The organism is Streptomyces bugieae (genome assembly GCF_036352915.1).
Taxonomy (GTDB): Bacteria; Actinomycetota; Actinomycetes; order Streptomycetales; family Streptomycetaceae; genus Streptomyces; species Streptomyces endophytica.
Genome location: NZ_JAZBJP010000011.1, coordinates 55,778 through 111,903, shown reverse-complemented (window position 1 = coordinate 111,903; position 56,126 = coordinate 55,778). Strand labels below are relative to the sequence as shown.

Genomic DNA, 56,126 nt, shown 5'->3' with positions numbered 1-56,126 from the left:
CAAGGGAAGCGGCAGCGGGAGCGGCACGGGAAGCGGCAGCGGCAGCAGTGGCAAGGGCGACGGCAACGCCGCGTACGGCAGCAAGCCCTTCAAGCGCTCGAAGAGCCACTTCGCCGACCGCATCACGGTGGACGGCCGCGACGGGTGGCCGGTCGAGGCCGGCCGCTACCGTCTGGTGGCCAGCCGTGCCTGCCCGTGGGCGAGCCGCGCCGTGATCTCCCGGCGGCTGCTCGGGCTGGAGGACGCGCTCTCGCTCGCCATCGCCGACCCCATCCAGGACGACCGCAGCTGGCGCTTCACCCTGGATCCGGACGGCCGCGACCCCGTGTTGGGCATCGGCTACCTCAGGGAGGCGTACGACGCCCGGGAGAAGGACTACCCCGGTGGGGTCAGCGTGCCCGCCATCGTGGACATCCCCAGCGGCCAACTGGTCACCAACGACTTCCAGCAGATCACGCTGGACCTCGCGACAGAGTGGACGGCACTGCACCGGCCCGGCGCGCCGGACCTGTATCCGGAGCCGTTGCGCGAGGAGATCGACGTTGTCATGGCGGGCGTCTACCGCGACGTCAACAACGGGGTCTACCGGGCCGGATTCGCCACCGGGCAGAGCGAGTACGAGTCCGCCTTCCACGATCTCTTCCGGCGCCTGGACCTGCTGTCCGAGCGGCTCGCGGACCGCCGCTACCTCGTGGGCGACACGATCACCGAGGCCGACATCCGGCTGTTCACCACGCTGGTCCGCTTCGACGCCGTCTACCACGGTCACTTCAAGTGCAACGGGTTCAAGCTGGCCGAGGACCCGGTGCTGTGGGCGTACGCCAAGGACCTCTTCCAGACCCCGGGCTTCGGCGACACCGTCGACTTCCACCACATCAAGCAGCACTACTACCGGGTGCACACGGGCATCAATCCGACCGGCCTGGTCCCGGTCGGGCCGGACCTGTCCGGCTGGCTGACCCCGCACCACCGCGCGGAGTTGGGCGGCCGGCCGTTCGGCGACGGCACGCCGCCGGGCCCGGTGCCACCGGCCGAGGAAGTACCGCCCACCGGCCGCCCCGAGCCGCTGCACTGACCGCGGGGCGGCCACAGCCCCGGCCGTCGGCCCGGCTTCCTGGTTGCCGGGCTGCCGGGCTGCCTGATCGCCGGGCCGTCCTGATCGCCGGGCTGCCCTGATCGCCGGACTGCCTGGCCTGACCGTCGCGCCGTGCCGTGAGACGCTGAAACAAACAGGACGCTGGCGCAGATACGGGGACAGACAGACGGGCCCCAGAGTCAGACACAGGTACACGCACAGGCACGTACACAGGCATACGCACACGAACACGCACAGACACAGACACAGGGACAGACGGGGACGGGGACTCCACAGTCAGTCGAGGAGTGAGTCCGATGAGGATGGTCCTGAAGGCCCGGATACCGACCGAGGCGGGCAACGCGGTACTCAGGAACGGCACCCTGTTGAAGATCATGGAGGCGGCGTACGCCGCCCTGCAGCCCGAGGCGTCGTACTTCACCCTCGAAGACGGCGAGCGCACCTGCTTCTTCTATTTCGACATGCAGCAGTCCTCCCAGATGCCGCCGGTCCTCGAATCGTTCTTCATGGACCTGAACGCGAAGGTCGCGCTCCAGCCGGTGATGAACGCCGACGACCTCCGCACCGGCCTCGGGGACATGATGAGCGGCACCTAAGCAGGGTCGATGAGCTGAACCTGAACCGAGGGGCGATGAACTGCACCTGAGCGCCACCAGAGCGGAGGGGCGATGAGCTGAACCTGAGCGCCACCGGAGCGGAGGGACCGGAGCAGAGGGACCGGAGCGGCTCCCGACGACCGTTCCGACTGCCCCAGGTGCCCTGACCCGTCTTGGCCGTGCCCATCCGTCTGGGCCACCCCGTCTCGGCCGTCCCGGCCGTCCCGGCCGTCCTCACCCGCTGCGGCCTTCCCGACCGTCCCCACCCGTCTCGGCTGCCCCTGCCGCCCTCACACGTCCCGGCCATCCCGACCGTCCGCACACTTCCTGGCCGTCCCGACCGTTCGCACACTTCCTGGCCGTCCCAGCCGGTTCCACGCGTCTCGGCTGTCCCGACCGGCCCCACGCGTCCTGGCCATCCCAATCCGGCCCCGCGCCTCATGGCCGTCCGAGCCACCGTCCCGACCGCCCGCTCACTCCCCCGGACCGCTGTCCTCCGGTACGCCCCGGGCCAGCCCGGCCAGGACGTCGAGCGCTTCGGCCAGGGCGTCGAGCGGCGGGGAGGCGAGCGCCAGGCGTACGGCGTTGGGGGCGTGCCCCGTGCCGACGGCGAACGCTCCGGCCGGGGTGACCGCGATCCCCCGCCGCGCGGCAGCCGCGACGAACGTGTCGGCCCGCCACGGCTCCGGCAGGTCCCACCAGCAGTGGTACGCCTGCGGATCCGCCCGGATACGGAAGCCGCCCAGCCGGTCGGCGACGATCCGCTGGCGCTCGGCCGCATCGGTGCGCTTGGCCTCCTCAAGGGCCGCCGCGGTCCCGTCGGCCATCCAGCCGGTGGCCGCCTCCAGCGCGAAGCGGGACGCGGTCCAGGTCCCCGACCGGAGGGCGGCCGCCAGTTCGCGGGTGAGGCCGTCGGGCACCGTGAGGAACCCGAGGGACAGGCCGGGCGCCAGCCGCTTGGACAGGCTGTCGATCACCACGGTACGTTCCGGCGCCAGAGCCGCCAGCGGCGGGAGGTCGGGGCGCAGAAAACCGTAGATCGCGTCCTCGACGATCCGCAGGTCCAACTCCCGTGCGGTGAGGACCAGTTCATCTCGTCGTCGATCGGGCATCGTGATGCCGAGGGGGTTGTGCAGCGCCGGTTGGAGGTAGACGGCGCGCAGCGGGGCGGCGGCCCGGACCGCGGCGGGCGTCAGACCGTACTCGTCCATGGCGAGCGGAACGAGGGTGACGCCCAGCCGGGCCGCGATGCCCTTGACCACCGGGTACGTCAGCGCTTCGACGCCCAGCCGTTCGCCGGCCGGCACCAGCGCGGCGATCGCGGCGGCCACCGCCTGCCGCCCGTTGCCCGCGAAGAGCAACTGGCCGGGATCCGGGGCCCAGTCGGCCCGAACGAGATGGGCCGCCGCGACCTGCCGCGCCGCGGCCGTACCGGCCGGACCCATCGAACGGAGCGCGGCGCCCAAGGCGTCGGGACGCACCAGGCGTTCGAGGCTCTTGGCGAGCAGCGCGGGATGCTCGGGCAGGACCGGGAAGTTGAGCTCCAGGTCGATCCGGGCCTCCGCCGGTTCGGCCAGGGCGGCTTCGGCGCGCGGTGCGGCGGTACGGACGTAGGTGCCGCGGCCGACCTCGCCGACGGTCAGGCCGCGACGGCCCAGTTCGCGGTACACCCGGGCCGCGGTGGAACTGGCGATCCGCCGGTCCCGGGCGAACCGCCGCAACGGCGGCAACCGGTCCCCGGGCCGCAACCGCCCCGCCGCGATATCCGCCGCCAACCCATCGGCCAGCACTCGATAGTCGTCCATCGTCACCTTTTCCCCGCTCCCCGTCTTCCCATCTTCCCGTCCCCCCGTTTTCCGTCTCTCGTCTTCCGCCTCTCGTCTTCCGTCTCTCGTCATCCGCCTTCCAGGTCCCCGGGTTCGGGCCTGGCCCCGGCCTCAGGCCCGGCGCACCCGCCCACCCTCGCCCTCACCCTCGCCCTCACCTTCGCCCTCGGCGTCACCTGCCGCGACGGCATTCAACATTCGACATTCGACATTGGGCATTGGGCATTGGGCATTGGGCATTGGGCATTGGCAGCATCACGCATGCCGCCACATTGCACCGAGCACATTATCCCTATTGTGCCGAGTAATTGCACCCCATAGCATCGAGGGCGTCACATTGCCGTAGAGGGGATTTCCAGCATGGGATCGGTCGTCATAGGTGAAATCACCGTCGGCTACGAGGATGCGGGCGAACAGCAGGAGGGCCGCCAAAACGGGGACGGCGGCGAGCCGCTGGTACTCATCCACGGGCACCCCTTCGACCGCTCCATGTGGCGCCCGCAAATCGACCACCTCAGCCGGGCCGGCCGACGGGTGATCGCTCCTGACCTGCGGGGTTACGGTGAGAGTTCGGTCGTCCCGGGCATCACTCCGCTGGAGACCTTCGCCCGCGACATCGCCGGACTGCTGGACCACCTGGGCATCGAGCGCTGCGTACTGGGCGGGCTCTCCATGGGCGGCCAGATCGTCATGGAGTGCTACCGCCTCTTCCCCGAGCGGATCCGCGGCGTGGTACTCGCCGACACCTTCGCGGCGCCCGAAACCGACGAGGGCAAAGCAGGTCGCCGGGCGATGGCCGAGCGCCTGCTGCGCGAGGGGATGGCTGGCTACGCGCAGGAGGTGCTCGACAAGATGATTGCACCGAGCACGATCGAAGCCCGGCCGGAGGTCGCCGCACACGTCCTGGGCATGATGACCGGCACCCCGCCCGAGGGCGCGGCGGCCGCCCTGCGCGGCCGCGCCGAACGCCCCGACTACCGGGAGCTGCTCACGCGGATGTCCGTACCAGCACTGGTGGTCGTCGGCACGGAAGACGCGTACACCCCCGTGAGCGACGCCCGCGACCTGCACCGTCGCATCCCGGACAGCACCCTGGCGATCATCCCCGAGGCAGCCCACATGCCCAATCTGGAGCGGGAGGACGACTTCAACGCCGCCCTGTCCGCCTTCCTGACCACCCTCTCCACCGCCACCGCAAGGTAGGACGCCGCCACGCCTCCCGCTCTTCCCGCTCAGTGTGCGTCGTAGAGGCCGCGGTAGTGGCCGAGTGCGGTCTCACTCACCTCGTGGTCGGCTCAGTCGTCGAATCGCCCCGGCGCCAGCCGATCCGGGGCCACGACCGGAGACACGTCGCTGCCCAGCAACTGCTGCGCCGGCTGCCGGCCGACGCCGCCGGCGTACGTGACCCAGCTGGCCTCGGTGACCACAAACCGACCACCACCCGGACCGGGCCGACCCTCGCCATCTCGTCGAGGGCGACGGCGAACACTCCGTAGAGCCGCTGTCTCGTCCGGGCCTTCGAAGGTCGGGACGAGACAGCAGGCCTTGTCGATGGCCATCCGAAGTCTCTTGCCCGGCAGGACAGTTCAGCACTGTACGACGACAGATCGGTACTGGGCGGCGGTTCGCCGCCCGCGCCACTCGGAAGGGGACCCTCGTTCGCCGCCCACGCGACGCGGAAGGGTCCTCTCACGCTGCCGGGCGGCGCACTCGCCCATACGCCAGCAACGCCCGGTGCGGCAGCACCAGATCACCGCCCCCGTCCATGAACTCCTCGGCCAGCAGGGCAAAGTGCCGCCGAACCCGCTCGACTCCCTCCATCCCCTGACTGGTAACCACCCGTCCAATCGTGGCCACCCCCGCCGCGGGCCCCTGCCACCATTCCTCCGCCGTCGTGTGATGGTCCCAGGCCAGCGAACGACACCCCGTCTCCGTCAGCCCGGCCTCATCCAGCAGCGCCGTGAGCCCCTCCTCCGTACGCGGGAAGTCGTCCTCCGGAGCGAGCGCGGGCACATCGGCCGGCCGGGGCACCCCGGCTGCCGCTGCGGCCCGCCCGAGCAGCGCCTGCCCGGACGCCGCCGGCACCGCCCAGATGGTGAGCGCGATCCAGCCGCCCGGCCGGGTCACCCGACGCAACTCCGCGAGCGCCACCCGCGGCCGCCCCACATGATTGAGCACGAAGTTGCCCACGGTCGCATCGAACTGGTCGGAGCGAAAAGGGAGTTGAGGCAGCGCGGCTACGTATACCGAAGCATCCGGAACCGCCTGAGCCGCACGCCGAGCCATCCCGGCTTCGGCATCCACCGCCACCACCTGCGCACCACACACACCCGCCGCCGCGGCGACCGACCCCGGGCCCGTCCCCACGTCGAGCACCCGCATGCCAGGCCCCACTCCAGCAGCGTCGAGCAGCGCGGGCACCGGATACGCACACAGCCTGCCGAACCCAGCCTCGTAGACGGCCGCACTCCCCGCCCAGGCACGCCGCTCACTCACATCAAACGGCGTCCGCACCTCCGCCGCCCCAACCTTCCCAGCCGCCTCCATGAACTGCCCCTCCCCAACGCATCGCCTTCCAACTACCGTCCCATCCTTGACTCCCCCCGTCCCCGCCCCTCCCCACCCCGCCACTCCTCCCCCGACCCCAACTCGCCCCGGCTCACCCCCGACTCACCCCAACCGGACCCGCCGCAACCAGAGGCAGCCAGACCTGCCCCGGTCCCGCCCAACCCACGCAACTTCCCCCGCCGCACCCACTCAGCCCACGCCCCAACCTGCACCAACTCATCGCGGTGCAGCGCAACCCGCTGCGCCGCAGCCACACGCAGCCAGACGCGGCCACACGCGACCCAACGCCACCCGCTTCACCCAACTCAGCCCGTCACCCCCGCCCCTCCTACTCGCGCCAACTCGTCTAGGCGCAGCCCAACTTGACCCACGCGGCCAGACGAGGCCAGCCCGCACAAACTCACCCCGCCACGACTGAACTCATCCCGACACGACCCCGACGCGACCGGAAACAACCCGACGCGACCCCGACGCGACCGGAAACGACCCGATGCGGCCTGACGCAGCCGGACACGGCCCGACGTCGCCCACACTCGACCGCCCCGCCCGGCCCGCCCGCCCCACAGCGGCCGCGATCCCCCCTCGACGCAGCCCGACATGACCGAACACGGCCCGGACGCGGCTGGCGCCGCCCGGCTCCGCCGCGGTCACCCCCCCCCCCCCCGGAGCTGGCGTCGCCCGGCTCCGTCGGGGGAGCGCAACCCGCCCCCGAGCCGAACAGTCTCACCCCAACTCGCCCACCCTCGCCCGGAGTCAGCCGTACCTCTCCCGGACTCACTCCAACTCACCCTGACTCACCCCCGACCCAAGGCTGTTACCCACCCGTAACCTACCGATGGGTTACCTTCGGTAAGGGTCGGACTTTACTCTCCAGTCACCTCGGGCCGGGCGTATGCCCCCTCCTGTCCCAGACAGCGTGCGGCCGGCTCGCATCGAGATCTGGAGCAGATGATGACCCCCTCCCGTACGACCCTGCGCGCCGCGATCGGCACCGTTTCGGCGGCGGTGCTGGCCACGACCGTGCTCACCGGCGCACCGGCCACCGCCCAGGCGGCGACCCCGGAAGCCGCCCCCGCGGCCACGGCATCCGCCGGCTCTGCCTCCGTGCGGTTCGTCGACATCAAGGGCGACGGCGGGATCACCCTCAAGGCCAACGTCTTCACCCCGGCCGGTGCGGACGGGACCCGGCGCTACCCGGTCATCGTGCTGCCCACCAGCTGGGCGATGCCGCAGGTCGAGTACATGGCGCAGGCCAAGAAGCTGGCCGACGCGGGATATGTGGTCGTCGGATACAACTCGCGCGGCTTCTGGCAGTCCGGCGGGCAGATCGAGACCGCCGGGCCGGAGGACATCGCCGATGCCTCGAAGGTCATCGACTGGGCGCTGGCGAACACCCCTGCCGATCCGCAGAAGGTCGGTATGGGTGGCGTCTCGTACGGGGCCGGGATCAGTCTGCTGGCCGCCGCGTTCGACAAGCGGATCAAGGTGGTTGCGGCGCTCAGCGGCTGGGCCAACCTGATCGACTCGATCTACAGCGAACGGACCCAGCATCTGCAGGCGGCGGCGATGCTCGGCGGCGCGGGTGAGCTGACCGGGCGGCCGAGCCCCGAACTCCGTACCGTCCTCAAGGACTTCCTGGCCTCCAACCTCTCCAAGGAGAAGGACCTGATCGCCTGGGGGAAGAAGCGCTCCCCCGCCACCTATCTCGACCGGATCAACGCCAACGGCGCGGCGATCATGCTGGGCAACGCGTGGGGCGATTCGCTCTTCCCGCCCAACCAGTACGCCGACTTCTTCGAGAAGCTCAAGGGGCCGAAGCGGCTGGAGTTCCGGCCCGGCGACCATGCGACCGCTGAGGGCCTCGGGTTGTTCGGGCTGCCCAACGACACCTGGACCGACACCAAGCGGTGGTTCGACCACTACCTCAAGGGCGCCGACAACGGGATCGACAAGGAATCTCCGGTGCTGCTCAAGTCCCGTTCCACCGGCGCCTACGAGGGCTACAAGAGCTGGAAGGACGTGCCGTCCGCGCACCGGAAGATCGCGCTGGACGGCAGCCGGCAGATCAACACCAACTGGGACTCCGGCGCCGACGGCGGACTGATCTTCCTCTCCAGCATGCTGGACCAGTTCTTCCGGCTGCCGCCGATGGCCTCGATCCCGCTGCTGCCGCGCTCGCTGGCCGCCGTCTGGCAGACCGAGCGCTACGAGACCGGGCAGCGGGTCCGCGGCACCACCCGTCTGCACACCACCGTCACCAGCACCGCCGAGAGCGGTACCGCGATCGCGTACCTCTACGACGTCGGCCCGCTCGGCGTCGGCAAGTTGGTCACCCACGCGCCGTTCACCTTCCACGGCAAGACGCCCGGGCAGCCCTTCGGCGTGGACATGGAGCTGTTCTCCACCGCGTACGACGTCCCGGCCGGGCACAAGCTGGCGGTGGTCGTGGACACCGTCGATCCGCTGTACATCGAGCACAATCCGTCCGGCGCCCGGCTGACGTTCTCCTCGCCCGCGGACGATCCGTCGTACGTCTCCGTGCCGGTGCGCGACTAGGCACCGCGGCGGCGCCGGCCCCGGTTCGTCGGCATGGTGGTGAGAGCCGGGGCGGGTAGGGCGAACATCGAGGGAGCGGACGCCGAGGAAGCGGGGATCGAGGGGGAGGGCATCGAGGGGGCGGGGGTCGACGGGGTGGGTGAAGGCGGTGAGCGTGGACATGGGGAGCCTCCCGGAGGGGATAGGGACGTCGTCTGACGTGCTGTTCGGCCTGACCGGCTGCTGAGCCGACCGGCGGTTGAGCCGACCGGCGGTTGAGCCGACCGGCGGTTCAGCCTGACTGGCTGTTCGTGTCCTCAACGGTTCCATGAACGCCCGCCCCGGTCATCGCACCACGGGTTGACCCCACCTCAACCCGTGGTTCTCAACCCCTGGTTCTCACCTCGTGGTTCTCAACTCGTGGTTCTCCCGAGGCCGGCAACCCGTGGTTCTGCTGCGGTGGATGCGCTCGGGCCACCTCACCCGCCCGCGGCCCCGCGAACCGGTCCTAGGCCCCAGGGCGTACAGCGCGGGCCCGAGGCGGCGAGAGGGGTGGATCGCTAGCCTCAGCGCATGGCCACCACCCCACCGGCCCGCGACGCCGGGCAGCGGAAGCGCGATGCGCTCGCACGGCTGACCACGGACGAGGACGCCTGGGTCTCCTCGGCGTCCACCGACGGCACGCCCTGGCTTGTGCCGCTGTCCTTCGTCTGGCACGACGAACGGCTGGTGATGGCCACGAAGAAGAACAACCCGACGGCCCGCAACCTCCGGGCCAACGGTGCCTGCTGGGTGGCGCTCGGCCCCACCCGGGACGTGGTCCTCATCGAGAGCACGGCCGAGACCGTCGCCTCCGACGCGCTGCCCGACGACACGGGCAAGGCGTTCGCCGAGAAGCTCGGCTGGGACCCGCGCGGCCGGGAGGCCTGGGTGTTCCTCGTCTTCCGGCCGCGCCGGATCCTGGCGTGGCGCGAGGTGAACGAGATCGCGGGGCGGGAGCTGATGCGGGACGGGGTGTGGCGGGTGTAGTCGTGCGCGGCCGTGCGTCCGGGCCCGGGAGCGGCCGGTGGCATGATCGGGGGTATGGGAAATTCCACCCCGGGCCCGCGGCAGCGGCCGCATCTGCCCACCACCGAGTCCGCCGTCACGGCCGTCCGGGAGGTCGCCGAGGAGTACCGGCTCGAGGTGACCGTCACGGACGACATCGGTGCGGACGTGACCTCCCGGCGCACCTCAGCCGGGGCGTTCGCCGTGCTGGACCCGGACGGCTCGCTGCCGCACGAGGCGTTCGTGGAGCTGGGCGGGGACCCGGCGGTCACCGTCCAGTTGTTCCCGGAGGACGATGCGAAGATCACCGTGGACGGGGTGGAGTTCGCGGATGTGCCGCGGGATGCGGTGCCGGCGTTCCTGCGGTCCGTTCACGGCGGCCTGGCCCACGTCAAGACGCGGTTCTTCCCGCCGGGGCAGTGGCTGGTCGTCCCGCTGCCCGGCGATGAGACGTACAAGGAGCTGATCCTGGGCGGGGCGCTCAGCCCCTGGCTCGCGCGCCGCATCCGCTGACCGCGGTCACGGAAGGACCACCATGCAGGTCTCAGAGCGCCGGCCGCTGGTGGTCGCCCGGCAGGAGGTTCCCGGGTTCCGCGGCGGCCACCTCGGCGGACTCGACCTTGGGGTTGCGCATTTGGCGCCGGGAGACCCAGTTGGCGAACCAGGAGAGCAGCATGCACATCCCGATGTAGATCGGCGCGATGATCATGACGACGGGGATGAACGGCAGGTCGTAGTCGAGGTTGGAGGCGATGAGTTTGCCGGCGTGCAGGAACTCCTCGTAGGTGATGAGGAATCCCAGCGAGGTGTCCTTGAGCGCGACGACCAGCTGGCTGATGATCGCCGGCAGCATCGCCCGGACCGCCTGCGGCACCAGCACGTACGTCATGACCTGCGTCTTGCGCATGCCGAGCGCGTAGGCGGCCTCGCCCTGGCCGCGTTCGACGGCGTTGATGCCGCTGCGGAAGACCTCGGCGAGGACCGAGCCGTTGTAGAGGGTCAGGCCGGCGACCAGGGCGGGCAGCGGCGCCACCTGGAGCGCGACGTAGATGAAGAAGATCATGACGAGCAGGGGCATCGCGCGGAAGAACTCCACGATCAGCGTGCACAGCCAGCGGATCGGCCGGTGGACGGAGAGCCGCCCGGTGGCGAGTACCGCGCCGAAGGCCAGCGACAGCACCGCGGCGAATCCGAACGCCCGCAGGGTGTTGGCCAGTCCGGTCAGCAGGAGTTCCTGGATGCCGACGTAGGTGAAGGGGCTCCATTTCGCGGCGGTGAACTGGCTGGTGACGAAGAGCAGGTAGAGGATCCAGCCGATCAGGGCGAGGATCACGACGGTCCCGGCGAGTCCGTAGGCCCGGTGGCGGGTCCTGGCCCGGGGGCCGGGGACGTCGTAGAGGGCGTTGGCGGTCATCGGGCGACTCCGTAGTGCTTCTCCAGCACGTGGAAGATCGCGCTGATGGACAGGGTCACGATCAGGTAGCCGACGGCGATCCAGACGAAGGTCCAGATGATGCTGTAGCCCAGCTCGTTGAGCGGTTTGTAGACGCCGAGCAGTTCGACGACGCTGAAGGCGCCGGCGATCGCGGAGTTCTTGGCGAGCGCGATCAGGGTGGACCCGATGGGCGGGATGACGGAACGGAACGCCTGGGGCAGGACGACGATGCCGAGGGTCTGCGGGAAGGTCATGCCGAGGCTGCGGGCCGCCTCGCCCTGTCCGGTCGGCACGGTGTTGATGCCGGAGCGGACCGCCTCGCAGATGAAGGCGGAGGTGTAGCAGCCGAGGGCCAGGATGGCGAAGAGCTTGAAGGGCAGGACCAGGCCGAATCGCGGCAGGCCCAGCACCACGGCGAAGAACAGCAGGGTCAGCGGCGTGTTGCGGAGGACCGTCACCCACGCGGTGCCGAAGGCCCGCAGCGAGCGGACCGGGGCGACGCGGAAGGCCGCCATGAGGAAGCCGATGGCGAGCGCCAGCAGGGAGGAGTAGACGGTGAGTTCGACGGTGCCGAGCAGCCCCTCCGCGTAGAGGGAGAGGTTGTCGAGGAGAACGTTCATCGGTCGGTTCCTTGGCGGCTCAGGTCGCCGGGTAGCGGTCGATCGGGGGCGGCTCGGGGGCGGGCACCCCGGACAGGCCGAGGGTCGCGTCGTAGGCCTTCTTCCAGTTGCCGTTCTTCTCGTTCGCGGCGAGCGCGTCGTCCAGGGCGAAGCGCAGGGCGTTGTCGGCGCGCGGGACGCCGATGCCGTAGGGCTCCTCGGAGAAGGGTTTGCCGACGACCTTGAGTTCGCGGGGGACCTTGGCGGCGTAGCCGAGCAGGATCGCGTCGTCGGTGGTGACCGCGTCGACCTGGTAGGTGAGCAGGTTGTCCACGCACACCGAGTAGGTGTCGTAGGCGACGAGGACGGCCTTGGGGTACTCGGACTGGATGCGCTGGTACGGGGTCGAACCGGCCGCCGAGCAGACGCGTTTGCCGGCCAGGTCCTGCGGCCCGTGGATGTCGTGTTCGTCGGTGCGCACCAGCAGGGACTGGCCGGCCATGTAGTACGGGCCGGCGAAGCCGACCAGCTTCTTGCGCTTGTCGTTGATCGTGTAGGTGCCGACGTAGAGGTCGATCTGGCCGTTCTGGAGGGCGGTCTCGCGGTTGGCGGAGGCGATGGTCCGGAACTGGATGGTGCGGGGCGGGAAGCCGAGGGCGGCGGACATCATCTTGGCGATCTCGATGTCGAAGCCGGTGTAGACGCCGGTGGCGGGGTCCTTCTCGCCGAGGTAGGGCTGGTCCTCCTTGACGCCGATGATGAGGTGGCCGCGGCGCTTGGCCGCCACCCAGGTCGGGGAGGACGGCAGGCGGAAGTTCTTGACGACCGGGTACTGGGGCAGTTCGCTGCCCTTGGGGCCCTTGACCGGTGGGCTGCCGGCCCGGCCGCAGCCCGCGAGGAGCAGTGCGAGGGCGCCCACTACGGCGAGCAGGAGGGCGGTGCGGGTACGGGGCAGGCGCGCGGAGTGTCGGTATGGCATGGCGGCACCCCCGTTCAGTGCTTGAGGATCTTGGAGAGGAAGTCCTTCGCCCGCTCGCTGCGCGGGGCGGTGAAGAACTCCTCGGGGGTGCGGTCCTCGACGATCCGGCCGTCGGCCATGAACACCACGCGGTTGGCGGCGGACCGGGCGAAGCCCATTTCGTGGGTGACCACGACCATGGTCATGCCCTCCCGGGCGAGCTGGCGCATGACCTCCAGCACCTCGTTGATCATCTCCGGGTCGAGTGCGGAGGTCGGCTCGTCGAAGAGCAGCGCCTTGGGGTCCATGGCGAGCGCGCGGGCGATGGCGACGCGCTGCTGCTGGCCGCCGGAGAGCTGCGCGGGGAATTTCTCGGCCTGGGAGACCAGTCCGACCCGGTCCAGGAGCTCACGGGCGCGCCGCGCGGCCTCGTCCTTCCGCTTCTTCCGGACCTTGACGGGGGCCAGCATGATGTTGTCGAGCACGGTCCTGTGGGCGAAGAGGTTGAACGACTGGAAGACCATGCCGACCTCGGCGCGCAACTGGGCGAGCGCCCGGCCCTCTTCGGGCAGCGGTCTGCCGTCGAGGGTGATCGTGCCCGATTCGATGGTTTCCAGGCGGTTGATGGCCCGGCACAGGGTGGACTTCCCGCCCCCGGAGGGCCCGATGACCACGACCACCTCCCCACGGCCGACGGTGAGGTCGATGTCCTGGAGGACGTGCAGTTTTCCGTAGTGCTTGTTGACCCCGCGCAGTTCAATCAGCGCCTCACCGGCCATGTCCGATCTGCCCACTCTCATCCGTACTGCGGAGAGCCCGCAAACTACCGGGGAGATTGCGGCGGTACGCCCTGACACGCACGCCCAGGCGGGTTCCAGGGGATAAATCGGGTAAGTCAGTCTGGGGGTGTTCAGGGTCCGACGACGCCTCGGCGGCGGGTGCGGGACAGCACGTACGGCCCGGGTGCATAGGGGCCGGTACGGCGCGCAGGCGAGTCCCGGGCTCGCGGGTCAGCTCTCCGCGGCCTCGGCGTACACCTGGGAGAGTTCCGGCGCGCCGTCGTCGGCCCACTGGTGGCCGGCCGCCACGACGTCGATCTCGCGCCCGGACGCCAGCCGGACCACCGGCTGCCCGTCCGGCCAGACGTGCCAGACCGCGCCGCGGACGGTACGCACCAATACGGTGCCCAGATACAGGCCCGCGTCGTTGCCGAGCCAGGGCGCCACCTCGGGGTCGTCCCGCCAGACCGGCTGGAGCTGGTCCAGCCGCTCCAACGACCGTACCGAGTCGTCGAGTTCGACGCCCGCGGTGGCGGCATGGGACCGCAGCAGCTCGCACTCGGACAGCAGCTCGATGACGCTCTCCGGGTCGGCGCGCACCGACTCCGCGAGCGGCACGGACCGGTGGGCCGGCGGTCGCTTGCGCCACTTGTCCAGGAAAGACATGTTCATGGTGTGCAGGGTCCCACCCGACCTGTGGTCGGGGCCACAGGCGCGCGGCGTGACCCGGCGCGGTTCGCCACCTTGACGCGCCCCCGTCGGCTCCCTACCTTCGGTGCGCCCGGAGCGGATCTGCGGCCGGAGGGGGACACGGACCGATGCGTCTACGCCGATGGGGCACCGCCCTGACACTGCTGCTCCTGATGACCGCGCTGCCGGGCACCGCCCTCGCGCCGGCGGCCGCGGCAACCACGGCGCCGCCCGCGCCCCGCCCGCTGCCCCGGCTCTTCGACAACACGGCGGTGAGCGACAACTCCCGCCCCGGTGCGGCCGATTTCGACGGCGCGGGCCGCTCGCTGTCCGCGCAGGACCTGGCGGCGGCCGGCTGGTCGCCGGGGACCGTGCTGACCCTCGACGGCGCACGGCTGGGCTGGCCGCGCGGCGCGGCCGGGACGCCGGACAACGTCCGGGCCGACGGCCAGGCGGTCGCGGTGCGCGGCCGGGGCGATGCGCTGACCTTCCTGGTGGCCGGTACGGGTGGCCAGGTGACCGGCCGTGGAACCGTCCGCTACCGGGACGGCTCGCACAGCACCTATGAACTCACCGCTCCCGATTGGCGCTCCGGGCCGCTGAGCACCAAGGCGGTGGCGCTGCCGCACGTCAACGGCCCGGACGGGCAGTCGGCCGGTCCGGCGCGGCTGTACGCGGTGACCGTACCGCTGCGGCCGGGCCGGGCGGTGGCGTCGGTGGTGCTGCCGCCCGCGCCCCCGGCCGCGGCCGCCGCCCTGCATGTCTTCGCGCTGTCGGTGCGGGACAACGGGCGTGGCCGCACCGGGAGTTGGGCGGCGAGCACGGCCGGCTACCGCGCCGTCGGCCCCTGGCGGGACCGTACGGTACGGCTGGTCGTGCACAGCGGCGCGGGCGGGCCACGGGCGCGGATCCGGATCGCCAACACCTTCGCGGCGGCACCGGTCGCCATCGGGGCAGCGAGCATCGCGGTGCGCGGCGCGGGAGCGGCGGCCGACGGCCGGCCCGTGGCGCTGACCTTCCGAGGGCGGGCCGGAGCCCGGATACCGGCCGGCGCGGAGCTGTTCAGCGACCCCGCGGCCTTCACCGTCCCCGCGGACACCGATCTGCTGGTGAGCCTGCATCTGCCCGGGACGGTGACCGCGGCGCCGGTGCACCAGGAGGCGGCGCAGCTCTCGTACGTGAGCGCCGACGGCAGCGGCGACCGCACGCGGGACCCGGACGGTGGCGCCTATCCGCAGACCATGGCGTTCTGGCCGTTCCTGACCGGTCTGGAGACCGACGGCGGGCCCGGTTCGATCGTCGCGCTGGGCGATTCGATCACCGACGGGGTGAAGTCGACGAGCGGCGCCGATCGCCGCTGGCCGGACGTCCTCGCCCGCCGCTTCCAGGCCCAGCACACGCTGCCGCGTTACGGCGTGCTCAACCACGGCATCTCGGCGAACCGCATCGTCACCGACCGCTATCAGGGCGACGGGGTGAGTACGGACACCGGAGGGGTGAGCGCCCAGCACCGGCTGGAACGGGACGTGTTGGCCCAGGCCGGGGCGCGGACCGTGGTGGTCTTCGAGGGCATCAACGACGTCCGCTCGGGCACCCCGGCCGACGACGTCATCGCCGGTCTGCGGGCGCTGGCGGGGCGGGCGCACGAGCGGGGGCTGCGGGCGGTCGCGGCCACCCTCACGCCGTGCGGGGGCTACCCCGACTGCACCCCGGCCGTGGAAGCCCGCCGGCAGGCCGTCAACGCCTTCCTGCGCGACGGCGCCGGGCAGGGCGCCTTCGACGCGACCCTGGACTTCGACGCCGTACTCCGCGACCCGGCCGCTCCGGCCCGCATGCTGCCCGCCTACGACAGCGGCGACCATCTCCACCCGGGCGACGCGGGGCTGCGCGCGCTGGGCGAGTCGATCGAGCTGAGGACGCTGGTGCCCGGGAGGACACTCGCGCCCTGAGGGAAGCCGTCTCGCGCCCCGGGCGAAGCCGTCTCGTGCTCTGCGGGGAGCGGCTACGCCGTGGTGGGCCGGACGTCCAGGTCCACGACGACCGGGGCGTGGTCCGAGGCGCCCTTGCCCTTGCGCTCCTCGCGGTCGACGTAGGCGTCGGAGACAGCCTTGGCGAAGGGGGCGTTGCCGTAGACGAGGTCGATGCGCATACCGCGGTTCTTGGGGAACGCGAGCTGGCGGTAGTCCCAGTAGGTGTACGGGCGGTCGTACTTGAGGGGGCGCGGGACGACGTCCGACAGGCCCGCCTCGCGGAGGGCCTGGAGGGCGGCGCGCTCGGCGGGGGTGACGTGGGTGGAGCCGACGAAGACGGCGGGGTCCCAGACGTCCTCGTCCGTGGGGGCGACGTTGAAGTCCCCGAGGACCGCGAACGGGCGGTCGGCCGCCGCGTCCTCGGCGACCGCGGTCCTCAGGGCCTCGAACCAGCCGAGCTTGTAGGTGTAGTGCGCATGGTCGACCTCGCGGCCGTTGGGGACGTACACCGACCAGACCCGGGCCGCGCCGCAGGTCGCCGAGACGGCCCGGGGCTCCTCCACGCCGTCGTACTGCGGCCCGCCGGGGAGGCCGATGACGACGTCCTCCAGTCCGACCTTGGACAGCAGGGCCACGCCGTTCCACCTGCCGTTGGCGTTGACCGCGGCCTCGTAGCCGAGCTCGCGGAGCTGCTCGTACGGGAACTGCTCGGCGGTGCACTTGGTCTCCTGGAGGCACAGCACGTCCGTGCCGGAGCTCTCCAGCCAGGCCAGCAGCCGCGGCAGACGGGCGGTGATCGAATTGACGTTCCAGGTCGCGATGCGCATGTCTGCAAACCTACCGCCCGCCACTGACAACCCGGGTCCGGTCCCGGCCGGGGCCGGTTCCGGCCCTGGTCACAGCCGGTTCCGGCGCTGGCCGGTGGGGGGCGCGGTCACCCGTCGGGGTTCAGCCCAGCGCGGTGTGGCTGCCAGGGGTGAGCCGGCCGTGGTCCGTGCCGCCGAGCTTGTCGATCATGGAGTCGTAGATCGGGCGGGCGTGGTCCTGGAGCAAGCTGTCGTGGATGTCGATGGCCCGCCGGGGCGCGACCTCGCGGACGTAGTCGATCACCTCGGCGACCTTGTTCCAGGGCGCGTGGACGGGCAGCAGCAGGGTGTCGACCGTACGGCCCTCGGGGACCGTGAGGGCGTCGCCGGGGTGGAACACCGCGCCGCCGTCGAGGAGATAGCCGACGTTGGTGACGCGCGGGATGTCGGGGTGGATCACGGCGTGCAGCTGACCGTGCACCTCCACCTCGAAGCCGGCGGCGGTGAAGGTGTCACCCTCGCCGACGGTGTGCACGCGGCCCGGGAAGGCCGCCGAGAGCTGCTCGGCGACGCTGGCGAGGGTCCAGATCTCGGCGCCGGGGTTGGCCTCCATGCCCGCCCGCAGCCGGTCCTCGTGGAAGTGGTCCATGTGCTCGTGGGTGACCAGGATCGCGTCCGCGCCGACGGCCGCGTCCTCCTCGCTGAAGACACCCGGGTCGATGACGAGCGTCTGCCCGTCCTTCTCCAGCCGGACGCAGGCATGGGTCTTCTTGGTGAGTTCCATGCCTGCCATCTTGCCGCGCCGGGGGGTGGGCGGGGCCCCGGCATGCTCCCCCGGCTCACGTCTCTGACACGCGCGCCCGCGTCACCTGACCCGCCCACCCCCCGAAGGGGGGTGGGCGGCGGGGAAAAACCAAGGCGCGGGTGGGCGGCGGGGAAGGGGCGCGCAGGCGATGCGCCCCGCAACCACGGGGGCGAAGGCCCCCGGCCCCTCACTCCTCCGGTGTCGTTTCCTCGCGGATCACCTGCTGGGCGACCGCGAAGGCGGAGTTGGCGGCCGGGACGCCGCAGTAGATGGCGGTGTGGAGGAGGACTTCCTTGATCTCCGACGGGGTGAGGCCGTTGCGGAGGGCCGCGCGGGTGTGCAGGGCCAGCTCCTCCTTGTGGCCGCGGGCGGTCAGTGCGGTGAGCGTGATGATGCTGCGGGTGCGGCGGTCCAGGCCCGGGCGGGTCCAGGTCTCGCCCCAGGCGTAGCGGGTGATGAAGTCCTGGAAGTCGCCGGTGAAGTCGTCGGCGGCGGCCTGGGCGCGGTCGACGTGGGCGTCGCCGAGGACCTCCCGGCGAACCTTGATTCCCGCCTCGTACGTGGCGCCGCGGTCCTGCTCGGGCTGGGCGAGGCCGGACTCTATGGCGGCGGGCGGCGCCTGCGGAGGCGGCGGGGGTGCGATCTGCGGCTTGGGGGCGGCGGCGCCGATGGCCGCCTGGCCGCCGGGGCCGGGCTTGTCGTGCCAGGCGTTGGTGAAGTGCCGGATCAGCAGTTCGGTGACGGCCGCGGGCTGCTCGACGGGCGCCAGGTGGGAGGTGCCGGGCACCAGGGCGAGGCTCGCGTCGGGTATGCCGGCGACCAGGGTGCGGGCGTCGGTGGTCGGCGTGACCTGGTCCTCGGAGCCGACGACGACGAGCGTGGGCACGCCGATCCGGCCGAGCGAGGAGCGGACGTCGAACGAGGCCAGTGCCTCGCAGGCGGCGATGTAGCAGCCGGGGTCGGTGGTCCGCACCATCTGGACGGCCCATTCGACGATGGCGGGCTGGGCGCCGGCGAAGCCCGGGGTGAACCAGTGCTCGGGGGCGGTGCGGGCGATCGGGTCGAGTCCGTTGGTGCGGATGACGACGCCGCGCTGCCGCCAGGCGTCGGCGGTCCCGTAGCGCGGTGAGGAGGACACCAGTGCCAGGGAGGTGACGCGGTGCGGGCGGGTGAGCGCCAGCTGGGTGCCGATGGCGCCACCGATGTTGCAGCCGGCGTAGCCGAAGCGGTCCACGCCGAGGCCGTCGAGCGTGGCGATCAGCCGGTCGGCCAGCTCGGCGACGGAGGGCGCCGCGTGGGCGGGGGAACCGCCGTGTCCGGGCAGGTCGAAACGGATGACCCGCCAGTGGCGGGTCAGCTCGGGGATCTGCCGGTCCCACATGTGCCAGGTGGTCCCGAGGGCGGCGCCCAGTACGAGTACAGGGGCGTCGTCGGGACCGTCGATCCGGTGCTGCAGGCTCTTCTCACTCACCCGGCCACGCTATCCAACTCCCTGACGCGATCCTGACACCCGGGTCAGGAAGAGCCGGTACGAGGTCCGCCCGGGCGCGGCCACCGACCACACCCGGGACGGGATCTGCGCAGGTCAGAGCCTCACCGTGGAGACGACACAGACGACCGGGTGGCCCGACTCGTCGTAGCTCACCATGATCCGCTGGTACGGATGCGAGGCCTTGCTCGCGATCAGGACCGAGGTCGTCCGGCCCGGAGAAGCGGCGTTGCAGGGTGTCCGTCGACATCTCACCCCCGCCCTGCCGACATCTCACCCACGCCCTGCGCGCTCTGACATCTCCGTCTGCCCGAGGACGTCACGCACTGACGAGGAGATCTCAGCCGCGGTGACCCGGCCACTTTCCACAGCCGTGCACCGCCTCTTTGCGTGTCAGGCCGCCTGGGTGAGCTCGGCGCGGCCGAACAACAGGGCGTAGCCGGAGGGGAGTTGGGCGAGGATGCGGGTGAGGAGCTCCTCGCCGGCGAGCTGGGCCACGATGTGCAGGACGGTACCGGTGTCCCAGCGGGTGGTGGCCATCGTGCCGCCGGTGCGGGAGGCGATGTCCTTGACGAAGCCCCAGCCGGTGAGGGGTTCGGTGGCGGGGATCTGGGAGGTGAAGGTGAGTGCGGCCTCGTGCGGCAGTCCGGCCGCGAGTTCCACGCGCTCATCGCCGGTGAGCTGGCGCCCGAGGGCGGCCAGCACGGCGTGCACGGCTTCCTCCGCCCGTGCGCGGGTGGGGTACGCGCCTTCGTACCGCACCCTTTCCAGCATCTGCTCGAACGTCATGCCCACGGTGGAGCGGCACGGCTGCTGCTGGGAAATCATCGGTGACGCGGTTGCCTTTCTCGTCCGAGGTGGTCGCGAGGCGGTGGCCGGCTCGCCGCCGGCCACCGGTGTCGCTAGGTCAGGGGAAGGGTGGGCCGCTCCTGCGCTATGCGCGCTGGGGACGGCCGAACAGCAGGTCGTAGCCTGCCGGGAGCTGGAGCAGGAGCTGACGGGTGAGCTCTTCACCCGCGGCGTCCGCGGCCACGCTGAGCACAGCGCCCACGTCCCACGCCGCGGTCTGTTCGGTGGCTCCCTCGATCCATGCCGCGGTGGCCCGTACGAACCGCTCGGGGGACAGCGGCTCGTGCGCCTGGAGTGGATTGAGCAGGATGAGTGCCAATTCCTCCGGCAGGTGGGCGGCCAGTTCTGCCCGTACCTGGCCCACCACGTGTGCGCCCAGCAGTGCCAGCACCGTGCGGGCCGCCCGCTCGGCTTCCTCGGTGGTCTCGTACTCGCCGCGTTCCTTGACCTGGTCCAGGAACGCCTCCCATCGCATGGCCATCGCTGCTCCCTTGCGTAGGCGGCGGCCGGCGGAGGACGGGGCAGTCGGAGGGGAGGCCGTCCCGTCCTCCGGCGCGGCCGGAAGGGGACTCAGCCGCTGATCTCCTTGTGCGCGGAGCCGCCGCCGATGGCGATCTTGCGGGGCTTGGCGCGCTCGGCGATCGGGATCCGCAGGGTCAGCACACCTGCGTCGTAGTCGGCCTGGATGCGCTCGGTGTCGAGGGTGTCGGCCAGCATGACCTGGCGGGAGAAGACGCCCAGAGGACGCTCGGAGAGCTCCATCTGCACGTCGTCCGCCTTGGCGACGGGCCGCCGCTCGGCCTTGACGGTCAGCATGTTCCGCTCGACATCGATGTCGATCGCGTCCTTGGAGACGCCGGGCAGGTCGAGGGCGATCACGTACTCCTCGCCCGCACGATAGGCGTCCATCGGCATCGGCGACGGCCGCGACCAGGTGCCGGACGTGCCAAGGAGCTGCTGGGTGAGTCGGTCCAGCTCACGGAACGGGTCGGTACGCATCAACATCGTGAAACACCTCCAGCGTTTCGGGTCAGGCACTTAGCTGCCAATGCGCTTCACCTGCCATCGTTGTAACATGTCATCCAAGTGATGACAAGTGAGACGTCGTCCATCAGGCGACAGTACGTGCTGGAGACTCCATGACCGTCGACGATCAGCCCAGCCCCCGCGCCCGCGGCCTCACCCCCACGTCCTTCCTCTCCGCCGCAGCAGCGCTGAACACGATCCACGAAGCCCTGCACACCGCCCGGACATCGCACGACCGGGAGCGGTCCGAGCCCGGCCGGGCCAGCTCGGAGCACGCACTCGCCACACTCCTGCTGCTCCGCGAAGTGCGCGATCAGCTCGCCGAGTGGGAACCGGGCCTGATCGAAGCGGCGCGGGAGGCGGGCGCCAGCTGGGCGGACCTCGCCCACCCCCTCGGCGTCTCCAGCCGCCAGGCCGCCGAACGCCGCTACCTGCGTGTACGCCCCGGAAGCCCGGGATCCACCGGTGAGCAGCGGGTACAGGCCACCCGCGACCGCCGCGCCGCCGACCGCACCGTCACCACCTGGGCCCGCGCCAACGCAGCGGACCTGCGTCAGCTCGCCGGCCAGATCACCGCGCTCACCGACCTCCCCGCCGCCGCCCGGACCCCGCTCGCCGAGCTCGCCCACGCCCTCGCCGACAACGACGCGTCCGCCCTCGTCGGCCCCCTGACGGTCACGCACGCCTATCTGGCGTCCGACCACCCCGACCTCGCAGCGCGCGTCGATGACGTCGCCCGCCACACCGACCGACTCCGCCGACACAGCGGCGACCAGCGCCGGAACCGAGCGTGATCTCCGCGACTTCGGGATCTTCCCGCGCGACCCGTTCCAAGAGGCCGACACCGGACCGCGCGGACGGTCACCGCTGCGCCAACGCCTGAGGGGTCGACAGGCCCCTATCGGGAAGCGAACCTGCGCTCCAAGCTTGGGAATCAGGAGGCTTTCGCGTGCCTCATACCTGCCTGACCAGGGGAGACGTCTCGGCGGGAGTGGGGGTTCGCGGCGGAATCGCTGACCGCAAAGAGATCAGCCCCAGGCTGTTGGCCTGGGGCTTTCCTCCGGGGCGGGCTGCGGGATCGACGTCGCGCTCTCGCAGGCCGACACGTCGCTCAGACACAGTTCGTCACCTCCGGTGCCTGGGCAATGACTGCTTGGACGGGAGAACGTGAGGCCGGAAGGCCTGCTCCATGGCCGCCTTCGGAGTCCCAGACCGATAGCAGGGAGAGCTCTGTCTCCTCCGCGATCCGGCGTTCCTCCGCTGCGTTCATCAGGGCACTCGCGGTGAGGGTGCCCAGCGGATCGGCGGCCTCGATCATGAGCCGCGCGGCGGTGGCCGGGGCGGTCTCCGGAGGGATGACCAGCAGGTCCCAACGGCCGACGGTGTAGGAGAACAGCAGCAGCTTGTGGGGATCTTGCTCGGCCTTGAACCAGCCGACACCCACCACATGCCCGTCGACGGGCACCTTTCGTGGGATGACCGGCCAGAAGGTGGGGTTCACCGTGACGCGCGTGATCCGCCCCCACAGGGGGTCGAGGACGGCCGTCAGGGCGGGAAGTTCCACCGTGAGGTCACGGGAGCGGGGCCACCACGCACCGTCGAGCAGAGCCGGAGCGGTGCCGGCCGGCGCCAGCATGAGTCGGAGGGGGAGCGAAGCGGTCCGGTCCTCGACCGCAGGCGTGTACGGAATGGTCGTGGTCATGACGCGGACCCTGCCCCGGGCCCACCGTGTCCGGCCCGGTGTCGTGAATCGCCGAAAACGACACGAGCATGGGAGCTGGTGTACGGAGTGCCCTCGGTAGTTCCAGCTTACTCCCGGTAGGACCCTCCGGACCGAAGCGGAACGACGGGGTGAACGGCACGTGAGGCCTGAGGGCCGCCGGCCAGAGGATGTCGAAGAGGCAGCGCCTCCCGCGCGGGCAGCCGGACACTCTCGTGCGCCATCGGCTGCCAACGGGGGCCGTCAGTCGCACGACCGCGTGGGCCGTCCGGTCAGCTGAGGAAGGACAGCCTGACTGCGCGCTCGGAGCTGTCCCGGTCGGAGTTCACCAGTACGACGGACTGCGAGGGCCCCAGCTGCAGCTCGCCGTCCACTACGGGCAACGTGGCGTGTGGCGGGACCAGAGCCGGGAGCACGTGACCGCCGCCGCGGCCTGGACCGCCGTGGCGGTCCTGCCAACGACCGTCCGCGGGAAGGATGTCGCGAAGCGCCGCCAGCAGGTCGTCGTCACTGCCCGCGCCGGTCTCGATGACGGCCAGGCCGGACGTCGCGTGGGGGGTGAAGACATTCAGCAGCCCGTTTCGCCCGTGAGCGACCTCCCGGAGGAAGGCGGAGCATGCGTTCGTCAGGTCGTGCATGGTCTCAGTAGCGCCGGTTGCGAGGGTGACGGTGCGGGTGGTGAAGGTGCCAGCCATGGTTCACCGGTACCCATCGCGGAGGAACGGCCATAACGGCCGGATGGGTTGTTCCTCCGGGCCTCCGCCGGCGGTCGCACGGTTCGGACGCCGCCCGAGCAGGGCGTCAACCGTGCTTTTCTTCTTCGGCCTCCATGCGCCGGATGCCTTGGTGCGTCAGCGTGACCATGGCCGGCACATTGCCCGCGGCCCAGTCGACCGTGATCAGGTCCTCGCCCACCAGATACGTGCAGGCGGCAGCCAGGTCCTCTTCCGGGATCGCGAGATCTCGCGCCAGCTTGGTTCCGGTGACACCCAGAAGGCGGTTGCCTTCGGTGGCCTCGTACAGAGCCTGCATGATCTTCTCGCGGTACGCCTTCCGCTCGGTCAGTGATGCCATGACTGCCACCTCAGGGGAGAACTGTGGCGCGCGCATCGCGGCGGAGAAGTGCCGGATGCCCGGTCCGGGGGCCGGCACCGTCGCAGCCGCGTACCCGAGGCCCGGCTTCCTCAGACCTCGTCCGCATGCGGACGGTCACGCGCGGCCGACTCGCTGGTCGCCAGCCACGGCCGGGCCGCCGCGTCGGGCTCGGAGGTGTGCGTGGTGTCCACCGTGATGTGGAGCCGGGTCCCGCCGTCGTGGCCGGCCGGGTAGCTGCGCTGTTCGGTGGCGGGGAAACGGTGCCGGAGAACTTCTGCGACCCGGCGCGCGGCCTCGGGGGACGCGGCGACGATACGGACCTCGGCCATCCCTGCCGAAGGCATCGGTTCTGCAGGTCTCATGCTGGCCTCTCTGTCAAGCGTATGAGGTGGCCACGGGGTGAATGCTCACGCACCGCCGCCGGTCATGGAACGGTTGGAGTGTCCTCATCGCCCCGTCGTGCTGTCCGCGGCACGTTGCCGACGGGCGGGGAGATGAGCTGGCCAGGCCCACCGCCGGCCTTCCGGCTCCGGCAAGGAGCGCTCGAAATGTCCCGACCTGTTCACCGTACTCCGGGCGGCGGTCCACCGGCCCCATGCGAGACCAGGCGTTCGCGGAGGCGGGCGGTGCGCCTCCTGGGCACACCCGCCGCCGCTGACGACGACCGCGTGACGTGGTCCTGACACCCGGCGGGTCAGGAAGAGGCGGTACGAGGACCGCCCGGGCGTGGTCACCGACGGCACCCGAAGCGGAACCTGCGCAGGTCAGAGCCTCACCGCGGAAGCAGACACAGACGACCGGGCGACCCGACTCGTGGTAGCTCACCATGATCCGCTGGTACGGATGCGGTGCCTTGCTCGCGATCAGGACCGAGGCCTTTCCGGGCCTGTCGTGGCGCGTCTACCAGCGGACGCACGGTGGTCGGGAGGGCCGAGGGGGCAGGCGTGTCCATGCCCGAGAATGCCCGGGAAGGCGGGAGGAACGCCTCACCGGGTAGTGCGGGTGGAGAGCGGGGCAGTGCTGGCCGGCCGCGCGTGCGGGGGCGGCGTGCGGGGCTCAGGATCGGGGAGAAAGGACCCAGGCGGCGGGGAGCAGCTGCCGATGAGGGAGTGGTGCGCGGCGACGTACCTCCCGACGGCACGGCCCAGTTCTCCCATGCCCGGCGCCAGGTCCTCCCGCGCCCGGCCCAGGTTCTCCCGCGCCCGGCGCGGGATTACGTAGATGCCGCGCTACGTAGTTTCTGCCGACGCGACGGTTCCCTTCCCGGCGGCATGGTCGGTACCGCAGTCACGTAACGGCCCCGGACACGAGGGGCAGACACGATGACCACGGGGGCAGTGCTGCCAGGCATCCCAGGCATCCAGGCATCCAGGCATCCAGGCATCGCCGAACCCCCGGGTCTGCGACCGCGCACGCGTCCCACAGCGACAGTTCCGGCCGGGGACGCGCCAGTACACAAAGGGGGAACACTTGTTCAGCTCGCATCCGGCCGCCACAGTCTCCGTCCCTCCCACGAGCCGGGTGCGGGTAGCCGTCACAGCCCCCGATCCGATCAGCCAAGAGGGTGTCCTCAGCCAGCTGCGTCGGCACCCGGAGGTCGACCTGTGTGAGGACCTCGGCTCCGCGACGGTGGCCCTGCTGGTCGAGGACGTTCTCGACGAGACCGCGCTCGTCCGGCTGCGGCGGATGGTGCGCAGCGAGGGGGCGCGGGTGGTGCTCGTCGTGGGGACGATCCGGGAGAGCGAACTGCTGGACGTCATCGAGTGCGGCGCCGGAGCCATCGTCTGGCGCCGCGAGGCCACCGCACACCGGCTGGTGCAGGCGGTGCTGACCGCGGCCGAGGGCGGGGGCGATCTGCCCGCGGACCTGCTGGGCCGGCTCATCAGCCAGGTGGGGCAGCTGCACCGGGGCGGCGCCGACCGGACGGGGACCTTCCTGGGCCTCACTCCGCGCGAGGCGGACGTCATGCGGCTGGTGGCCGACGGCCTCGACACCACAGAGATCGCGACCAAGCTCTCCTACTCCGAACGCACCATCAAGAACGTCATGCATGGACTCACCACCCGCCTGCACCTGCGCAATCGTGCGCACGCGGTGGCGTACGCGGTCCGCGAGGGCTACATCTGACCGGACGGGCGACGGAGGGGCCCCTTCAGGCAAGAAGCGCTGCCCCGCCGTCGTCCCCACGGTGCGTGCACCCGGGACGGCGCAGGGAGCACGATCGATGACAGGGCGTCGAGGAGCCACCCTCGGCGGGTGGCGGCGGGCGGGAGCGCGGAAAGTGATGCATGAGGTGGACGAGGTCCTCAAAGAGGTCCTCGGCAGCGGGGCACTGGACGGCTCGGGTATCGAGGTGTCCTTCGACGTCCCCACCCGTGACTGGGCGGCCCGGCGCAACGCTCCGGTGATCAATGCCTACCTGTACGACATCCGGGAGGACGTGTCCCGGCGGCAGGGCGGTCGCGCGCCGGTGGTCGACGACCGGGACATCGTCGTCCGCCGCCGCCGGGCTCCGCGCTGGTTCCGGCTGTCCTACCTGGTGACGGCCTGGACGAAGACTCCGCAGGACGAACACCGGCTGTTGTCGGCGGTGCTGGCGACACTGCTGCCTCATGAGCTGCTCCCCCCTCAGCGGCTTCCGGGCGCGCTGGGGGTCCTCGGCCTGCCGGTGCCGGTGACGGTGGGCAGCGTCCCTGCGGAATCCCGTTCCCTCGCCGACATCTGGTCCGCGCTGGGCGGCGAACTCAAGCCTTCCCTGGACGTCGTGGTGACCGTGCCGTTCCCGGCGTACCCGGAATACGACGCGGGGCCCCCGGTCACGGAGGGCGCGGTGGTCCGGGTACGCGATGTGGACGGCGACTCCCTCCGGTCGGCGGAACGCGCCCACCGGCCCCGTCACGTGGCGGCGGCCCGCGCCGCGCGCGAGCAGAAGTCGGCCCACCGCACGGAGCAGCCATGACCACCTCGTCCCCGGACAGCACCACAGCCACGGCCGCCCGGCCCCGGGACCCCGGGGCCGCGGGCCCGGCCGGCGCCCTCCTCGACCGGCTGGCCGGACTGCGGCAGACGGTGACCGCCCTGGTCGAGCACCGGTCCGTCGACGACCCCACCGCGAACGACCCGTTGCGCGGCCTGTACGTGTCCGAGGAAGCCGTGCGCCGTTTGCTGCGCACCCGGCCGCACCCGGTACCGGACGCGGCCGGGCGGCCGGCCGGGCCGACGGGGTGGCCGCAGGACACCGACGACCGGCTGGCCCGGACGGCCGGCCGGCTGCGGCTGACCGAACTCGATACCGCCGTGGTGCTCATCGCCCTCGCCCCCGACCTCGACCGCGCCTTCGAACCGCTCTACGGCTACCTCAACGACGACGTGAGCCGCCGCCGCGCCACCGTGGGACTCGCCCTCGACCTGTGCGGGGTGCCCGCGCATCTGCCGGAGGCCCGCGCCCGCTTCCACCTCTCGGCGCCGCTGCGCGCCCTCGGTCTGCTGACCGTCGAGGAGGCCGACCGCCCGCTCCTCACCCGTTCGTTGTGCGTGCCCGATCGCCTCACCGCCCACTTGCTGGGCGACGACACCCCGGATGCCGCGCTCCTCGGCCAGCTGCTGCCGATGCCGGACGCGCTGCCCACCGCGGAGCACGACGAGGCCTTCGTCCAACGGCTGGCCACCCGGCTCGGCGAGGGACCGTTCACCGCCTACCTACGGGAACACCGCGAGGGCGACGCCCTGCCCGCCCTCGCGTCCGCTCTGCACACGGCGGGCGTCGACGCACTGCGCTTCTCCGGTTCCGCGGACCACGTCCCCGAGCTGCTGCGGGAGGCCCGGCTGAGCGGCCGGGCGGTCGTGGTGTGCGGTCTGCCCGAGCAACCGGGCCCGATGGTGGGTGAGTTGACGAGGGCGACGGACGTGACGGTGCTGCTGGCCGATCCTCGTCCCTACGATCCGCAGTGGTCCGCGCACGACCCGCTGGTGCTGCAGGCGCCCCGGCATCCGGCAGGGGGTGCGGCCGCCTGGCGGACCGCGCTGGGGCCGGCCGCCGACGGCTTCGACGTGGCCGGCACCGTGGCCCCGTACCACCTCGGTGGTGAGCGCATCCGGCGCGCCGCCCGGGCCGCCGCGGCGCTCGCCGCCTTCGACGGGACCCCGCTCACCGCCGCCCACGTCCGGCTCGCCGCCCGGCAGCAGTCGGCCTCGGGCCTCGAACGGCATGCCCGCCGGATCCGGCCCGCGGTGGACTGGCGGGACCTGGTCCTGCCCGACGGGCCTCTCACCCAGCTACGCGAACTCGCCCTGCGCGCCCGCCACCGCGACCGGGTCCTCGGCGACTGGCGGCTCAGTGCCGGTGGCGGCCGCGGCCGCGGAGTCCTCGGACTGTTCGCGGGAGAGTCCGGCACCGGCAAGACGCTGTCCGCGGAGGTACTCGCCGCCGATCTGGGCGTCGATCTGTACGTGGTCCAGCTGTCCTCGATCGTGGACAAGTACGTCGGCGAGACCGAGAAGAACCTGGAACGGATCTTCACGGAGGCCGACCGCACGGACGCGGTGCTCCTCTTCGACGAAGCCGACGCCGTTTTCGGCAAGCGCTCGGAGGTCAAGGACTCGCACGACCGGTACGCCAACATGGAGAGTGCGTACCTGCTGCAGCGCCTGGAGTCCTTCGACGGCATCGCGCTGCTGACCACCAACCTGCGGGCCAACATCGACGACGCCTTCACCCGCCGTCTCGACCTGGTGGTCGACTTCCCCTTCCCGGACGCCGGACAGCGTCTGGCCCTGTGGCGGCACGGCCTGTCGCACGTGCCCCGCGCCGAGGACATCGACGTCGACGCCCTCGCCCGGGACTTCGAGCTGGCCGGCGGTGCGATCCGCAGTGCGGTGGTCACCGCCGCCTACCTCGCGGCCGGCCGGGACCGGTCGGTCGGGGCGAGCGACCTGTGGGAGGGCGCCCGCCGCGAGTACCGCAAGGCGGGCCGGCTGGTCCCGGGCGAAGCGAACTGGTGACGGCGGGCGCCGTCGCCCTACCTGCCATGTTCCGCCCCGCGTACCGGCATCCGCCCCGGCACGCGGCGGCTCGGTCACACGGTGAAACGGACCGCCTCCATCTGGAGGTTCAGCTCCATCGGGCTTCCGCCGTACTTCCACCCGCCGGGGTCGGTGCACGTCTGGCCCATCCACTGCCGGTCCTTGACATAGGCGTCCTGGCACACCGAGCCGTCGAAGACCTTGAAGGTCATCCCCTCCATGGGAGGGTCCGCCTCCTTGTCGCTGCCGATGACCATGTCCTGCTCGTCGACCGCCGACGCCCACTCGTCGCCCTTCCGCCAGCCCGCGCCGACATAGGCGCTGGCGCCGGTGACGCCCTTGGTGCCGGACACGGCGATGTTGACGGCCTTGATGGGCGTGCCACTGCCCACCGCCCCGGCCTCGGCCCCGTCGCACACCGGGTCCTGCCAGCCGCCGTCCGCGACGTAGACGCGGTAGCAGATATGGCGGCCCTGGCTGCCGGCGGCGAACTCACGCACCGCGGTGGCCGCGGTCCGCTCCTGGGGCTTCTCGGGCTGCTCTTCGCCACCGCCGCCATCGCCGCCCCCCGAGTCGTCGGGCTTGGCGGCGTCGGTCGGCTTCGTGTCGGGTTGGGGAGGCGCGCTGCTGATCGGTGCGGACGGTTTGGTCGGCGCGATGTTGTGGGCCGCCAGGGGCTTTTCCCGCGCCGCACTCTTCACCTGCGGCTGGAACGTCAGCCAGATGGTGACGAATGCGATGGTCAGCGCGAGGAGGAGACCGAAGCTGGTGGCCAGCCAGCCGGGCAGGACCCCGCGCTGCACATAGGTTCCGTCCACCTTCATCGGATCGGTGCCGGAACGTCGCACGGTCAGCGCATACGGCTGCTCCTGCTTGGAACCGAACCAGGTGATCTGCCGCGGCCGCAGTGTCGCCTTCACGAACGCGGCCCGGCCCGGCTCGATCTGGACGTTGGCCGGCTGGAGGTCGTACGACAACCGGTCGCCGGTGTCACTGCCGCTGAGCGAGGCGGTGACCTTGGTGTTGCCGAGGTTGTCCACGGCGAGTTGTGGCCGCCCCCGGAACCGCCCCTTCACCGTCGGCGGCACCAGCTCGGCGCGTATCTCGGTGAAGGGGGTGATGGTGAGGTTGCCCTCGGGGACGGCGGGCGCGTCGGGATGTTCGGTCGGGGTGATCCGTACGGCATACGGATTCGGGCCGGCGGTCGCGTCCGGCGTACGCGGCGGCGCGAACGTCAGCTCCACCGTGCCGGTCGTCCCCGGATAGAGCCGCAGCGTTTGCGGCTCCACCGTGGTCCAGGGGGCGAGGGCACCGACCGGTTCGAAGCGGTACTCGTCGACGATGTCACCGGTGTTGCGCACCTTCAGCCGCACGGTGGTGCTGCTGCCGGGGTCGACGGTCGCGGAGGCAGGTTCCAAGGAAGTCCAAAGGCTCACGCCTCGACGCTAGGAGGGGAGGCGGGTTCCGTCAGGAGGCTGCCGGGCAGAGCTGGTTGCCCTGATGGGCGGCGGCGATGTCCTCCGGTCCTGACGGGTCGAAGGACCTTCATTCTGCCGACGACCTCATCCTTGGTCTTCTCATCCGCTTGCCGGGCCTGCTTCGGTTCCTTGTCCAGTTTTTTGCACTGTTTCGGTAGCGCCGCCGGTGCGATGCCGAACCATGTGGCGATGGCCGACTTGCTGGTTTGCCGCGTGGGGCAGAGGCACCCCGGCCCTGGCCGGATGTATGCGTGCGCCAGCCGGACTGACCCCCGAGGCTTACCCGGCCCGTTCCGGCCGTCAGCTCGTGGACCGATCCCGCTTCGGCGTCCGCCCCTCTCACGGCCAAGAGGCGACCAGCACCGGGCCGGGCCGCTTCCGTCCCGCCGTTGTACCCGCCCGCACCCGGGGCCGGCAGGGCCGCGAGGGCAGCCTCGCGGGCAATGAGCCGGGCGGGAACGGCGGGCGCCCGGAGCCGGTCCACGGCGAAGTGCCCTTGAGGGCAGCGACGTTGCCCGGTCACCGGCCCACGGGGCCGTTACGGCGGCGCGGCGCGCACGCCAGGGTGAGGAGTGTCCCGTCTCGTACCCGGAGGAGAGCACAGCATGCCGTCCTACCTGTCGCCCGGCGTCTACGTCGAGGAGGTGGCCAGTGGTTCGCGCCCGATCGAGGGGGTGGGCACCTCCGTGGCGGCCTTCGTCGGGCTCGCGCCGACCGGGCCGCTGAACGAGCCCACGCTGGTGACGAACTGGAGTCAGTACGTCTCCTCCTTCGGCGACTTCACCGACGGGTACTACCTCGCCCACTCCGTCTACGGCTTCTTCAACAACGGCGGTTCCGCCGCGTACGTGGTGCGGGTCGGCGGTTCCGCCGAGGGCAGCACCGGTGCGGGCCCGGCCCCCGCCGAGGTGTCCGGCCCGGTCCCGCCGGTGGCTCTGCCCGCCGCCGAGCCGAAGCAGCTCGGCACGTTCGCCGTGGCGGCCACGGCACCGGGCGCCGCCGGCCCCCTGACCGTGGAGGTCGCCGACCCCGAGGGCGAGGGCCCGGCAGAACGTTTCAAGCTGATCGTCAAGGACGGTGACAAGCCGGTCGAGACGTTCGACGTCACCGCCAAGAAGAGCTCCCGGTCCTACGTCGTCACTCAGGTCAAGGAGCGCTCCAAGCTCATCAGCGTGACGGAGGCGGCGCCGGCGGCACAGCTCGCCCGACCGGAGAACCAGACCGTCACCCTGGCCACGCCGTCGGCCCCGGCCCCCGCACCCGCGCCGGCGGAGCGGGACCAGGCCGCGCACCCCGGCCCGGCCCAGTACCTCGGCGACTCCGCGGACCGCACCGGCTTCGGCGGCCTGGAGGCCATCGACGAGATATCCATGGTGGCCGTGCCCGACCTCATGGCCGCCTACCAGCAGGGCACGCTCGATCTGGAGGCCGTCAAGGCCGTGCAGCTCGGGCTCATCGCCCACTGCGAGCTGATGGGCGACCGGGTCGCGGTCGTCGACCCGCCGCCCGGTCTGAATGCCCGTCAGATACGGGTGTGGCGCCAGGAGACGGCGGGCTACGACTCCAAGTACGCGGCCCTTTATTACCCCTGGCTGAAGTCCTTCGACCCGGCGACGGGCCAGGCCCGCATGGTCCCGCCCAGCGGCCACGTCGCCGGCATCTGGGCCCGCAACGACTCCGAGCGCGGCGTGCACAAGGCCCCCGCCAACGAGGTCGTACGCGGCGCCGTCGATCTGGAGCTGCAGATCACCCGCGGCGAGCAGGACCTGCTCAACCCCATCGGCGTCAACTGCATCCGCGCCTTCCCCGGCCGGGGCGTCCGCGTCTGGGGAGCCCGCACCCTCTCCTCCGACCCCGAGTGGCGCTACCTCAACATCCGCCGGTACTTCAACTACCTGGAGGAGTCGATCCTGATCGGCACCCAATGGGTGGTGTTCGAGCCGAACGACCACGCGCTGTGGGCCCGCATCCGGCGCAACGTCTCGGCGTTCCTGGTCAACGAGTGGCGCAGCGGCGCACTCTTCGGCCAGCGGCCCGAGGAGGCCTACTACGTCAAGTGCGACGAGGAGACCAACCCGCCGGAGTCGGTCGACCTCGGCCGGGTCGTGTGCGAAATCGGCATCGCGCCGGTCAAGCCGGCGGAGTTCGTGATCTTCCGGTTGTCCCAGTTCTCCAGTGGCAACGGGGAGTTGGAGGAGTAGCCCCGAAGGAGCGGGCCGCCCACGCCCCAGCCCCCGTACGTCACCGTCAAGAAGCCTAGAAGGACAGCGAACACATGAGTCTCATGCAGGGCGACTCCCTCACCGCACACAATTTCGGTCTGCAGATCGACGGTGTGATGGTCGAGTACCTCGCGGAGGTCAGCGGTCTCACCATCGAACAGGACGTCATCGTCAGCCCGCAGAACACCGCGCAGGGCAAGATCGACATCAACATTCTGCCGGGCGTGCAGAAGAACGGGCAGTGCACCGTGGTGCGCGGCATGACCCAGTCGAACTCGTTCACGCAGTGGATCAACGACTCGATCAACGGCCGGATGAGCACGGCCCGCAAGAACGCCACGATCATCCTCATGGACTACGAGGACAATCCGGTGAAGCGGTACAACCTGCGCAACGCCTGGTGCAGCAAGATCGACGCCAGCAGCCTGAAGGCCGGCGAGGCCGCCGTGCTCACCGAGACCGTGACCATCGTCTTCGAAGAACTGGTCATCGAGTAATGCGGCGCACGGCTACCGGTACGCCCGGCGCGGGCACCGCCGTCGCGGCGCCACCGGCCTCCCCGGCCGCGGGGGCAGGCGTGGAGCTCCCCGCTCCCGCTTCCCCCGCCGCTCCGGCCGACCCGGCACCCCGCGACCTGCGCACCGAGTTCCCCTTCCAACTGCCGCGGGGCTACGTCGACGAGTCGGGCACCGTGCACCGGGACGGCGTGATGCGCCTGTCGACGGCACGGGACGAACTGGTCCCGCTGCGCGACGTCCGTGTCCAGGAGAATCCGGCGTACCTGTCGGTGGTGCTGCTCGGCCGGGTCATCACCCGCCTGGGCACGCTGTCGATGGTGCACGACGGGATCGTGGAGAGCATGTTCGCCTCCGACCTCGCCTTCCTCCAGGACTTCTACCGCCAGATCAACGCCGAGGGACACACCCGCGCCGCGGTGCAGTGCCCGCACTGTTCCGAGCCGTTCGAGGTGGAACTCGGCGGGAGCCGCCTGGGGGAATCGTGACGTACGCGACCGACCGACTGCACGAGGAGATCGCGTACGTCGCCTACCACTTCCACTGGGACCTGGAGACGATCCTGGACCTGGAACACCACGACCGCCGCGGGTACGCGGGCCGGATCGCGTCCTTCGTGACGCGCGCCGGGGCGGAGGGCTGAGCCGTGGGGTTCTTGGACCGGCTGCGGGGCCGAGGCGGTCGTGGTCACGGTGGAGAGCCGGATACTCGTCTCCGCACTGAGGCCGGTGACAACCGGGGCGGCGGCGACCGCCCCGCCCCGGAACCGCCGACGAGCGATGCGGTGGCCGACGGCGCGACATCGGCGACCGCCTGGAGCGGGCTGCCGCCCCTCCAGCGGTCCGTGACCGACGGCCGGGCCGGGGTCGCGGACGCCGGTTTCGGCAAGCGGCTGCCGACGTGGCAGAACCCCTCGTTCACGAGGGCACAGTTGCGGATCGGAGTCCTGGACACCGCTGCCGGCAGCCTGCTTCAGGGGGCGATGACCGACCCGGCCCGACCGGTGACGGGGCTGGAACGGCCGTCGGACGCGCTGTCCTGGCCGACCGCATCACCGGAGCCGACGGTGCAGCGGGCGCCCGCGGCGCCGCTGCGGGCCCTGCCACCGGCGATGCCGACGCCGGACCCGGCCGGGGGGATACGGGCACCGTTCGGAAGAGGAACGTCCTCGGGAGGGGACGGGCGCCGGGCGCCGGTGGGTGGTGCGGCGGCGTCCGCTTCCCCTGCCGGGCCGGCCAGGCCTGCCGCTCCTGCCGCTCCTGCCGCTCCTGCCGCGCAGGCTCCGCGGGCTCGGCCCGCTGCGGGTGGTCGTCGTGCCGCGCCCGCTGCCACGGCCCGGTCCGCCCTGGCGGCCTCGCCCCCGGCGGCCTCGACCCCGGCGGCTTCGTCTTCCTCAAGTGGCCCGGGCGCCGCGGGCGTTCAGAGGTATCCAGGGGCGTCGACGCCGGCGCCGACGGCGTCGGGCGGGGCAACCGCCCCGGTGACGCCGATGACGCGGGAGCATCCGCCGGTTCCCCAGGTCCGGCGGATGCCCCCTGCGGAGCCGTCGGCACCGACGGATCAGCCTGCGGCGTCCGCGTCTCCGGCGCCTCGGGACCCGCACGCGTCCGCCCCGTTCCCCGCACGAGGTGTCCGCGTGGCGCCCACCGCGCCCACCTCGTCCCGGCTGCGGCCCCTGACCAAGGCGCCGGCCGGGTCGGGCACCGTGCAGCGGAGGGTTCTGCCGGTGGCGCAGCAAGAGCCTTCCGTGCCCGCGGGAAATACGGCAACGACTACGGCAGGCCCCGGTACGGGGGCGCGCACCACGAGGGCCGTGCGGGAACCGAGCGGTGTCTTGGGCGAGCCCGGAGCGGTCTCGCCGGCCGAGGGTGACCGAGGCGAAGCGGGCACGGCTGCCTCGCGCGGCCCGCTCGACCGCCCCGCGCCCGCGCCCGCGCCCGCGTCGAAGAACGTGGGCGCCGGTCCGTCCCCCTCCGGATCCGGCGCAGCGCCGACCGCGCCTGGGCGGGCAGTGGCCGGCCCCCCGGTGCAGCGCGCGGCTGTCCGTCGCGACCGCACACCGGAAGGCCCCGGCACCGACGCGGCGTCCGGCCCCCGTGGCGCGGCCGCCGCCCCTCACGGGGCCGCTGCCCCAGGTGGCGAAGTGCGCGACACGAGCGACGACATGGCAGGATCCCGGCCCCCGGCCCGTGCACCGCGCGGTGATCGCGGCACGGCGATCTCCGGCCCGGTTCGCGTACCGCCGGCCCCGGTCCGGCAACGCAACGCCGCGGCGTCCGGCGAAGCGGTCGGCCCGAGCGAAGCGGTCGGACCGAACGGAGTGGTCGGCCCCAGCGGAGCGGTCGGCCCGAGCGAAGCAGTCCGCCCGAACGGAGCGGTCGCCCCGAACGAAGTGGTCGCCCCGAACGGAGCGGTCGGCTCGAACGGGGAGATGGCCGACGACCGGCGGCCGGCCGTCGGCTCCGGCCGACCGGCGACATCGCAGGGCCCGTCGGCCGGCCGTGCCACCACGACGCCGGGCGGACCGGCGGCCGGTGCGCCGACAGGGACGGCGGAGGGTGCGGGCAACGACGCGGCACCCGTCCAGCGAGCCGCCGGCACCCCGGCCGGTCCGCCGCGCGCGCTGCCCCCAGTCCGGGACGCCGCGCCGCGGCCGGTGACCACCTCCGGCAACGCACCGGCTGCTCACCCGAGTGCCGTCGCAGGGACGGCCGAGGACGCCGGCCGGGTGGCCGTGTCTGCCTCGGGCGCGTCGGAAGCAGCGGTTCCTGTTCAGCGGTCGCTCCCGGCTGCCAACGGCCGCGTACTCGGTGTGCCTTCGGCGACCGGCTCGTCCGTACCGCACGCGGCCCCGGGCAACTCCCCGGCTCATCCGGTGAAGTCCCCACCCCCCGCCGGGAGTCCTGCCGCCGGGAGTTCCCCCGCCGGGAGTTCCCCTGCCGGGAGTTCCCCTGCCGGCAGTCCGCCGGCGTCCGCCACGTCCCGTGCCAGGCCGAACCCGAACCCGAATCCGCCCCCGAACCCGAATCCGAACCCGAACCCCGCCCGCTCCGCACCCGGCCGATCGGTGCAGCGCAGCGTCAGGCGTGAGGCCCCCAGGACGGGCCTCGGCGCCCCGGTCGCCTCGGTGCCCGCGCCGCCGACCGCCGCGTCCCGGGACTCCGCGCCCCATGCCGTGGTTCCCGCACGCCCACACCCCGCCTCGGCCCTGCCGGACGGTGCGCCGAGCGCGCCCCGGAGTTCCGGGCAGCCCGTCTCCCCGCCCCCGGCGGGTACCACCCCGGTGCGCCCCGCCGCGCCGCACGGTCCCGGCGCCGCCCCGCGCTCCGCGTCGTCGGCGCCCCTGGTCCAGCGTGCGCCGGCAGCCACCGCACGGCGCCGCTCCCCACTGGGGGCGCCGGTCACCAGCGTGCCCGCGGACGCCACGCCGCTCGCCGGATTCCCGGCACGGGAGGCCGGCACGCCCGCTCCGGGTCCCGTTCCCGCGCCTCCGGCCGTGGGGCTTCCGGCGGCTCCGCGCCCGCCGGCGCGCACCGCCACCGGCCCTCCCCTCGCCGGCGTCCAGCGCAGCACCGCGCCCCATGAGGGCGCACCGCTGCACCGTCCCGCCCCGCACACCGCCACCACCGCCCCCCGGCCGCTCCCCGTGGCCCCTCTCACCCCTCCCCCGGTACCGCCGCCCCCGCTCCGGCCCGCCCCCGGGACCGCCGCCGCCCCGGCCTCCCCTCCCCCCGTCACCGTCCAGCGCACCCAGGGCTCGGCCATCGGTGCGCTCGCCGCCGGGGCCGCGGCCACGGTGGCCGACACACTGCCCCGGTTCCGGCCTCCGCACCGGCCGCCCGCCGGCGACCCACCCCCTGCCTACAGCCCACCCAATGCCTACAACCCGCCCGCTCCCGACGACCCACCACCTGCCTACGCCCCGCCCACGCAGGCACGGCTTCCGGGGCAACAGCCCCCGCCCTCCTACGCGGAGGTACCCGCCGGCGGATTCGACCCGCGCGCACTCACCGACTTCCAGCTCGACGAGCTGGTGCACCGGATCATCGGCCGCATCACCCGGCTGATCCGCACCGAACTGCGGCTGGACCGCGAGCGGATCGGCAGGCTCCGCGACCCCCGCCAGTGACCGGCCGACGGCCTCCCGCCGCACCGGCCGCCCCACGCCGTACCTCTGACAGCACACCGCACCTCTGACAGAAAGGCCCTTCGCGATGTCCCGCCAGGACCCGGGCTCCTCCCTCTGGTTCACCCTCTCCATCGACGGCGAGAGCCTGGGTTACTTCAACGGGTGCGACGGGCTGTCGTCGCAGGTGGAGACGGAGCAGCGGCAGGAGGGCGGCAACAACGGCTTCGTCTGGCAGCTGCCGACCCGCGTCACCTTCTCCACCATCCGGCTGACCCGCCCCCTCACCCCGGACACCACGAAGGTCGCCAAGTGGATCTCCTCCGTCCAGACGGGCATCGAGCGGCCCACCGCCCAGATAACGGCGCTGCGCGCGGACGGCTCGGAGGTCGCGCGCTGGGGGCTGATCGACGTGCTGCCCGTCAGCTGGCAGGGCCCCGCCCTCGACCCGGCGTCCCCGACCGTCGCCACGGAGGTCCTGGAGATCGCCCACCACGGCTTCACCGACTGAAGACCACCGATCGAGGAGCGGGAGAGAGAACGCCCCATGCCCAAGAGCAGCAACGGCGCCGGTAAGAGCCTGGTACGCGCCACCCTGGCCATCCACGAGCCTCCCGCCGGCACCGGCACCACCCCGGGCGCGCTCAGAAAGACGCTCCGCTTCGACTTCAACCCGGCGCAGCTGTCCCTCAGCCGGTCCGCCCAGTGGAAGGTGACGCCGACCGCGGCCCGACGGGACGGCCCGAAACCCGAGTTCATGGGGGTCGAGCCGCGTTCGATGACCCTGGAGATCTTCCTGGACTCCTCCGACCGGCCGACCAGCGACACGGTGCTGAAAAAGGTGGAGTCCCTGATGAGCTGCTGCAGGGTGACCGCCAAGAGCATCGCGACCAAACGGCCCTCGCCGCCGTGGGTGGTCTTCCAGTGGGGGTCGTTCTCCACCGCCCGGTTCACCGCGTACGTCAGCTCCGTCGAGGCCTCGTACACCCTCTTCGGGACCACCGGTGTCCCCATCCGTGCCACCTGCCAGGTCCGTCTGCACGAGATCCCGCGCAGGACCGGGCGGCAGAACCCGACATCGGGCGCACTCACCGCGCAGCGGGTGCACCGGGTCGTCGCCGGTGACTCCCTGCCGTCCCTCGCCTGGCGGGAGTACGGGGACGCGACGGCATGGCGGGTGATCGCCGAGGCCAACGGCATCGACGACCCGGCCCAGCTGCCCACGGGCACCGAACTCGTCCTGCCCGCCGCCGAGGAGGTACGTCACTGATGGTGAATCCCGCCACGTCCGCAGTCCTCCAGGTAACCATCGGCGACGACACGCTGCCCGACGACGCCGCCGACGCGCTCGTCGACGGCTGGGTCGACCAGGGCGCCGGGGTGCCCGCCGCCTTCCAGCTCACCTTCCGTGACCCGTACCGGGTCGTGATCAGCAGGCTGGGCGCCACGTTCGGCGCTCCGGTCACCATCGCGACCGTGACCGACGGTCAGGGCGCCGGCGACACCCTGCTGACCGGCGAGATCACCGGCTTCGAGGCCGATTACGACGGCACCGGCACGTTCACCGTCATCCGGGGCTACGACTTCGGGCACCGGCTCATGCGCCAGCGCCGGGTGGCGGCGTACCGGAACCAGTCCGCCTCCGACATCGCCCGGAAGCTGGCCGCGCGGGACGGTGTGCCGATCGGCACGATCGAGTCGACGAAGACGGTGTACGAGTTCATCAGTCAGTCCAACGTCACCGACTGGGACTTCCTGGCGCGGCTGGCCGACGAGAACGAGACCGTCATGTCCATCGACGCCAAGGGCAGGTTCCAGTTCGTCAGGCCGAAGCCCGCCTCGGGGGCGCCACCGACCAGCACGGACAGCGATACGAGCCCGCTCGTGCTCCAGGCCGGACACGACATCCTGCGGCTGCGGGCCGCGGTCACCGCCTCCGACCAGATCGGCAAGGTGGAGACGCGCGGCTGGGACGTCACCCAGAAGAAGCCGCTCCGATCCGTCTCGCCCGCCACACAGAACCCGGGCTTCGCCATCGGCGAGACGCCCGGCCGGGCCGCGGCCAGTTTCAAGGCGGGCAAGCTGGTCGAGACGTCGACCCCGTACGACAAGGCGACCGAGGTGAAGTTCGCCTCCGACGCCCTCGCCGAGGACGTCACCGCGGCCTTCGCCGAGGTGGAGGTCGTGGCGTTGGGCAACACGAGACTGCGGCCGGGAGTGCCGGTGACGCTCACGGAGACCGGCGCGCCCTTCGAGGGCAAGTACACGGCGACCTCCGTACGGCACGTCTTCGGCGACGGGAAGCACTACGAGTCGTGGGTGACCGTCAGCGGCCGGCAGTGGCGTTCGCTGTTCGGGCTGACCTCCGGCGGGGGCGGCACGGGCACCGCGCCCAGGCTGCCGAGCGTGGCCAACGCCCTGGTCACCGATGTGAACGACCCGCTCAAGCAGGGCCGGGTGAGACTGCGCTTCCCGTGGCTGGACGACAAGTACGTCAGCGACTGGACCCGGACGGTGCAGATGGGCGGACTCGGCGGCGGCGGGGTGTTCCCGATGGACGTCAACGACGAGGTGCTGGTCGCGTTCGACCGGGGTGCCCTCGACCATCCGTTCGTGATCGGCGGGCTCTACAACGGCAAGGACACACCGACCGCCGTCGGTGACGTGCCGCTGCACGACACCGTCCGGAAGAAGGCGAGCCGGCACACCGTCTCCGACCGGGACGGCAACCGGATGGACCTGCTCAGCCAGAAGACCGGTGGCCGCAAGCAGGGCGTCCGGCTGGCGTCCGGCGACAAACAGCTGACCATCAACCTGGACCGGACCAACACCGAGATCATCGTGGACAGCAAGGGCTCGGTCACGATCAAGGGCAGCCGGTCGGTGTCCGTGGAGGCCGGTACCGACCTCACGCTCAGCGCGCGGCGACGGGTGAGCATCCGGAGCGGCGGCCCGCTCGACATCGAGGGCAAGGGGCTGGTCAACGTCAAGTCGCTCGGTGCGGTCACGGTGGACGCGATGGGCGCCCTGACCATGAGCGCACTGGGCAGCGCGCTGCTCAGCGGGGTCGGGAGCGTACAGATCAACTCCGTTGCCAACGTGGGCATTCGGGCCGTCACGGTCCCGCTCATGGGCGCGGTGACCATCGACGGCTTGATACCGATGGTGTTGCCGGCATGAGCGCCGGTGGGTGCGAGGAAGGGGTGGACGGCCGATGACCGAACAGTTCGTCGGGTCCGGCTGGTCGTTCCCGCTGCGTATCGGGCCGACCGGCGGCATCGCGCTGGTCAGCGGCGAGCGGGAGATCGAGGAGGCGATCCGTCTCGTCCTGGCGACCGCGCCGGGAGAGCGGCCGATGCGGCCCGAATTCGGCTGCGCCATCCACGACTTGGTGTTCGCGCCGGTCAACGAGCAGACCGCGGGCCGCATCCAGCACGAGGTGTACGTCACCCTGGACCGCTGGGAGCCGCGCATCGAGGTCACCGACGTCGAGGTGACCGCCGGCACCGACCGCAGCGTCCTGTACATCGACATCCGCTACCAGATCCGCGGCACCAACAACCCGCGCAGCCTCGTCTTCCCGTTCTACGTCATCCCCTCCCACGAGGAGGACGGCTCCGGCGGCGGCCTCTTCGACGACGGCTCCGGCAACTCCCCCGAAAGCGAACGCTGATGTCCCTGCCTTCTCCCCACCTCGACGACCGCCGCTTCCAGCAGTTCGTCGACGACGCCAAGCGCTACATCCAGCAGCGCGCCCCGGAGTGGACCGACCACAACGTCTCCGACCCGGGCGTCACCCTCGTCGAGACCGTCGCCCACATGGCCGACCAGATCGTCTACCGCCTCAACCGGGTCCCCGAGAAGAGCCACCTGGCGTTCCTGGACCTCATCGGCGTCACCCTCTTCCCGCCGTCGGCGGCCCGTACGGACGTCACCTTCTGGCTGTCCGCACCCCAGGAGGAGGCCGTGCCGGTGCCGGTCGGCACCGAAGTGGCCACGCTGCGCACGGAGCAGGAGGAGGCGGTGGTCTTCGCCACCGAGCACGAACTGGACATCGTCCCCTGCGCCATGAGCCGCCTCATGGTGCAGCACCGGGGAGAGCCCGTCGCCGACCACACCGCCGCACTCGCCGAAGGCACCCACATACGGTGCTTCGCCGAAGCCCCCGGCCCCGGCGACTGCATGCTGATCGGCCTCACGGCCGCCGTCCCGCACTGCGCCGTCGCCCTCGAACTCGACAGCCGGGTGGACGGCGTCGGCGTCGACCCGAGGCAGCCGCCGCTGGTGTGGGAGGCATGGACCGAAGACGGCTGGCAGCCCTGCGACGTCGACCGCGACGGCACCGGCGGCCTCAACCGCGCCGGCGACATCGTCCTGCACGTCCCCGGCGGCCACGCCCTGTCCCGCAACGGCGGCCACGAGGCCGGCTGGCTGCGCTGCCGGGTCACCGCACCCCTGCCCGGACAGCCCTTCTACACCACGTCACCGACCGTACGATCCGCCGAGGCCTGCACCATCGGCGGCACCACCGGCGTCGTCCACGCCGCCACCGTGTACGACGAGGCGCTCGGCGAATCCACCGGCCTGCCAGGTCAGCGCCGGCGGCTCGCCCACGCACCCGTCGTCGGTGACGACCCGCCCCTGCTGCTCCAGACCGCCGAACACGACGGCTGGCAGGACTGGCAGGTCGTCCCGCACTTCGCGGGGTCCCGGCCGGACGACCGCCACCTCACGCTCGACGCCACGACCGGCGACATCGCCTTCGGCCCCGCCGTCCGCGAAGCCGACGGCACCCTGCGCCAGTACGGCATGGTCGCCCCCAAGGGTGCGGTCATCCGCGCCCGCCGCTACCGCACCGGCGGCGGCCGGACCGGCAATGTCACCCGCGGTGCCGTACGGGTCCTGCGCACCTCCATTCCGTATGTGTCGGAAGTCGTCAACCGCGAAGCCGCACGGGGCGGGGTCGACGGCGAGACCGTCGAGGAGGCCAAGGTCCGGGCCCCGATCACGCTCCGCGCCCAGGAACGCGCCGTCACCCTGCGCGACTACGAGGAACTCGCCCGCCGAGCCGCCCCCGAGACCGCCCGCATCACCTGTCTGGAAGGCGACCGGGACGAGCACGGGGCCTACGCGGTGCGGGTACTGGTCGTGCCGCAGGCCGTCCCCGACCCCGGCGGCCGGCTGCGCTTCGAGCAACTCGTCCCCGGTGACCGCCTGTTGGACCGCATCACCCGCCACCTCGACGCGCGCCGCCTCATCGGCACCAGACTCGCGGTCGGCCCGCCCTACTACCAGGGGGTCACGGTCGTCGCCACCGTCCACGCCTTCCGCGGCACCGACACCGACCGGGTGCGCCGCCAGGCCCACGACGCCCTCTACCGCCACCTCGACCCGCTCACCGGCGGCGCGGACGGCCAGGGCTGGCGCTTCGGCCGCCCGGTCCAGTCGGGCGAGGTCTTCGCCATCCTGCAACGGGTCCCCGGAGTGGAACTGGTCGACGAGGTCGTGCTGCATCCCGCCGACCCGCTGACCGGCCGGCGCGGCGATCCGACCGACCGCATCGACCTGGAACCGCCGTCCCTGGTCTTCTCCTTCGACCACCGCGTACGGGTGATCGGAGACGGGACGTGACGACATCGACGTACACCGGAGGCCGGCCATGAGAGGTTCCGTCGACGGCCTCGGCTCCTCCGCCCCCATCGGTGCGATGCTCCCGGCCGTCTTCGCCGACGACGATCTCGCCCAGCGCTTCGTCGCCGGGCTCGACGACGTCCTCGCGCCGATCCTGAACGTGCTCGACTGCCTGGACACCTACTTCGACCCCGCCCTCACCCCGGCCGACTTCGCCCGCTGGCTCAGTACCTGGGTGGGCGCCGAGACCGACGGCACCGAACCCGAGCCACGGCTGCGCGCCGCCGTGGCCGCCGCGGTCGGCCTGCACCGCGTCCGGGGCACCCGGCGCGGCCTGTCGGAAGCGGTACGGCTCGCGTTCGGCGTCGAACCGGAGATCACGGAGAGCGGCGGTGCCACCTGGAGCGCGCGCCCCCGCGGCTCCTTCCCCGGCAGCGCTCGCCCCCACCTCCACGTCGCCCTCCGGTTGTCCGACCCCACCCGGGCCGACACCTATCGCCTGGACACCCTCGTGGCCGCGGCCCGTCCCGCGCACATGCCCTACACCGTCACCGTGACGGCCGCTGAAAGGAACTCGGAGAAATGACCACGCAGGACTGCGGTGAATGCGGAACCCGCGCGGAACCGGGGCAGTCGTTCTGCGACGGCTGCGGTGCCGTCCTCCGCTGGGAACAGGCCGGTCGGCGTACCGGCCCCCCGGCAGCGGCCGACGCCGGTTCCGGCCGGACCGCCTCCGCCCGCCCCGGCGGCACCGGCCCGGCGCCGGCACCCGTCGCTGCCGACGTACCGCCCGCTCCTTCCGGCCTGCCCGGCAGCCACCCTTCGGGGGCGGTCCCGGAGCGCCCCGTGGACCGTGACAGCGCCAGGACGAGCGGCGCGTCCCGGCCCGCCCCCAACGCCCCGGACCTGGAGGACACCGCCCCCAACAGCCCGCCGCTGCCCACCCCTTCGGACGGCTTCCCCCCGGGCGGTCGGATGGCCGACCGTGCCCGTTCCCTCGTCGTCCCCGTCACGGATCCGGAGGCCACCCCTCCGGTGCCTGTCCCGGCCGTGGCCCCGGTCCTCCCCGGCCGACCCGACACAGGCCGGCCCCTCGTACGCGCCCCCGGCCCCCAGCAGGGGACGGTGCACGGCCCGCCCTGTCCCTGGTGCACCACCCCGAACCCACCCGACCGCCATTTCTGCCACCACTGCGCGATGCCCCTCGCCGAAAACGGCGCACCCACGCCCCCACAGCCCGGACACCGCCCCTGGTGGCGCCGCCTCCTCGGCCCCGGCCGCCATGAGACCCCCTGGGCCGGCGACCGCCCCCGCCTCCGCCGCGCATTCGACCGCATCGGCACCTGGATCACCGCCGCCATCGCCGTAACGCTGCTCGTTCTCGGTGTGCTGTACGTCCCCGACGGCATCCAGGCCGTGCGCGACCACTTCGCCGAGCGTGCTCCGGTCGAGCCGGACGGGATCCGGGCCTCGCGGTCCTACCCCGGCCACGGACCGAAGCTGGCCTTCGACAAGCTCAACAACACCTGGTGGGGCCCGGGAGTGTCGCAATCCGGCCAGGGCGAGTGGATCGAGGTGAGTTTCGCCCACCCGGCCCGGCTGCTCGACCTCATCATCACGCCGGGTGTGTCCACCCGCGCCGACCAGCTCGGCAAGTCCGCCCTGCCGCACCGGGTCAAGGCGACGATCACGACGAAGGACGGAGGGACCACGACCCGTGAACTCACCCTGGATCCGGGCGCGGGCGGACAGCGCCGCGCCTTCTCCGTCGGTGAGGTGACCAGAGTGCGCTTCACCATCGAGTCGGCCCACGCCGCGTCCGCGGACAAACAGCTGGCCATAGCGGAGATCGAGCTCTTCGGCCGGTCCGGTGGGGACCAGTCCTGAACCGTCCGTGGGCACCTGAGGCCGATGCGTCACAGCGGTATCTCGCGCAGCTGGCGGCGCGAGGAGATGCCCAGTTTGCGGTACACGTTGCGCAGGTGGGTGTCGATGGTGCGGGGGCTGAGGAACAACATCACGCCCACTTCCTTGGATGTCGCTCCGGCGGCCACCTTTCCGGCGATGAGCCGTTCCTGCGCGGTGAGCCGGCCGAGGGGGTTCTCACCGTGTCGGCGCGGTTGTTCGCCGGTGGCCTGCAGTTCCCGGGCCGCGCGTTCGGCGAAGGCGCGCGCGCCGATGCCCGACAGCACGTCGTGCGCGGCCCGCAACTCGTCGCGGGCCTCGGCGCGTCGGTTCTCGCGGCGCAGCCACTCCCCGTACGTCAGCCGGGCGCGGGCGTGGAGCACCCGGACCCGGGTCCGGGCGAAGTGGGCGATGGCCTGTCGGTGCAGCCTTTCGCGGTCCCCGCCCCGGTCGAGGAGGGCCTGTGCCTGCAGCCATTCGGCCACGGCCCAGGGGACGGGGTTGGTGCGGGCCAGCGCCTCCAGGTGCTTCATGGCCACGGCGGCGTCCTCGCCGCGGCCGACGCGCGCGGCGGCTTCGACGAGCTCGGTGTAGACGGCCCAGATCGAGTAGGAGCCGGCCTGGTGGCGGCGCTGGGCTGCCAGCGCCGCGTCCAGAGCCGCCTCGTAGTTGCCGAGCCCGTTGTGCAGTACCGCCCTGGCGTAGTGCTCGCCGACCGTTTCGAAAGGCCGCCCGTCACGACCCAGCAACTCCCGCAGTTCGCGGTAGCGGTTGAGGTCACCGCGGAAGCCGGTGAGGACGAGCTCGGGCCCCAGGAGCGGTACCGTGCCCGCCGCCTCGTCGACGGCCCGGGCCTCGCTGAGGCTGCGGGCCGCTTCCTCGAACCGGCCGACCGAGACCCTGGCGACCGCCTGGTACCGCAGCGCCTGCGGCAACGAGGCGAGGGCACCTTGACGGCGCGCCACATCCACCTGGCGGTCCGCCATCTCCTCCATCGCCTCGTCGTCGCGCAGGTCGATGACGACCTGGCAGAGCAGGTTCATCCGCCAAGGGCTCGACGAGTGGGCAGCCGCACGGCACGCCGTCACCGCGTCACGCATCGCGGGCACCGCCCGCTCGACGGGCAGCATGGTCTGATCCAGCAAGGCGTCGAGCAGCAGATCGACCGGCCGGGCGGATTCCCCCTGTGGCGCCAGCTTGCGGATCCGGGCGCCGAGCTCCTTGAGGCAGCCGGGCTGGTTGTCGTTGTACATGAACGACGCGAACGCCTCCAGATAGGTCTCCCTCGCCTGGTCAGGAGCCAACTCCGTGACGACGTCGACGAGTCTGGCGGTGGCCTGCGGGCTGTGGGAGAGCTGGTAGTCGACCCGTGCCCGCAGCAGGCGCGCCGCGGCGCGGCCCTTGTCGTCCATCGGACGGCGCTCTGCCCGGGCGACGAGCGTACGGGCCGCGTTCGGTGCCCCCGCCTGCAGCCGCAACCGTGCCGCGGCGAGCAGCCGCCCGGCTTGGCGGTCGGAAGCCGGTGTCAGCTGCCCGGCTCGCTCCATGAAGGCGGCGGCCGCGGCGAATCCGCCGCGCAGGCGGGCCCGATCGGCGGACCGTTCCAGCTCCGCGGCGACGGTCTCGTCGGCGTCGACGGCCGCGTGCGCCCGGTGCCACGCCCGGCGGCCGGGGTCGGTCCCCGGATCGGTCGACTCCGCGAGAGCGCCGTGCACGCGTCGGCGCATTCCCGGGGTGGCCGATGCGTACACCGCGGAACGCACGAGCGGATGCCGGAAGCGCAGCCGCGGCCCCAGGGCCAGAAGCCCGGCGTTCTCCGCGACGGTGAACCCCGCGGCGTCCAGCCCGAGAGCCTTCGACGCACGACGCAGCAGGCCGAGATCGCCGACCGGCTCCGCCGCGGCGAGGACCACCAGCGATCGCGTGGCATCCGGCAACCTCTCGAAGCGATGGACGAACTGCTCCTCCAACGCGTCCACCACGCTGGCCCGGAGGCGCCGTGGGCCGGGAACCCCGAACGGCTCCGCGTGGTGGGCGAACTCCAGCAGCGCCAGCGGATTGCCCCGCGCCTCGGCCAGGATCCGATCGACGACCTCGGCATCCAGCCCGGCATGCGTCGCCGCTCCCAGCACGGCCCGGGCGTCCTCGTCACCCAAACCCGCGAGCGGCAATCGCGGCAGATCGGCGAGTCCGGACACCGAGCCGACATCGCGCGCGGCGAACACCACCGCGATCCGCTCGGTGGTCACTCGCCGGGCCACGAAGACCAGCGCCCGCCGCGAAGCGTCATCCATCCACTGGGCATCGTCCACCACGGCGCAGACCGGTTTGTCCCGCGCCACCTCGTGCAGCAGCCCCAGGACGGCGAGACCGACCGTCAGCGGGTCGGGCGAGGTCTGCGCGCCGAGGCCGAACACTCCCTCCAGTGCCCTCCGCTGCACTGCAGGAAGATTCAGACGGTGCTCGAGTACCGGGGCGCACAGCTGGTGCAGGGTCGCGTAGAGAAGGTCTTGCTCGAACTCCGTACCGGCGGCCCGCAGCACCTCGAACCCGTCCAGTGCTTCCACCGCGGCGTCGATGAGCGCCGACTTGCCGATCCCCGCCTCACCCCCCACCACAACTGCCCCACCACGCCCGCAGGCCGCCGAGGTCACTAATCGATCGAACTCACGCCGCTCTGTATGTCGGGCCACGATCCGCACTGAACTCGACCTCCAAGTCGGTGGTGCCGGCACTTTCTTGAATCCTCATCATGTGGAGAAGGCTCTGGGGCCAGGACGGTTCTGCCAGCCGGGCAGTTGGGGAAACCGGAACGAGAAAATGGGCTCTGACCTGGAGAAACGTAAACCACCTGGAATGCGGAAGTGGGACGCGCCACGGTACCGAGCTGGGAACGTGTCCGCTCGGTCGGGTGGCTTCTCCCCCTGATCACACCGGTGTTAGTCGGTCGTTAGCGGGGCGGCAGCCGTGCGCTAGTGGCCCCGGTCAGAGTGGGTGACGTAAGCGAGAGACAGCGACACCGACTGCCCCCGGGGGACCCGAGATGAGCTCCAGCACCACTGCCCGCACCGTTCGCCGCCGCACCCTGCGCATTGCCGCCGCGGCCCTGACCGCAGCCGCCGGCCTCACCCTGACCGCCTGCTCCGGCTCGGACGCCGCCGACGCGAAGTCCGCGGGCCCCACGAGCGCGAGCTCGGCCGCCGCCAACTCCACCGCCTCGGGCTGGTCCGGACTGCAGAGCTCCGGGAGCGAGGCGAGCCCCGATGCCAAGACCGTCACCACGTCGGGCGCCGCGGGCAAGCAGTCGGGCGGCGCGCACGCCACCGGCGGTGGCAAGGCGGCGTCCCCGGTCCGTACCCAGATCCTGGCGGACGGTATCAGCAAGGCCGAGATCTACAAGATCGGCGCCCAGCGCTACCGCGCCAAGATCGTCGCCCGCGGTTCGGTCGTGGCCACGATGGAGACGACGGGGCAGGACGCCGACGCCGGGCTCGACGCCAACGACATGTTCGTCGTGCTCACGATGGGCGGCGAGGTCCATTCCTGGATGGGCGGCGGGCACCAGGGACCGGGCACCTTCAAGCTCGCGGGCGGCTGGACGGCCAAGGTCACGAAGGTCGGCGAGCTGCGGTACCGCGCGCAGATCATCGGCTCCGAGGGCGTGGCCGCCACTCTGGAGACGAAGGGACACGACGTCGGGGTCGACGCCAACGGCGTGTACATCGTGCTCAGCACCGGCGGCGTGATCAGCGCCCACGGTTGAGGACCCGTGGCCGTCGGTCAGAACTTGACCGTCGACACCGTGTACACCACGGGATGGCCGGGCTCGTCGTAGCTGACCATGATGCGCTGCGACGGGTGCGGTCCGCGGCTGGTGACCGTGGTGCCCGCCCAGGGCCAGTCGACGCTGAAGTCCCAGCCGACCTTCGCCGCCTGGGCCGGCGGGATGGTCTTGCGGTCCTTCTTGAGGGCGGCGGTGCTGGTGCCGACGGCGGCGAGGTAGTGCTCCAGGCCCCACTCGTTGGTCCGGAACTGGACGAACAGCGAGCTGGTTTCCCAGGAGTTGGTCTCGTAGTAGTAGACCGGGGTCGAGCCGATCGGTACCGGGACGTTGTAGATCCGCTGCTGGACCTTGGAGGGGAAGGCGTTGGTCAGGCCGGTGGCGGCCGCCTCGGCCTCCTTGCCCTCGCCGCTGTCGCGGCTCTGCTCGGCGGAGATGACGATGTAGCCGGCCGGGATCGCGATCAGCAGGAAGACGATCAGCGCCGTCAGCAGGGGGCGGCGGCGCTTGGCCCGGGGCGGCAGGGCGGTGTGGTGGTCGTCGCGCATGGTGGGGGATTCGGTTTCGGTCATCGGCGGCCGGCCCGTTCATAGCGCTCGTAGCGCTCGACCCGGCGGCGGTTGGCACGGCGGAAGCGGCGGGCGACCAGGCGGGCGAGGTCCGCGGCGCCCACCATGCCCGCCTCGGGGCCCAGCTGGGCCTTGGCGATGGTGGCTTCGGGGCGGTAGCCGCGGCCGGTGAGGTGGCGCCGGAAGGCGTCCCGGGCCGGGGCGATCAGCAGGTCGTCGGCGGCGCTGACGCCGCCGCCGATGACGAAGCAGGACGGGTCGAGGGCGGCGGCGAGGTTGGCGATGCCGACGCCGAGCCACTGGCCGATGTCCTGGAGGAGCTCGACGCACATCGCGTCGCCCTCCCGGGCGAGCTCGGTGATCAGCGGCCCGGTGATGTCGCCGATCCGGCCGCCGACCCGCTCGATGATGTTGTACGCGACCGGGGAGTCGGCCGCGGCCAGCTCACGGGCCTCGCGCACCAGGGCGTTCCCGGAGCTGTACTGCTCCCAGCAGCCGCGGTTGCCGCACGGGCAGCGGTGGCCGCCGGGCACGACCTGCATATGGCCGAATTCGCCCGCCACCCCGTATTTGCCGCGCTTGACGGCGCCGTCCTCCAGGATCGCGCCGCCGATACCGGTGCCGAGCGTGATCATGACGAGGTGGTCCTCGCCGCGGCCGGCGCCGAACCGCCATTCCGCCCAGGCGGCGGTGTTGGCGTCGTTGTCGACCATGACGGGGACCGCGAGGCGGCCCGCGAGGCGGTCGCGCAGCGGCTCGTTGCGCCAGTTCAGGTGCGGGGCGAAGAGGACCTTGGAGCGGTCCGCGTCGACCCAGCCGGCCGCCCCGATGCCGACCGCGTGCACGTCGTGCCGGTCGGACAGATCGAGCACCAGCTCGGTGATGGTGTCCTCGACGACCTTGGGGCTCTTGGACTTGTCCGGGGTCTCGGTGCGGACCTTCTCCAGGATGGTGCCGTCCGCGTCGACCACGCCCGCCATGACCTTGGTGCCGCCGATGTCGATGCCCACCGTGGGCACGCGCGGGGCGGTCAGGTGGGAGCGCCGCTCACGGGTGCCGACCGTGCGCAGCACGGTGGCCCTGGCCGATCCCCGGTGCACCCGGTCCCGGTACATGCTCATCGACCCACCTCTTCGCCGATACTCCCCCACTGCCTGAACGGCGTGAGTGGTACCCCCATGCGTTGGCTGCGTGCTCGCAAGAGTCGTCTCGTCCCTAGGGGGGTCTCGGGAGGCCGGGGCCTCGGCGTGCGGGTTCGGTGCGATTGTGCATCACCGGCGGCGTCCGGCGCACCGCGACCGGCAGTGCCGCGCCCCGCGCGGCCGGGCGGCCGGTGCGGGGCGCGGCATGCTGCTGACCTGGTCAGTCGGGCCGGTGGCCGCCGGGGAATTCCGGGGTGGCGGTGCGGGCCAGCTCGTGACTGAGTTGTTCCAGTTCGCTGCCGCCCGCCATTTGACGGGTCAGCTCCTCCAGGGCGATCTCCTGCTTGGTGTGGCTGCCGGCCATGGTGCCGCGCTTGAGGAGGACGAAGCGGTCGCCGACGAGGTAGGCGTGGTGCGGGTTGTGCGTGATCAACACCACGCCGAGGCCGGCGTCCCGGGCGGCCGCGACGTACTTGAGGACGACGCCGGACTGCTTGACGCCGAGCGCCGCCGTCGGCTCGTCCAGGACCAGGACCTTGGCGCCGAAGTAGACGGCGCGGGCGATGGCCACGCACTGCCGTTCGCCGCCCGACAGGGTGCCGATCGGCTGGTCGACGTCGCGCAGGTCGATGCCCATCCGCAGCAGCTCGCTGCGGGTGGTCTCGCGCATCGTGGCGACGTCGAGCCGCTTGAAGGGGCCGATGCCGGTGGTGGGCTCGGAGCCGAGGAAGAAGTTCCGCCAGACCGGCATGAGGGGGACGACGGCGAGGTCCTGGTAGACGGTGGCGATCCCGCGGTCGAGGGCCTCGCGCGGGGAGGCCAGGGTGGTCTCCTCGCCCTCGATGGTGAAGGTGCCGCGGTCGTGCCGGTGCAGCCCGGCGATGATCTTGATGAGGGTGGACTTGCCGGCGCCGTTGTCGCCGAGCACGCAGGTGATCTCCCCCGCGTGCACCTCCAGGGACACGCCCTCCAGTGCCCGGACGTTGCCGTAGTACTTGCTGACGTCGGTCAGCTCGACCAGCGCTGTCATGCCTTGTCCTCCGCCCGCTTGCGGACCCATGCGTTCAGGAGTGTGGCGAGCAGCAGCATCGCGCCGAGGAAGAACTTGTACCAGTCCGGATTCCACTGCGCGTAGACGATGCCCTTGCTGGCCATGCCGAAGATGAAGGCGCCGACGGCGGCGCCGATCGCCGAGCCGAAGCCGCCGGTCATCAGGCAGCCGCCGACCGCCGCGGCGATGATGTAGAGGAATTCGTTGCCGACGCCGTCGCCGGACTGGATCGCGTCGTAGGAGAACAGCAGGTGCTGGCCGGAGACCCAGGCGGCGAAGGCGACACCCATGTAGAGGCCGATCTTGGTCTTGGTGACCGGGACGCCGACCGCCCGGGCGGCATCCGCGTTGCCGCCGACCGCGAAGATCCAGTTGCCGACGCGGGTGCGCAGCAGGACCCAGGTGGCCAGGGCGACCAGGGCGATCCACCACACGATGGTGACCTGGATGTCGACGCTGCCGACGGTCAGGTGCGAGGCGAAGAGGGTGCGGGCCGAGTCGAAGCCCTCCATGTCGGCGATGGACTTCGTCGACACGGTGCCGCTGATCAGCTTGGTGAAGCCGAGGTTGAGGCCGGTCAGCATGAAGAAGGTGCCGAGCGTGATGATGAAGCTGGGCAGTTTCGTCCGGGTCAGCAGGAATCCGTTGAACGCCCCGATGGCGAGGGTGACCAGCAGGGACACCCCGACGCCGACCCAGGTGTTGGCGGTCATCTGGTAGCTGAACATCGACGAGATCAGCGCCGAGCTGACGACCATGACGCCGGCCGAGAGGTCGAATTCCCCGCCGATCATCAGCAGTGCCACCGGTACGGCCATGATCCCGATGGTCGAGGAGGCGTAGAGCACGGTGGAGAGGCTGGACGCCCGCAGGAAGGGTTCGGCGACGAGCGAGAAGAAGACGAAGACCGCGGCGGCCCCGACGACGGAGCCCAGTTCGGGGCGGCCCATCAGCCGGCGGGCCAGGGAGCGGTGCAGCAGCCGTTCGTCCTGGACCGGTGCCTTGAGGGTGGTGGTCATCGGGTACCCCGCTTCGTGTAGTCCTGCAGGGCGCCGGCGTCCTTCTTGGTGATCACCTGCGGCCCGGTGAGCACCGGCTTCCCGCCGCCGAGGGTGTCGGAGTTGTACTTGTACAGCCAGAGCAGGTCGACCGCCTCGTAGCCCTGGAGGTAGGGCTGCTGGTCGACGGCGAAGCCGAGGATGCCGTCCTTGAGGCCGGCCGCGACCTGGGCGTTGAGGTCGAAGGTGTCGATCTCGGCCTTGCTGCCGGCCTGTTCCCTGGCCTTGACGGCGGTGGGTGCGAAGGGTGCGCCGAGGGTGACCACGGCGTCGATGGACGGGTCGGCCTGGAGCTTGGACTCGATGGAGGACTGCACGTCGGGCATGTTGGTGCCCTCGACGTAGAGCTTCTCCAGCTTGCCCTTGAAGGTCTTGGCGGCGCCCGCGCAGCGCTGTTCGTGGCCGACGTTGCCCTGTTCGTGCAGGACGCACAGGGCCTTCTTGCGGCCGCGCCGGTTCAGCTCGTCGCCGACCGCCTCGCCGGCCACCGTCTCGTCCTGCCCGATGTGGGTGAGCGCACCGAACGCCTTGGACTCCTCGGCGCCGGAGTTCACGGTGATCACCGGGATGCCGGCCTTCTCGGCCTTCTCGACGACGTCCTTCATGGCGTTGGGCTTGGCGAGGGAGACGATCAGCCCGTCGACCTTCTGGTCGATGTAGGACTGCACCAGCTGGCTCTGCCGCTGGGCCTCCTCGTCGTGCCCGTAGACGAACTTGATGTTGTCCTTGGCGGCGGCCTGCTGGGCGCCGTTCTGCACGATGTCCCAGAAGGTGTCGCCGTCTCCCGAGTGGGTGACCATCGCAAACGTCCACCTGGGGGTGTTCACCGCGGCCTTGCCGCCGGCGACCTTGGCGGCGCGCTCGTCCTCGGCGCGCTTGCCGCCGGTGCTGCTGCATCCCGCCAGGGAGGCGCCGAGCACCGCCGCCAGCACGGCGCTCACGACGCGTCCCCTTCTTCGAACCCTTGCCACGAGGACTCGCCCTTCCCGCTGATCTCGCCGTGTCGGCTGCGTCGGTCGTATTCGCTGTGTGGGCCGCCCGGCCGGGGCGGGTGCGGTGCCGCACTCCGGCGCCGGCCGGCCAGGGCCAACCGGCCAAGTATCCGTTACCGGTGATCTGTCCCGGTTCATGGGGTCGTCCCGTCTTCCCTCTGGTCTCACCTGGTGCCTCGCCCGGTGTACTCGGTCAGCTGGGGTACGTCCTTCTGCGTCACCAGCGCGGGCCCGGTGAGCACCGGCTTCCCGCCGCCGAGGACGTCGGCGTTGGTCTTGTGCAGCCAGAGCAGGTCCACCGCCTCGTAGCCCTGGAGGTAGGGCTGCTGGTCGACGGCGAAGGTGACGTCCTTGGCCTTGAGCAGTTTGACCACGGCGCCGTTCAGGTCGAACGTCGCGATCTGCGCGCTGCTGCCGGCGTCCTGCTTGGCCTTGACCGAGAGCGCCGCGATCGGGGCGCCGAGCGTCACGATGGCGTCGAGCGACTTGTCGGACTGCAGCTTGGCCTCGATCGAGGACTGGGCGGCGGGGGCGTTGGTGCCGTCGACGTTGAGGTTCTCGACGGTCCCGTGGAAGCCCTTGCGGACGCCCGCGCAGCGGTCCTCCAGGGAGACGTTGCCCTGCTCGTGCAGGACGCAGAGGACCTTCTTCACGCCCCGGTGGTTCAGCTCCTCGCCGACCGCGCGGCCGGCCACCGACTCGTCCTGCCCGATGTGGGTGAGCGCCCCGTACGCCCGGGAGAACTCACCGCCGGAGTTGATGGTGATCACCGGGATGCCCGCGGCCTCGGCCTTGCGGACGGCGGCCTTGACGGCCTGCGGTTTGGCGAGGGTGACGATCAGCCCGTCGACCTTCTGGTCGATGTAGGACTGGATCAGCTCGGCCTGCTGGCCGCCCTCCTTGTCGTGGGCGTAGAGGAACTTCACGTGGTCCTTGGCGGCGGCCTGCTGGGCGCCGTTCTGGACGATGTCCCAGAAGGTGTCGCCGTCGCCGGCGTGGCTGACCATCCCGATGGTCATGTGGGTGCCGCCGGCCCCCTCGTCCTTGGCGTCCTGGCCGCCGGTGGCGCTGCACCCGGCGACCAGTGCGACGGTGGTCAGTAAAGCGGCGGCGCTGCGGAGGGTGAGCCGCCGGACGCCGGTCGTACGCACGCTGATCATCGTGGAACCGCCTTTTCTCCACGGCCGCCGGAATGCGGCTGGAGGAGTTGTAACGGGCGGCGCGGAGCCACGTCAATGCTTTGTCAGAACATTCTGACGAAAGCACATGGACGGGCGAACGTACGCCGTGGCCGGCCCCGGCGGGTCCCCCGCGGACCGCCCGCCGCCGTCACGGCCGTACGAGCAGCTGGAACTCGAAGGCGTAGCGCGATGCCCGGTAGACGTGCGAGCCGAACTCCACGGCGCGTCCGGTGTCGTCGAAGGTCGTCCGCTGCATCGTGAGCAGCGGGGCGCCCTCGGGCTCGTCCAGCCGCTGCCCCTCCTCCGCGGTCGCGGCCCGGGCGCCGACGGCCTGGCGGGCGCTGTGCAGGGTGATCCCGGCCGACCGCATCAGGCGGTACAGCCCGGTCTCCTCCAGTTCGGCGGTGTCCAGCCTCAGCAGGCCGGCGGGGAGGTGGTTGCGCAGGTGGGCGACCGGTTCGCCGTGGGTCAGCCGGAGCCGCTCGACCAGCGCGACCTCCGCGCCCTCGGCGATGCCCAGCGCGGCGGCGACCTCGGCGTCGGCCTCGATGGTGGTGTTGAGCAGCACCCGGGTGGCCGGTTTCTGTCCGGCCGCCTCCAGGTCGTCGTAGAGGCTGCTCAGCTCCAGCGGGCGCTTGACCTGGCTGTGCACGACCTGGGTGCCGATGCCGCGGCGGCGCACCAGCAGCCCCTTGTCGACCAGCGACTGGATGGCCTGGCGGACCGTGGGCCGGGACAGCCCGAGCCGGCCGGCCAGCTCGATCTCGTTGCCGAGCAGACTGCCGGGCGCCAGTTTGCCGGTCTCGATCGCCGCCTCCAGCTGCTGTGACAGCTGGAAATACAACGGGACCGGACTGCTCCGGTCCACGCTGAACTGAACGGGGCTCTCGGCGCCCAGGGCCTGTTCCGTATCGCGTTTCCCCACGTTCGCGAGCGTATCCGCCCGCACAGATGACGGGAAGTCCGGAGGTCACATTGTCCGGACATGGGCGGCAACCGTGCGGCCGCGGCGGACTACCAGGGCAGCGGGCGGCCGTCCCGGAAGAAGCCGCCCGTGGGGCCGTCGTCCGGCAGGGTCGCCGCCCGCACGACACCGGCCGCGCCCTCGGCGACCGGCCGGCCGCCCGGCCCGCCCATGTCGGTGGCCACCCAGCCCGGGCAGACCGCGTTGACCAGCACGCCGTCGGCCCGCAGCTCGGCGGCCAGCATCCGGGTGAGCGCGTTGAGCGCCGCCTTGGACGCGGTGTACGCGGGGGTGCCGCCGCCCATGTTGGTCAGTGAGCCGGCCTCGCTGGAGACGTTGACCAGCCGCGGATGGTCCGAGGCGCGCAGCAGCGGGGCGAACGCGATCGCGGTGCGCCACGGCCCGTAGAGGTTGGTCTCGGCCACCTCGCGCACCCGGGCGAGATCGGCGGTGACGGCCCGCTGCCCGGTGTCGTAGCCGATGGCGGCGTTGTTGACCAGCACGTCCAGCCGGCCGAAGCGCTCGGCGACCTCGGCCGCGGCCGCCGCCACCCCGGCGTCGTCGGTGACGTCCATGCGCAGCGGCCGGACGTCCCGGCCC

At 71.8% G+C, this 56,126-nt stretch carries 52 protein-coding genes (2 of these 52 running past the window's edge); 24 read left to right on the top strand and 28 right to left on the bottom strand.

Going from position 1 to position 56,126, the window contains the following annotated elements; translation table 11 throughout:
- Together V2J85_RS19750 and V2J85_RS19745 are read left to right on the top strand one after the other, a co-directional pair.
- Positions 1 to 1,075, top strand: partial view of a glutathione S-transferase family protein gene (locus V2J85_RS19750; RefSeq protein ID WP_330822341.1) — the 3' portion only. The gene continues 44 nt to the left of window position 1, outside the view; 1,075 of the gene's 1,119 nt are visible here — the last part of the coding sequence; its start codon lies beyond the left edge, outside the window; it ends in the stop codon at positions 1,073 to 1,075.
- Positions 1,076 to 1,392: 317 nt separating this feature from the next.
- Positions 1,393 to 1,692 (top strand): hypothetical protein, encoded by a 300-nt coding sequence (locus V2J85_RS19745; RefSeq protein WP_261954928.1) that lies wholly within the window; start codon positions 1,393 to 1,395, stop codon positions 1,690 to 1,692.
- 473 nt (positions 1,693 to 2,165) lie between these two features.
- On the opposite strand, the gene V2J85_RS19740 is transcribed toward V2J85_RS19745, so the two are convergent.
- The gene (locus V2J85_RS19740; protein ID WP_261954929.1) at positions 2,166 to 3,497 is read right to left on the bottom strand and encodes an aminotransferase-like domain-containing protein; all 1,332 of its coding nucleotides are present in this window, start codon (positions 3,495 to 3,497) and stop codon (positions 2,166 to 2,168) included.
- 381 nt (positions 3,498 to 3,878) lie between these two features.
- On the opposite strand from V2J85_RS19740, the gene V2J85_RS19735 reads away from it, so the two are divergent.
- Positions 3,879 to 4,721 (top strand): alpha/beta fold hydrolase, encoded by an 843-nt coding sequence (locus V2J85_RS19735; RefSeq protein ID WP_330822339.1) that lies wholly within the window; start codon positions 3,879 to 3,881, stop codon positions 4,719 to 4,721.
- A gap of 92 nt (positions 4,722 to 4,813) precedes the next feature.
- Here V2J85_RS19735 and V2J85_RS19730 read toward each other — a convergent pair whose 3' ends face one another.
- Together V2J85_RS19730 and V2J85_RS19725 are read right to left on the bottom strand one after the other, a co-directional pair.
- Entirely contained in the window at positions 4,814 to 5,077 is a 264-nt protein-coding gene (locus V2J85_RS19730; protein WP_330822338.1) for a hypothetical protein, read from the bottom strand.
- Positions 5,078 to 5,207: 130 nt separating this feature from the next.
- A complete protein-coding gene (locus tag V2J85_RS19725) occupies positions 5,208 to 6,065 on the bottom strand; it encodes a class I SAM-dependent methyltransferase (RefSeq protein WP_330822337.1) in 858 nt (285 codons plus the stop codon).
- 972 nt (positions 6,066 to 7,037) lie between these two features.
- Between V2J85_RS19725 and V2J85_RS19720 the strand changes: the two genes are divergently transcribed.
- The 3 genes from V2J85_RS19720 (at position 7,038) to V2J85_RS19710 (ending at position 10,181) form a co-directional block, all read left to right on the top strand.
- A complete protein-coding gene (locus V2J85_RS19720; RefSeq protein ID WP_261954932.1) occupies positions 7,038 to 8,642 on the top strand; it encodes a CocE/NonD family hydrolase in 1,605 nt (534 codons plus the stop codon).
- Positions 8,643 to 9,194: 552 nt separating this feature from the next.
- Entirely contained in the window at positions 9,195 to 9,650 is a 456-nt protein-coding gene (locus tag V2J85_RS19715; protein ID WP_261954933.1) for a pyridoxamine 5'-phosphate oxidase family protein, read from the top strand.
- Between the two features lie 54 nt (positions 9,651 to 9,704).
- The gene (locus V2J85_RS19710) at positions 9,705 to 10,181 is read left to right on the top strand and encodes a hypothetical protein (RefSeq protein WP_261954934.1); all 477 of its coding nucleotides are present in this window, start codon (positions 9,705 to 9,707) and stop codon (positions 10,179 to 10,181) included.
- A gap of 31 nt (positions 10,182 to 10,212) precedes the next feature.
- Here the strand turns inward: V2J85_RS19710 and V2J85_RS19705 are convergent, their stop codons facing one another.
- The 5 genes from V2J85_RS19705 to V2J85_RS19685 form a co-directional block, all read right to left on the bottom strand.
- On the bottom strand, positions 10,213 to 11,082 hold the full coding sequence (locus tag V2J85_RS19705) for an amino acid ABC transporter permease (protein ID WP_261954935.1): 870 nt from the start codon (positions 11,080 to 11,082) through the stop codon (positions 10,213 to 10,215).
- Entirely contained in the window at positions 11,079 to 11,723 is a 645-nt protein-coding gene (locus V2J85_RS19700; RefSeq protein WP_261954936.1) for an amino acid ABC transporter permease, read from the bottom strand. The genes V2J85_RS19705 and V2J85_RS19700 overlap by 4 nt, the downstream gene beginning before the upstream one ends.
- A 19-nt stretch (positions 11,724 to 11,742) precedes the next feature.
- Positions 11,743 to 12,681, bottom strand: a complete 939-nt coding sequence (locus tag V2J85_RS19695; RefSeq protein WP_330822336.1) for a glutamate ABC transporter substrate-binding protein — start codon at positions 12,679 to 12,681, stop codon at positions 11,743 to 11,745.
- A gap of 14 nt (positions 12,682 to 12,695) precedes the next feature.
- Entirely contained in the window at positions 12,696 to 13,439 is a 744-nt protein-coding gene (locus V2J85_RS19690) for an amino acid ABC transporter ATP-binding protein (RefSeq protein ID WP_261957364.1), read from the bottom strand.
- Positions 13,440 to 13,670: 231 nt separating this feature from the next.
- Complete coding sequence (locus V2J85_RS19685; RefSeq protein ID WP_261954938.1) at positions 13,671 to 14,111, bottom strand: DUF6278 family protein; 441 nt, start codon at positions 14,109 to 14,111, stop codon at positions 13,671 to 13,673.
- A 146-nt stretch (positions 14,112 to 14,257) separates the two neighbouring features.
- Between V2J85_RS19685 and V2J85_RS19680 the strand changes: the two genes are divergently transcribed.
- Complete coding sequence (locus V2J85_RS19680; RefSeq protein ID WP_261954939.1) at positions 14,258 to 16,078, top strand: SGNH/GDSL hydrolase family protein; 1,821 nt, start codon at positions 14,258 to 14,260, stop codon at positions 16,076 to 16,078.
- Positions 16,079 to 16,131: 53 nt separating this feature from the next.
- Here V2J85_RS19680 and V2J85_RS19675 read toward each other — a convergent pair whose 3' ends face one another.
- The 6 genes from V2J85_RS19675 to V2J85_RS19650 form a co-directional block, all read right to left on the bottom strand.
- On the bottom strand, positions 16,132 to 16,926 hold the full coding sequence (locus V2J85_RS19675; RefSeq protein ID WP_261954940.1) for an exodeoxyribonuclease III: 795 nt from the start codon (positions 16,924 to 16,926) through the stop codon (positions 16,132 to 16,134).
- 121 nt (positions 16,927 to 17,047) lie between these two features.
- On the bottom strand, positions 17,048 to 17,689 hold the full coding sequence (locus tag V2J85_RS19670; protein WP_261954941.1) for an MBL fold metallo-hydrolase: 642 nt from the start codon (positions 17,687 to 17,689) through the stop codon (positions 17,048 to 17,050).
- 208 nt (positions 17,690 to 17,897) lie between these two features.
- A complete protein-coding gene (pcaDC, locus tag V2J85_RS19665) occupies positions 17,898 to 19,181 on the bottom strand; it encodes a bifunctional 3-oxoadipate enol-lactonase/4-carboxymuconolactone decarboxylase PcaDC (RefSeq protein WP_261954942.1) in 1,284 nt (427 codons plus the stop codon).
- Between the two features lie 411 nt (positions 19,182 to 19,592).
- Positions 19,593 to 20,027: a DUF2267 domain-containing protein gene (locus V2J85_RS19660; protein ID WP_261954943.1), complete on the bottom strand. Its 435-nt coding sequence runs from the start codon at positions 20,025 to 20,027 to the stop codon at positions 19,593 to 19,595.
- 106 nt (positions 20,028 to 20,133) lie between these two features.
- Positions 20,134 to 20,529 (bottom strand): DUF2267 domain-containing protein, encoded by a 396-nt coding sequence (locus V2J85_RS19655; RefSeq protein ID WP_261954944.1) that lies wholly within the window; start codon positions 20,527 to 20,529, stop codon positions 20,134 to 20,136.
- A gap of 89 nt (positions 20,530 to 20,618) precedes the next feature.
- A complete protein-coding gene (locus V2J85_RS19650) occupies positions 20,619 to 21,053 on the bottom strand; it encodes an Hsp20/alpha crystallin family protein (RefSeq protein WP_261954945.1) in 435 nt (144 codons plus the stop codon).
- 134 nt (positions 21,054 to 21,187) lie between these two features.
- Here V2J85_RS19650 and V2J85_RS19645 point away from each other — a divergent pair, with 134 nt between their 5' ends.
- Entirely contained in the window at positions 21,188 to 21,868 is a 681-nt protein-coding gene (locus V2J85_RS19645; RefSeq protein WP_330822335.1) for a type III effector protein, read from the top strand.
- A gap of 317 nt (positions 21,869 to 22,185) precedes the next feature.
- On the opposite strand, the gene V2J85_RS19640 is transcribed toward V2J85_RS19645, so the two are convergent.
- The 4 genes from V2J85_RS19640 to V2J85_RS19625 form a co-directional block, all read right to left on the bottom strand.
- Positions 22,186 to 22,776, bottom strand: coding sequence for a DUF5994 family protein (locus V2J85_RS19640; RefSeq protein WP_261954947.1), 591 nt, complete (start codon positions 22,774 to 22,776; stop codon positions 22,186 to 22,188).
- 290 nt (positions 22,777 to 23,066) lie between these two features.
- A complete protein-coding gene (locus tag V2J85_RS19635) occupies positions 23,067 to 23,489 on the bottom strand; it encodes a YjbQ family protein (RefSeq protein ID WP_330822334.1) in 423 nt (140 codons plus the stop codon).
- A gap of 106 nt (positions 23,490 to 23,595) precedes the next feature.
- Positions 23,596 to 23,868 (bottom strand): hypothetical protein, encoded by a 273-nt coding sequence (locus V2J85_RS19630; RefSeq protein WP_261954949.1) that lies wholly within the window; start codon positions 23,866 to 23,868, stop codon positions 23,596 to 23,598.
- A gap of 110 nt (positions 23,869 to 23,978) precedes the next feature.
- A complete protein-coding gene (locus tag V2J85_RS19625; RefSeq protein WP_261954950.1) occupies positions 23,979 to 24,251 on the bottom strand; it encodes a hypothetical protein in 273 nt (90 codons plus the stop codon).
- 1,108 nt (positions 24,252 to 25,359) lie between these two features.
- On the opposite strand from V2J85_RS19625, the gene V2J85_RS19620 reads away from it, so the two are divergent.
- The 3 genes from V2J85_RS19620 (at position 25,360) to V2J85_RS19610 (ending at position 28,890) form a co-directional block, all read left to right on the top strand.
- Complete coding sequence (locus V2J85_RS19620) at positions 25,360 to 26,016, top strand: helix-turn-helix transcriptional regulator (RefSeq protein ID WP_261954951.1); 657 nt, start codon at positions 25,360 to 25,362, stop codon at positions 26,014 to 26,016.
- A 154-nt stretch (positions 26,017 to 26,170) separates the two neighbouring features.
- Complete coding sequence (locus V2J85_RS19615; RefSeq protein WP_330822333.1) at positions 26,171 to 26,848, top strand: Pvc16 family protein; 678 nt, start codon at positions 26,171 to 26,173, stop codon at positions 26,846 to 26,848.
- Positions 26,845 to 28,890, top strand: coding sequence for an ATP-binding protein (locus V2J85_RS19610; RefSeq protein WP_330822332.1), 2,046 nt, complete (start codon positions 26,845 to 26,847; stop codon positions 28,888 to 28,890). Before V2J85_RS19615 ends, V2J85_RS19610 begins: the two co-directional genes overlap by 4 nt.
- A 74-nt stretch (positions 28,891 to 28,964) precedes the next feature.
- Here the strand turns inward: V2J85_RS19610 and V2J85_RS19605 are convergent, their stop codons facing one another.
- Positions 28,965 to 30,347: a COG1470 family protein gene (locus V2J85_RS19605; protein ID WP_330822331.1), complete on the bottom strand. Its 1,383-nt coding sequence runs from the start codon at positions 30,345 to 30,347 to the stop codon at positions 28,965 to 28,967.
- Positions 30,348 to 30,994: 647 nt separating this feature from the next.
- On the opposite strand from V2J85_RS19605, the gene V2J85_RS19600 reads away from it, so the two are divergent.
- The 12 genes from V2J85_RS19600 to V2J85_RS19545 all read left to right on the top strand — a co-directional run bounded on the left by V2J85_RS19600 (position 30,995) and on the right by V2J85_RS19545 (position 44,770).
- Positions 30,995 to 32,590, top strand: a complete 1,596-nt coding sequence (locus V2J85_RS19600) for a phage tail sheath subtilisin-like domain-containing protein (RefSeq protein ID WP_330822330.1) — start codon at positions 30,995 to 30,997, stop codon at positions 32,588 to 32,590.
- Between the two features lie 74 nt (positions 32,591 to 32,664).
- Positions 32,665 to 33,108: a phage tail protein gene (locus V2J85_RS19595; RefSeq protein ID WP_261954956.1), complete on the top strand. Its 444-nt coding sequence runs from the start codon at positions 32,665 to 32,667 to the stop codon at positions 33,106 to 33,108.
- Positions 33,108 to 33,614: a hypothetical protein gene (locus tag V2J85_RS19590; RefSeq protein WP_261954957.1), complete on the top strand. Its 507-nt coding sequence runs from the start codon at positions 33,108 to 33,110 to the stop codon at positions 33,612 to 33,614. The genes V2J85_RS19595 and V2J85_RS19590 overlap by 1 nt, the downstream gene beginning before the upstream one ends.
- Complete coding sequence (locus tag V2J85_RS19585; protein WP_261954958.1) at positions 33,611 to 33,769, top strand: DUF6760 family protein; 159 nt, start codon at positions 33,611 to 33,613, stop codon at positions 33,767 to 33,769. Before V2J85_RS19590 ends, V2J85_RS19585 begins: the two co-directional genes overlap by 4 nt.
- Before the next feature lie 2,766 nt (positions 33,770 to 36,535).
- A complete protein-coding gene (locus tag V2J85_RS19580) occupies positions 36,536 to 37,255 on the top strand; it encodes a hypothetical protein (RefSeq protein WP_330822328.1) in 720 nt (239 codons plus the stop codon).
- An 85-nt stretch (positions 37,256 to 37,340) separates the two neighbouring features.
- Complete coding sequence (locus V2J85_RS19575; protein ID WP_261954960.1) at positions 37,341 to 37,763, top strand: phage tail protein; 423 nt, start codon at positions 37,341 to 37,343, stop codon at positions 37,761 to 37,763.
- A 36-nt stretch (positions 37,764 to 37,799) separates the two neighbouring features.
- Entirely contained in the window at positions 37,800 to 38,522 is a 723-nt protein-coding gene (locus V2J85_RS19570; protein WP_261954961.1) for a CIS tube protein, read from the top strand.
- The gene (locus V2J85_RS19565) at positions 38,522 to 40,432 is read left to right on the top strand and encodes a VgrG-related protein (protein WP_330822327.1); all 1,911 of its coding nucleotides are present in this window, start codon (positions 38,522 to 38,524) and stop codon (positions 40,430 to 40,432) included. Before V2J85_RS19570 ends, V2J85_RS19565 begins: the two co-directional genes overlap by 1 nt.
- A 34-nt stretch (positions 40,433 to 40,466) precedes the next feature.
- Complete coding sequence (locus V2J85_RS19560) at positions 40,467 to 40,925, top strand: GPW/gp25 family protein (protein WP_261954963.1); 459 nt, start codon at positions 40,467 to 40,469, stop codon at positions 40,923 to 40,925.
- Positions 40,925 to 42,883 (top strand): putative baseplate assembly protein, encoded by a 1,959-nt coding sequence (locus V2J85_RS19555; protein ID WP_330822326.1) that lies wholly within the window; start codon positions 40,925 to 40,927, stop codon positions 42,881 to 42,883. The genes V2J85_RS19560 and V2J85_RS19555 overlap by 1 nt, the downstream gene beginning before the upstream one ends.
- A 28-nt stretch (positions 42,884 to 42,911) precedes the next feature.
- On the top strand, positions 42,912 to 43,469 hold the full coding sequence (locus V2J85_RS19550) for a phage tail protein (RefSeq protein WP_330822325.1): 558 nt from the start codon (positions 42,912 to 42,914) through the stop codon (positions 43,467 to 43,469).
- The gene (locus tag V2J85_RS19545) at positions 43,466 to 44,770 is read left to right on the top strand and encodes an NADase-type glycan-binding domain-containing protein (RefSeq protein ID WP_261954966.1); all 1,305 of its coding nucleotides are present in this window, start codon (positions 43,466 to 43,468) and stop codon (positions 44,768 to 44,770) included. The genes V2J85_RS19550 and V2J85_RS19545 overlap by 4 nt, the downstream gene beginning before the upstream one ends.
- Before the next feature lie 29 nt (positions 44,771 to 44,799).
- Here V2J85_RS19545 and V2J85_RS19540 read toward each other — a convergent pair whose 3' ends face one another.
- The gene (locus V2J85_RS19540; RefSeq protein WP_330822324.1) at positions 44,800 to 47,481 is read right to left on the bottom strand and encodes a helix-turn-helix transcriptional regulator; all 2,682 of its coding nucleotides are present in this window, start codon (positions 47,479 to 47,481) and stop codon (positions 44,800 to 44,802) included.
- A gap of 350 nt (positions 47,482 to 47,831) precedes the next feature.
- On the opposite strand from V2J85_RS19540, the gene V2J85_RS19535 reads away from it, so the two are divergent.
- Positions 47,832 to 48,551 carry a hypothetical protein gene (locus V2J85_RS19535; protein ID WP_330822322.1) on the top strand — a complete coding sequence of 240 codons (720 nt, stop codon included), beginning with the start codon at positions 47,832 to 47,834 and terminating at the stop codon, positions 48,549 to 48,551.
- Between the two features lie 17 nt (positions 48,552 to 48,568).
- Here V2J85_RS19535 and V2J85_RS19530 read toward each other — a convergent pair whose 3' ends face one another.
- The 8 genes from V2J85_RS19530 to V2J85_RS19495 form a co-directional block, all read right to left on the bottom strand.
- A complete protein-coding gene (locus tag V2J85_RS19530; RefSeq protein ID WP_261954968.1) occupies positions 48,569 to 49,141 on the bottom strand; it encodes a hypothetical protein in 573 nt (190 codons plus the stop codon).
- On the bottom strand, positions 49,138 to 50,259 hold the full coding sequence (locus V2J85_RS19525) for an ROK family glucokinase (protein WP_261954969.1): 1,122 nt from the start codon (positions 50,257 to 50,259) through the stop codon (positions 49,138 to 49,140). The genes V2J85_RS19530 and V2J85_RS19525 overlap by 4 nt, the downstream gene beginning before the upstream one ends.
- Positions 50,260 to 50,500: 241 nt before the next feature.
- Positions 50,501 to 51,310 (bottom strand): ATP-binding cassette domain-containing protein, encoded by an 810-nt coding sequence (locus V2J85_RS19520; RefSeq protein WP_261954970.1) that lies wholly within the window; start codon positions 51,308 to 51,310, stop codon positions 50,501 to 50,503.
- Positions 51,307 to 52,350 (bottom strand): ABC transporter permease, encoded by a 1,044-nt coding sequence (locus tag V2J85_RS19515; RefSeq protein WP_261954971.1) that lies wholly within the window; start codon positions 52,348 to 52,350, stop codon positions 51,307 to 51,309. Before V2J85_RS19515 ends, V2J85_RS19520 begins: the two co-directional genes overlap by 4 nt.
- Positions 52,347 to 53,360: a sugar ABC transporter substrate-binding protein gene (locus tag V2J85_RS19510; RefSeq protein ID WP_474064965.1), complete on the bottom strand. Its 1,014-nt coding sequence runs from the start codon at positions 53,358 to 53,360 to the stop codon at positions 52,347 to 52,349. Before V2J85_RS19510 ends, V2J85_RS19515 begins: the two co-directional genes overlap by 4 nt.
- 185 nt (positions 53,361 to 53,545) lie before the next feature.
- Entirely contained in the window at positions 53,546 to 54,541 is a 996-nt protein-coding gene (locus tag V2J85_RS19505; protein ID WP_261954972.1) for a sugar ABC transporter substrate-binding protein, read from the bottom strand.
- Between the two features lie 169 nt (positions 54,542 to 54,710).
- A complete protein-coding gene (locus V2J85_RS19500) occupies positions 54,711 to 55,487 on the bottom strand; it encodes a GntR family transcriptional regulator (RefSeq protein ID WP_315975438.1) in 777 nt (258 codons plus the stop codon).
- 89 nt (positions 55,488 to 55,576) lie between these two features.
- Positions 55,577 to 56,126, bottom strand: the 3' portion of a protein-coding gene (locus V2J85_RS19495; RefSeq protein WP_330822321.1) for an SDR family oxidoreductase. 173 nt of this gene lie beyond the right edge of the window; 550 of the gene's 723 nt are visible here — the last part of the coding sequence; its start codon lies off the right edge, out of view — the gene reads right to left on this strand; the stop codon is at positions 55,577 to 55,579.

What these genes read in the sequence shown, in the direction of transcription:
- V2J85_RS19745 (WP_261954928.1), top strand. Translation starts at nt 1,393, where the DNA reads ATGAGGATGGTCCTGAAGGCCCGGATACCGACCGAGGCGGGCAACGCG.
- V2J85_RS19740 (WP_261954929.1), bottom strand. Translation starts at nt 3,497, where the DNA reads ATGGACGACTATCGAGTGCTGGCCGATGGGTTGGCGGCGGATATCGCG.
- V2J85_RS19735 (WP_330822339.1), top strand. Translation starts at nt 3,879, where the DNA reads ATGGGATCGGTCGTCATAGGTGAAATCACCGTCGGCTACGAGGATGCG.
- V2J85_RS19730 (WP_330822338.1), bottom strand. Translation starts at nt 5,077, where the DNA reads ATGGCCATCGACAAGGCCTGCTGTCTCGTCCCGACCTTCGAAGGCCCG.
- V2J85_RS19725 (WP_330822337.1), bottom strand. Translation starts at nt 6,065, where the DNA reads ATGGAGGCGGCTGGGAAGGTTGGGGCGGCGGAGGTGCGGACGCCGTTT.
- V2J85_RS19720 (WP_261954932.1), top strand. Translation starts at nt 7,038, where the DNA reads ATGACCCCCTCCCGTACGACCCTGCGCGCCGCGATCGGCACCGTTTCG.
- V2J85_RS19715 (WP_261954933.1), top strand. Translation starts at nt 9,195, where the DNA reads ATGGCCACCACCCCACCGGCCCGCGACGCCGGGCAGCGGAAGCGCGAT.
- V2J85_RS19710 (WP_261954934.1), top strand. Translation starts at nt 9,705, where the DNA reads ATGGGAAATTCCACCCCGGGCCCGCGGCAGCGGCCGCATCTGCCCACC.
- V2J85_RS19705 (WP_261954935.1), bottom strand. Translation starts at nt 11,082, where the DNA reads ATGACCGCCAACGCCCTCTACGACGTCCCCGGCCCCCGGGCCAGGACC.
- V2J85_RS19700 (WP_261954936.1), bottom strand. Translation starts at nt 11,723, where the DNA reads ATGAACGTTCTCCTCGACAACCTCTCCCTCTACGCGGAGGGGCTGCTC.
- V2J85_RS19695 (WP_330822336.1), bottom strand. Translation starts at nt 12,681, where the DNA reads ATGCCATACCGACACTCCGCGCGCCTGCCCCGTACCCGCACCGCCCTC.
- V2J85_RS19690 (WP_261957364.1), bottom strand. Translation starts at nt 13,439, where the DNA reads ATGGCCGGTGAGGCGCTGATTGAACTGCGCGGGGTCAACAAGCACTAC.
- V2J85_RS19685 (WP_261954938.1), bottom strand. Translation starts at nt 14,111, where the DNA reads ATGAACATGTCTTTCCTGGACAAGTGGCGCAAGCGACCGCCGGCCCAC.
- V2J85_RS19680 (WP_261954939.1), top strand. Translation starts at nt 14,258, where the DNA reads ATGCGTCTACGCCGATGGGGCACCGCCCTGACACTGCTGCTCCTGATG.
- V2J85_RS19675 (WP_261954940.1), bottom strand. Translation starts at nt 16,926, where the DNA reads ATGCGCATCGCGACCTGGAACGTCAATTCGATCACCGCCCGTCTGCCG.
- V2J85_RS19670 (WP_261954941.1), bottom strand. Translation starts at nt 17,689, where the DNA reads ATGGAACTCACCAAGAAGACCCATGCCTGCGTCCGGCTGGAGAAGGAC.
- V2J85_RS19660 (WP_261954943.1), bottom strand. Translation starts at nt 20,027, where the DNA reads ATGATTTCCCAGCAGCAGCCGTGCCGCTCCACCGTGGGCATGACGTTC.
- V2J85_RS19655 (WP_261954944.1), bottom strand. Translation starts at nt 20,529, where the DNA reads ATGGCCATGCGATGGGAGGCGTTCCTGGACCAGGTCAAGGAACGCGGC.
- V2J85_RS19650 (WP_261954945.1), bottom strand. Translation starts at nt 21,053, where the DNA reads ATGTTGATGCGTACCGACCCGTTCCGTGAGCTGGACCGACTCACCCAG.
- V2J85_RS19645 (WP_330822335.1), top strand. Translation starts at nt 21,188, where the DNA reads ATGACCGTCGACGATCAGCCCAGCCCCCGCGCCCGCGGCCTCACCCCC.
- V2J85_RS19640 (WP_261954947.1), bottom strand. Translation starts at nt 22,776, where the DNA reads ATGACCACGACCATTCCGTACACGCCTGCGGTCGAGGACCGGACCGCT.
- V2J85_RS19635 (WP_330822334.1), bottom strand. Translation starts at nt 23,489, where the DNA reads ATGGCTGGCACCTTCACCACCCGCACCGTCACCCTCGCAACCGGCGCT.
- V2J85_RS19630 (WP_261954949.1), bottom strand. Translation starts at nt 23,868, where the DNA reads ATGGCATCACTGACCGAGCGGAAGGCGTACCGCGAGAAGATCATGCAG.
- V2J85_RS19625 (WP_261954950.1), bottom strand. Translation starts at nt 24,251, where the DNA reads ATGAGACCTGCAGAACCGATGCCTTCGGCAGGGATGGCCGAGGTCCGT.
- V2J85_RS19610 (WP_330822332.1), top strand. Translation starts at nt 26,845, where the DNA reads ATGACCACCTCGTCCCCGGACAGCACCACAGCCACGGCCGCCCGGCCC.
- V2J85_RS19600 (WP_330822330.1), top strand. Translation starts at nt 30,995, where the DNA reads ATGCCGTCCTACCTGTCGCCCGGCGTCTACGTCGAGGAGGTGGCCAGT.
- V2J85_RS19595 (WP_261954956.1), top strand. Translation starts at nt 32,665, where the DNA reads ATGAGTCTCATGCAGGGCGACTCCCTCACCGCACACAATTTCGGTCTG.
- V2J85_RS19590 (WP_261954957.1), top strand. Translation starts at nt 33,108, where the DNA reads ATGCGGCGCACGGCTACCGGTACGCCCGGCGCGGGCACCGCCGTCGCG.
- V2J85_RS19575 (WP_261954960.1), top strand. Translation starts at nt 37,341, where the DNA reads ATGTCCCGCCAGGACCCGGGCTCCTCCCTCTGGTTCACCCTCTCCATC.
- V2J85_RS19570 (WP_261954961.1), top strand. Translation starts at nt 37,800, where the DNA reads ATGCCCAAGAGCAGCAACGGCGCCGGTAAGAGCCTGGTACGCGCCACC.
- V2J85_RS19565 (WP_330822327.1), top strand. Translation starts at nt 38,522, where the DNA reads ATGGTGAATCCCGCCACGTCCGCAGTCCTCCAGGTAACCATCGGCGAC.
- V2J85_RS19560 (WP_261954963.1), top strand. Translation starts at nt 40,467, where the DNA reads ATGACCGAACAGTTCGTCGGGTCCGGCTGGTCGTTCCCGCTGCGTATC.
- V2J85_RS19555 (WP_330822326.1), top strand. Translation starts at nt 40,925, where the DNA reads ATGTCCCTGCCTTCTCCCCACCTCGACGACCGCCGCTTCCAGCAGTTC.
- V2J85_RS19550 (WP_330822325.1), top strand. Translation starts at nt 42,912, where the DNA reads ATGAGAGGTTCCGTCGACGGCCTCGGCTCCTCCGCCCCCATCGGTGCG.
- V2J85_RS19545 (WP_261954966.1), top strand. Translation starts at nt 43,466, where the DNA reads ATGACCACGCAGGACTGCGGTGAATGCGGAACCCGCGCGGAACCGGGG.
- V2J85_RS19535 (WP_330822322.1), top strand. Translation starts at nt 47,832, where the DNA reads ATGAGCTCCAGCACCACTGCCCGCACCGTTCGCCGCCGCACCCTGCGC.
- V2J85_RS19530 (WP_261954968.1), bottom strand. Translation starts at nt 49,141, where the DNA reads ATGACCGAAACCGAATCCCCCACCATGCGCGACGACCACCACACCGCC.
- V2J85_RS19525 (WP_261954969.1), bottom strand. Translation starts at nt 50,259, where the DNA reads ATGAGCATGTACCGGGACCGGGTGCACCGGGGATCGGCCAGGGCCACC.
- V2J85_RS19520 (WP_261954970.1), bottom strand. Translation starts at nt 51,310, where the DNA reads ATGACAGCGCTGGTCGAGCTGACCGACGTCAGCAAGTACTACGGCAAC.
- V2J85_RS19515 (WP_261954971.1), bottom strand. Translation starts at nt 52,350, where the DNA reads ATGACCACCACCCTCAAGGCACCGGTCCAGGACGAACGGCTGCTGCAC.
- V2J85_RS19505 (WP_261954972.1), bottom strand. Translation starts at nt 54,541, where the DNA reads ATGATCAGCGTGCGTACGACCGGCGTCCGGCGGCTCACCCTCCGCAGC.